Raw genomic sequence first — 55727 nt, forward strand, 5'->3', positions numbered from 1 at the left:
CTTCTGGCGCGTCTCCAACGCCGAGCATCTCGAGATGACCGAGAACTGCGGGATCATCAACCTGTCGCACTTCGCGATCTACGACATCGAGGGGCCCGACCACGTCGAACTCATGGAATGGCTCTGCGCCGCGAGGATCGGCGGCGACGCCAATGTGGGTAAGGGCATCTACACCCACTTCCTGGACGACGAGGGCATGGTGCGCGCCGACTTCACGGTGATCCGCATGCCCGACCGGATCCGCATGATCAACGGCGCCGATGCGGGACCCCGCGACTATCGCTACATGCTCCGCACGGCGCAGGATCGCGGGCTCGACGTCACGGTGACCGATGTCTCGGAGCGGTACGTGACCATCGGCATCTGGGGCCCGAACGCGCGCGAGAATCTCGGCACGCTGCTGGAGGACCCGTCCGTGCTCCTGCCGGAGGCCTTCCCCTTCGCCGCCATCCGTCCGCTCACGATCGCCGGCAAGCCCGTCACCGCCTTCCGCATCTCCTATGTCGGCGAGCAGGGCTGGGAGCTGCACATGGCCTACGAGGACGGGTTGGCGGTCTGGGACGCGCTGCGCTCCACCGGCGTGATCGCCGTGGGTGTCGAGACCTACGCCAACACGCGCCGCATGGAGAAGAGCCTGCGCCTGCAGAACGCCGATCTCCTGACCGAATACAACCTCCTGGAAGCGGACCTCGCCCGACCCAAGGTCAAGGAGGCGGACTTCCGGGGCAAGGCGAAGCATGTCGAGTATCGCGACCGGGCGAACCAGCCGGCCATGCTGTGCACGCTGGTGATGACGGAGAACCGCGACGGGCGCGGTGTCGCCCGCTATCCCGTCGGCACGATGCCGGTGCTCGACCCGGACACGGGCGAGACCCTGGTGGACGAACTCGGCCGTCGCTCCTACACGACCTCGGTCGCCTACGGTCCGACCGTCGCGCGCAACATCGCGCTCGCCTACCTGCCGTGGAGCCACTGCCAGGTCGGGCGCAAGCTCAACGTCGAGTATTTCGGCGACACGTTCCCGGTCGAGGTCGCGGGCGTCGGCTACACGCCGCTCTACGACCCGGAAAACGCCCGTCCGCGAAGCTGACCGGAGAGCCAAGGAGGCGCTGGGCGTCCGCGATCCGCCTGGTTCCCGGTTGGGCGGATCGTTGGCGTGGTCCCGCCGGTGCGCGTGCCCTTCGCCTCGGCCCTCGGGCTGGTGGGCGATCACGGGCGCGGACTGCGCGAATTCTCGGCGTGAGCGGCACGGTTCGCCGTCGAAAGCACACCCCCCTATCGCGGGCGAATGGTCGCCGGGCGGCATGACATGCCAAACGGCGGAGCAGGGTGGAGAGTGGGGCGGTCCGCATGCCGGTCGGCTCCAGGACGGAAGCGGACCCGGACCCTTCAGGTTTCGGATGCCATTGTCGGCTCCGGCTCCAAGACGTCGAATTGCTTGAGATCGCCGCGCATGCGGTCCCCCCAGCGCGCGACGAAGGCGATGGTGTCCGCGGCGCCCCGATGCGCGTCGAGGGCGGCTTGGTCGCGCCATCTCTCGGCGACGAGCATGCGCCCGGTGCCGGGATCTTCGGCCGCGACGCCGAAGAACAGGCAGCCGTCGCGAGCTCGCGCGCGCGGAGCGAATACGGCCATGTCCGCGGCGAACGCCTCGACGTCCCCCGGTGCCACATCGATGTGACCGATCAGGATCAGCATCGTCACGCGCCGCCCGCATCCGACGAGCGATCGACCAGGAGAACGATCTTGCCCTGGATGCCGCCCCGCTCGGCGCGCTCGTGCGCGCGTGCGGCCTCCTCGAGGGGAAAGACACTGTCGATCACGACGCGAACCGTGCCGTCATTCAGAAGAGGCGCAACCTGCTGGAGCTGGGCGCCGTTGGAGCGGACCTGCGTCGCCGACACGGTGATGCCCAGGCGCCGCGCTTCGTCCGCCGCGTCGAAGCCGAGCGGGAAGACGAGGAACAGGGCGCCTCCCGGCTTCAGCACCTGGAGGAAGCGGCGCGCGTCCTGCCCCACGCAATCGAGCACGAGGTCTACGTCGCGGACGATCTCCTCGACCGCCACTTGGGTGTAGTCGACGAACCGCTCGGCCCCGAGCTCGTGCATGAGCGCCTCGTTCTTGCCGGACGCGACGGCGATCACGTGGGCGCCCTGCCATCGGGCAAGCTGGACGGCAAGATGCCCGACCCCACCGCCGGCGCCGTTGACCAGCACGGTTCTGCCGGCCAGCGGCAAGGGAACGTGTGCCGTGGGCTGGAAGGGGTTCGCAGCGTCGTGGCCGAGATCGATCAGGAACTGCCAGGCGGTCAGGAGCGACATGGGCAGCGCCGCCGCCTGCGCATGGCCGAGGCCGTCGGGTTTGGGCGCCAGATCCGAAGCGGGAACGCTCACATACTCCGCATAGGCCTTGCCACCCTCCATCACGTCGGCGGGGAAACGCACCATGGCATAGACCTCGTCGCCGACGGCAAACCCGCCGACGCCGGCGCCGAGCGCCTCGACCACGCCGGAGATGTCCGACCCGAGGATCAGAGGAAACGCAGGATGGGGCTGCCATTCGGGCGGCAGGGTGCGGTATCCGTCGCGCAGGTACCAGTCGGGCGGATTGAGCCCGACGGCGTGGACGCGCACCAGCACCTCGCCCGGCCCCGGTTCGGGTCTCGGCGCGTCCTCGTAGCGCAGCACGTCGGGCCCGCCGAACGCGTGCAGGCGAACCGCCTTCATGATGTCGCCCATGATCGTCTCCGTTCGGTAGTGGAACCGGTCCGGATCTAGCGACGGGGCGGGAGGTTGATTAGGGAGGCGGAAGGCGGTTCAGTCATGCCATGAAGGAGCCAATGGCATTGGATCGCCTGACGGGACTGGCCGCCTTCGCGCGGGCCGGTTCGCTCGGCAGCTTCGCGGCGGCGGCCCGGTCCCTGTCGGTATCGCCCTCGGCGGTCAGCAAGAGCGTCCAGCGGCTGGAAGCGCAGCTCGGGGTCTCGCTCTTCACCCGAACCACCCGCTCCCTTCGTTTGACCGCCGAGGGACAGGTGCTTCACGACAAGGCCGTTCGGCTGTTGCACGACGCCGAGGCCATCGGGCAGGCAGCGGCGGCGACGCGTTCCGAACCGTCCGGGCCGTTGCGGATCGCGGCATCGCTGCCGATCGGCGTTCACGTGATCGCGCCGATGTTGCCGGCGTTCCGTCGGGCCCATCCGAAAGTGAGCGTCGACCTGCGTCTCAGCGACCGGATCGTGGATATCGTCGAAGATGGCATCGACGTCGCCGTTCGTATCGGCGACCTGCCGGACTCGAACCTTCTGTCGCGCCGCCTGGCGCCGCATCGGCTCTGTTGCTTCGCCTCGCCAGGCTACCTCGCCGCGCGAGGAATCCCGCGGCGTCCGGAGGACTTGGAAGGGCACGAGACGGTGCTCCTTCGCTTCCAGAGCACGGGGCAGCTCCTGCGCTGGCGCTTCCAGACCGCGGACGGAGCACTCGATCTCACCCCCGCCTCGAAGGTGTGGGCCGACGCGAGCGAGGCGCTGGTGGCGATGCTGGTCGAGGGTGGAGGCATCGGCATGGCCGCGACCTTCGTCGTCGCCCCCCATGTCGCGCGCGGCGAACTCGTGCCGGTCCTCGCCGACTTCGCGGTCGAGCGCGACAACATCACCGCACTATGGCCGAGCAGTCGTCGCGCCAATCCCGCAGTGCGCGCGTTCCTCTCGGCCTTGCAGACGGCCTGCCGTGATCGGATGGGAGCGCGAGGCGGGTAGCGTCCGCCTCCAAGCTCGGCCTCGGGGCCGGGAAATGGCCGGGAGGGATCGGAACTGTCGGGGACGGCGGCTGCGCGGGCGAGAATCGGAGCCAGTGTCGCGGCTGATCGCTTCACGTGCGGGGAGGGGCTCGGGAGTGTGCAAAGCCCCGGTGGTCGCTTTGCGGATACGCGGTGGGCGATGACAGGCTCGAACTGCCGACATCCTCGGTGTAAGCGAGGCGCTCTACCAACTGAGCTAATCGCCCCTTGCGGCAGGGGATTACGCGGTTCCGCCGCCTCGGGTCAAGGGCCCCGCCGATAGGCGCGCGTCCTCGCGGAAGGTTCGGGCGGATTCGCGAGAGAAGGGCGGTCGAGACGACCGTGGGGACGCGAAGCGGAGGGCGATTCCCGCCCTGTCGGGCCCGCAAGTCGCTGTTCCGAAGCGGTTTTCAAAAGGCGTGCGAAAGCGCGTTGACAGACGGAAGGGGAGCCCGTAAACGACCGCTCATGCCGCTGACGGTCACGCCAGCGACACAATGCGCGGGTGTAGCTCAGTCGGTTAGAGTGCCGGCCTGTCACGCCGGAGGTCGCGGGTTCGAGCCCCGTCACTCGCGCCATTGCCTTTGACGATCCACGTCGCCTTCGGCTTCCGTCGGCGACACAATGCGCGGGTGTAGCTCAGTCGGTTAGAGTGCCGGCCTGTCACGCCGGAGGTCGCGGGTTCGAGCCCCGTCACTCGCGCCACTCTCCCTTGCTTTCCGTTGCTGATTCCGATGCCTTCCGCCGCACGTTGCCGGTCCCCGCAACGATCGTTGCGGGCGCGGACCGAAGATTGTTCGGACCTTTCCAAAGCCGCCCCCATGCTGCTTGCTTCCACATTAGGAAGGGTCTAAGCCTCGCCGCAATGCGAAGGGCGCAGCGTGGCTGTTGGACGCATTGAACCCGTCCACGAACCACATACGTCCCCGTCAGGTCTCAAAGCCGCATCGCCGAGGCCGGGTCGCGCATCTCGCGCTCCGGCCAAGAGGAAGACCCGCTTGTGAACGAGCTTCTCGGATCCTACCTGCCGATCGTGATCTTCGTCGGCGTCGCGCTCCTGATCGGAGTCGCGCTTCTCGTGTCTCCGTTCCTGCTGGCCTTCAAGGCGCCGGACGACGAGAAGCTCTCGGCCTACGAATGCGGTTTCGACGCGTTCGACGATTCGCGCATGAAGTTCGACGTCCGGTTCTATCTGGTCTCGATCCTGTTCATCATCTTCGATCTGGAAGTGGCGTTCCTGTTTCCCTGGGCGGCCTCGTTCGGCGAGCTCGGCTGGGCCGGCTTCTGGTCGATGATGGTGTTTCTCGGCGTGCTCACCGTCGGGTTTGTCTATGAATGGAAGAAAGGTGCCCTCGAATGGGATTGAACCCCGGTACCGCACCCTTCGCCGAGCGGTCCGACCTGCAGGTTTCCCCTGCGGCCGATCCGTTCGTCGCTGACGTCAACAACGAGCTGGCCGACAAGGGCTTCATCGTCACCTCCACCGAGGACCTTATCCAGTGGGCGCGCACCGGCTCGCTCATGTGGATGACGTTCGGCCTCGCGTGCTGCGCGGTCGAGATGATGCAGATGTCGATGCCGCGCTACGACGGTGAGCGCTTCGGCTTCGCCCCGCGCGCCTCGCCCCGCCAGTCCGACGTGATGATCGTCGCCGGCACGCTGACCAACAAGATGGCTCCCGCGCTGCGCAAGGTCTACGACCAGATGCCCGAGCCGCGCTACGTCATCTCCATGGGGTCCTGCGCCAACGGCGGCGGCTACTACCACTATTCCTATTCGGTGGTGCGCGGTTGCGACCGCGTGGTGCCGGTCGACATCTACGTGCCGGGCTGTCCGCCGACCGCCGAGGCGCTTCTCTACGGCGTGCTGCTTCTGCAGAAGAAGATCCGGCGCCTGGGAACGATCGAGCGTTGAGGGCGGTATGAACGAACTCGCGGACTATCTCGGCCCCCTGTTCGGCGACAGGCTCGTCAGCTCGGACATCCGGCTGGACGAGCTGACGCTGACCGTCGCGGCGCAGCACCTCGTGGAGGTCGTCACGCATCTGCGCGACGACCCGCAATGTCAGTTCAAGTCCTTCATCGACCTGTGCGGCGTGGACTACCCGGCGCGCGTCGATCGGTTCGAGGTGGTGATCCACCTCCTGTCGCCGTATCTCAACCAGCGCATCCGCGTGAAGGTGCTGACGGGCGAGGACGATCCCGTGCCGTCGATCACCGGCGTCTTCCCGGGCGCCGATTGGTTCGAGCGCGAGGCCTACGACCTCTACGGCATCCTGTTCACCGGCCATCCCGACCTGCGCCGGATCCTGACGGACTACGGGTTCGAGGGCCATCCGCTGCGCAAGGACTTTCCGCTAACCGGCTTCGTCGAGGTGCACTACGACGAGCAGCTCAAGCAGGTGGTCTACGAGCCCGTGGAGCTTCGTCAGGAGTTCCGCCAGTTCGACTTCCTCTCGCCCTGGGAAGGCACCGACTACGTGCTTCCCGGCGACGAGAAGGCGAAGGCGAACTGAGCGGGGGAACCGGCGGCTCGAGAACGGAGTACAGGCATGGGCACGTTCTCGGTATGGCACTGGCTCATTCTGCTGGTGATCATGATCGTCGTCGTCGTTCCGTTCTGGAAGATATTCCCGAGGGCAGGGATGTCGCGCTGGTGGTCGCTTCTGATGATCGTCGGCCCTCTCAACCTGATTCTCCTGTGGGTCCTGGCCTTCAAGTCCTGGCCCGCTGATCGACGCGAGTACTGATATGGCCGAGATCGACGTCCGCAACTTCAACATCAACTTCGGCCCGCAGCACCCGGCCGCGCACGGCGTGCTGCGCCTCGTGCTGGAACTCGACGGCGAGAACGTCGAGCGCGTCGATCCGCATATCGGCCTCCTGCACCGCGGCACCGAGAAGCTGATCGAGCAGAAGACCTACCTTCAGGCGATGCCGTATTTCGACCGGCTCGACTACGTCGCGCCGATGAACCAGGAGCATGCGTTCTGCCTCGCGGTGGAGCGGCTGGCAGGCGTCGAGGTGCCGATCCGGGGGCAGCTCATCCGCGTCCTCTACAGCGAGATCGGCCGCATCCTCTCGCACCTTCTCAACGTGACCACGCAGGCGATGGACGTCGGTGCGCTGACCCCGCCGCTGTGGGGCTTCGAGGAGCGCGAGAAGCTGATGGTCTTCTACGAGCGGGCGTCGGGCGCCCGGCTCCACGCCGCCTACTTCCGCCCCGGCGGCGTGCATCAGGACCTCGATCCCAAGCTCGTGGACGACATCGGCGTCTGGTGCGACGAGTTCCTGCCGCGCTTGGCCGATATCGACGAGCTCCTCACCGAGAACCGCATCTTCAAGCAGCGCAACGTCGACATCGGCGTGGTGAGCCTGGAGGACACGTGGGCGTGGGGCTTCTCGGGCGTCATGGTGCGCGGCTCGGGCGCTGCCTGGGACCTGCGCAAGTCGCAGCCCTACGAGTGCTACGACCAGATGGATTTCGACATCCCGATCGGCAAGAACGGCGACTGCTACGACCGCTATCTCATCCGCATGGAGGAGATGCGCCAGTCCACCGCGATCATGAAGCAGTGCGTCGAGCGGCTCGCGGGCCGGGAGCGGGCGGGTCCGTTCGCCTCTACCGAGGGCAAGGTGGTGCCGCCCAAGCGCGGTGAGATGAAGCGTTCGATGGAAGCGCTGATCCACCACTTCAAGCTCTACACCGAAGGCTTCCACGTGCCCGAGGGCGAGGTCTACGCGGCCGTCGAGGCGCCCAAGGGCGAGTTCGGCGTCTACCTCGTGGCGGATGGGACCAACAAGCCCTACCGCTGCAAGATCCGTGCCCCGGGATTCGCCCATCTCCAGGCGATGGACTTCCTGTGCCGCAACCACATGCTGGCCGACGTCTCGGCCATCCTGGGATCCTGCGACATCGTGTTCGGCGAGGTCGATCGCTGAGCCGGGGCGACCGTCGCGGACGGTCCGAAGCGCCTCATTCGGGGGCGCATGAAAATCGAAACGACGCGGTGTCCGGCAAGGGGTCGGGCGCTGGTCTTTCATGCTTAATGTGTTAGAACGCGCCGCAACACGGGTGTGTTGGAACCGTTCTGAAGTCGAGGTCCGATGTCCGTCAGACGTCTTGCGGAAGATGCCGTTCAGCCTCAGGGTTTCGCCTTCTCGGCGCAGAACGCCGAATGGGCCGAGGCGACGATCCGCAAATATCCCGAAGGGCGCCAGCAGTCCGCCGTGATTCCCCTGCTCATGCGCGCGCAGGAGCAGGACGGCTGGGTCACCAAGGCGGCGATCGAGCATGTGGCGCAGCGGTTGCGCATGCCGATGATCCGCGTCCTGGAAGTCGCGACCTTCTACACCCAGTTCCAGCTCGCGCCGGTCGGCACGCGGGCCCACATCCAGGTATGCGGCACGACGCCCTGCATGCTGCGCGGCTCGGACGAGCTGAAGCGCGTGTGCCGCGAGAAGATCCACGAGCACCCGTTCCATCTCAACGAGAGCGGCACGCTCTCCTGGGAAGAGGTCGAGTGCCTCGGCGCATGCGTCAACGCACCGATGGTGATGATCTTCAAGGACACCTACGAGGACCTCACCGGCGAGCGCCTGGGCGAGATCATCGACGCGTTCGACAGCGGCGAGGGGGCCGCGGTCCGCAAGGGGCCGCAGATCGACCGTCATCTGTCGGTGCCGGAGGGCGGCCTGACGACGCTCAACACGTTCGACGACGAGGATCGGGGTCCCGACGAGGCGCGCAAGGCGCCGCAGACGGACGGCGCGTCTCCATCCGCCGATGGCGGCGCGACCACTGCGCCGTCGCAGGCCGGACGCGTCGACACGCACGCGGCCGAGACCGACCCGACCATCAAGGGACCCGCCGGCGCGCCGAAGACCAGCCCGGCCGCCGAGGAGGCCGCAAGCGTCGACCTCACCGAGGGCGGCACGGGCGGCCGGACCGGCGGCACCCGGCAGGGTCCGACCGGCGCGGCCTCGACGGACGCCGCAGCCGAGCAGAAGAAGGCCGAGACGGTGGACGGCGAGGCCCGCACCGACGGTCCGCTGCGCGACAAGGGTGCGGCCGCCGAGGACGCGGTGGTCCAGGAGCACCGGCGCGTGGACGACGAGGGCGGCGCGTCGTCCGCCAAGGGCGGGCAGGACCTGTCCGGCAAGGATCACACCGCCACGGGCACGCTGGAAGGAAACCGGACCGACACGTCCGACGTGCAGCCCGACGCCGAGGCGGGCGACGGCGAGCCGGCCAAGGGCCGCCGGGGCACGAAGCCCAAGGCGTCGGAATAGGCGAGGATCGGAACATGCTTCAGGACAAGGACCGGATCTTCACCAACATCTACGGCCTTCGGGACAAGAGCCTGAAGGGCGCGATGAAGCGCGGCCATTTCGACGGGACGGCCGACATCATCGGCAAGGGTCGCGACTGGATCATCAACGAGATGAAGGCGTCCGGCCTGCGCGGCCGCGGCGGCGCCGGCTTCCCAACGGGCCTCAAGTGGTCGTTCATGCCGAAGGAAGTGGGCGAGCGGCCCCACTACCTCGTCGTCAACGCCGACGAGTCCGAGCCCGGTACCTGCAAGGACCGGGAGATCATGCGCAACGACCCGTTCACGCTGATCGAGGGCTGCGTGATCGCCGGTTTCGCGATGGGCGCGCATGCGGCCTACATCTACGTGCGCGGCGAGTACATCCGCGAGCGCGAGGCGCTGCAGCTCGCCATCGACGAATGCTACGAGGCCGGGCTCCTCGGCCGCGACAACAAGTGCGGCTGGGACATGGACATCTACGTCCATCACGGCGCCGGCGCCTATATCTGCGGCGAGGAGACCGCGCTCCTCGAGAGCCTCGAGGGCAAGAAGGGCCAGCCGCGCCTCAAGCCGCCGTTCCCGGCCAACATGGGCCTCTACGGCTGCCCGACCACGGTCAACAACGTGGAATCGATCGCCGTCGCGCCCACCATCCTGCGGCGCGGCGGCGGCTGGTTCGCCGGCATCGGGCGCCCGAACAACACGGGCACCAAGCTGTTCTCGATCTCGGGCCACGTGAACCGGCCCTGCACGGTCGAGGAGGCGATGGGCATTCCGTTCCGCGAGCTGATCGACCGCCATTGCGGCGGCGTGCGCGGCGGCTACGAGAACCTTCTGGCCGTCATTCCCGGCGGCTCGTCCTGCCCGCTAGTGCCCGGCGAGCAGATCCTCGACGCGCCGATGGACTTCGACGGCATGCGCGAGGTGAAGTCCTCGTTCGGCACGGCCGCGGTGATCGTCATGGACAAGTCCACCGACATCGTGCGCGCCATCGCCCGGCTCGCCTACTTCTACAAGCACGAGAGCTGCGGCCAGTGCACGCCCTGCCGCGAGGGCACGGGCTGGATGTGGCGCGTCATGGAGCGCATGGTGGTCGGCAACGCGCAGAAGCGCGAGATCGACATGCTGCTCGACGTGACGAAGCAGGTCGAGGGTCACACGATCTGCGCGCTCGGCGACGCGGCCGCCTGGCCGATCCAGGGCCTGGTGCGCCACTTCCGCCCCGAGATCGAGCGTCGTATCGACGAGTTCTCGCGCAACGCCGACGCGGACCGCAAGCCGGTCCTCCAGGCGGCGGAGTAGCCTTCCCATGTCGGCGCCGCGCGGACCCCTCGAGATCGCAGGCGCCGACGAACTGCTTGAACGACTGACGGGACTTCCCCGCGAAGACCTCTCAGCCGAGACGAGTAACGTGAATTCATACCTGGCCACCGAAGCCGGTCGTCGAGAATTCGGCGACGTTCGCGCTTCGAAGGCCAAGTCCGATCGGGTCTGAGAATGGCAAAGATCAAAGTCGACGGCAACGAGATCGAGGTGCCCGACCACTACACGCTGCTGCAGGCGGCGGAGGAGGCGGGTGCCGAGATCCCTCGCTTCTGCTTCCACGAGCGCCTGTCGGTGGCCGGCAACTGCCGTATGTGCCTGATCGAGGTGAAGGGTGGCCCGCCCAAGCCCGCGGCCTCCTGCGCCATGGGCGTGCGCGACCTGCGCCCCGGCCCCAACGGCGAGGCGCCGGAGATCTTCACCAACACCCCGATGGTGAAGAAGGCCCGCGAGGGCGTCATGGAATTCCTGCTGATCAACCACCCGCTGGATTGCCCGATCTGCGATCAGGGCGGCGAGTGCGATCTGCAGGACCAGGCGATGGCCTTCGGCGTCGATTCCTCGCGCTACAAGGAAAACAAGCGCGCCGTCGAGGACAAGTATATCGGCCCGCTCGTGAAGACGATCATGACGCGCTGCATCCACTGCACGCGTTGCGTCCGCTTCACCACCGAGGTCGCCGGCATCTCCGAGCTCGGCCTCGTGGGCCGCGGCGAGGACGCCGAGATCACGACCTATCTCGAGCAGGCGATGACCTCCGAGCTCCAGGGCAACGTCATCGACCTGTGCCCCGTGGGTGCGCTGACCTCGCGGCCCTACGCCTTCCAGGCCCGCCCGTGGGAGCTGTCCAAGACCGAGTCGGTCGACGTGATGGACGCCGTGGGTTCGGCGATCCGCGTCGACACGCGCGGTCGCGAGGTGATGCGCATCCTTCCGCGCGTCAACGACCTCGTCAACGAGGAGTGGATCTCCGACAAGACGCGCTTCGTCTGGGACGGCCTGCGCACGCAGCGCCTCGACCGGCCCTACGTGCGGCGCGACGGTCGCCTCCAGCCGGCCTCCTGGCCGGAAGCCTTCGAGGCGATCCGCCAGAAGCTCGCCGGCGTCGCGGGCGAGCGCGTCGGCGCCATCGCGGGCGATCTGTCGGCGGTGGAGGACATGTGGGCCCTCAAGGGCCTGATGGCCCAGCTCGGCTCGGCGAACATCGACTGCCGGCAGGACGGGGCGAAGCTCGATCCGGCGGACGGACGAGCCTCCTACCTCTTCAACACCTCGATCGTCGGGATCGAGGAGGCGGACGCGCTCCTGATCATCGGCGCGAACCCGCGCTTCGAGGCTCCCGTCCTCAACGCCCGCATCCGCAAGCGGTGGCGCCGGGGCGACTTCCCGGTCGGCCTCGTCGGCGAGAAGGTCGATCTGCGCTACGCCGCGACCTATCTCGGCGCGGGTCCGCAGACCCTGTCGGACATGGAGAACGCCAACGGCGATTTCTTCGACGCGCTGAAGAACGCTGCCCGTCCCATGATCATCGTGGGGCAGGGCGCCATCAGCGGCGAGAACGGCGCGGATGTGCTGGCGAGCGTCGCCGCCCTGGCGCGCGAGATCGGCGCGGTGAGCGAAGGCTGGAACGGCTTCAACGTCCTCCACACGGCGGCGGGCCGCGTCGGCGGTCTCGATATCGGCTTCGTGCCGGGCGAGGGCGGCAAGACGGCGGCCGAGATGGCCGCCGGCGGCATGGACGTCCTGTTCAACCTCAGCGCCGACGAGATCGAGATCGCGCCCGGCGCCTTCGTGGTCTATGTCGGCACGCACGGCGACCGGGGCGCGCACCGCGCCGACGTCATCCTGCCGGGCGCGACCTACACCGAGAAGTCGGGTACCTGGGTCAACACGGAAGGCCGCGTCCAGACCGGCGCGCGCGCCGGCTTCCCGCCGGGCGACGCGCGCGAGGAATGGGCGATCTTCCGAGCGCTGTCGGCCGTGCTCGGCAAGGCGCTTGCGTTCGATACGCTCGGCGCCCTGCGCCGCGAGCTCGTGGCCGCCCATCCCGTGTTCTCCGGCGAGGCGCTCCAGGCGGCCGACGCGGCAGCGATCACGCATCTCGCCGATCGCGCCGGCACGCCGTCCGGCGCCGCGTTCCGCTCCGGCATCGGAGACTTCTATCTGACGAACCCCATCGCCAGGGCCTCCAAGGTCATGGCGGAATGCTCGCGCCTCGCGCAGGCCGAGCATCTCGAAGCGGCCGAGTAAGGACGGTACGAACCCATGGAGCTGTTCTCCGCCTATGTCTGGCCGGCCCTGGTGATCCTCGGCCAGAGCCTCCTGTTCCTGGTGGTCCTGCTGGTCCTGATCGCCTACATCCTGCTCGCCGACCGCAAGATCTGGGCGGCCGTGCAGATGCGGCGCGGCCCCAACGTCGTCGGGCCGTTCGGCCTGTTCCAGTCCTTCGCCGACCTTCTGAAGTTCGTGCTGAAGGAGCCCGTGGTTCCGGCCTCGTCCGACAAGGTCGTGTTCCTGCTCGCCCCGCTCGTCGCGGTGACCCTGGCGCTCGCGACCTTCGCGGTGGTGCCGGTCGGCCCCGGCTGGGTGATCGCCGACATCAACATCGGCATCCTCTACATCTTCGCGATCTCGTCGCTCGAGGTGTACGGCGTCATCATGGGCGGCTGGGCGTCCAACTCGAAGTACGCCTTCCTGGGCGCCCTGCGCTCCGCCGCGCAGATGGTGTCCTACGAGGTGTCGATCGGCTTCGTGATCGTCACCGTGCTCCTGTGCGCCGGGTCGCTGAACCTCACCGACATCGTCCTGTCGCAGGCGGATGGCGTCGGCACCATGGTCGGCCTGCCGTCGAGCTTCCTCGACTGGCACTGGCTGTCCCTGTTCCCGATGTTCGTGATCTTCTTCATCTCGGCGCTGGCCGAGACGAACCGGCCGCCGTTCGACCTGCCGGAAGCCGAGTCCGAACTCGTCGCCGGCTTCATGGTCGAGTACGGCTCCACCCCGTACATGATGTTCATGCTGGGCGAGTACGCCGCCATCACCCTGATGTGCTCGCTGATGACCATCCTGTTCCTCGGTGGATGGCTGCCGCCGTTCGGCTTCGCGCCCTTCACCTGGGTCCCGGGCGTCATCTGGTTCCTGGCCAAGGTCGCGCTCTGCTTCTTCATGTTCGCGATGGTGAAGGCCTTCGTGCCGCGCTACCGCTACGACCAGCTCATGCGCCTCGGCTGGAAGGTCTTCCTTCCGCTGTCGCTCGGCATGGTCGTGATCGTGGCGCTCGTGCTGCAGCTCACCGGCTGGGGCAACGCCTGACCGGCTGCGGAGCCCGCCGGGCCCCGCGACCGCCCTTGATTGAAACGGCGAGGCGCCGCCTCGCTCCAAGCTCCGCCTTCGGAGATCGGATCGTTCGATGAGTGCCCTTGCTCAGTCCGTAAAGTCGCTGTTCCTGATCGAGTTCGTTAAGGCGTTCCGCCTGTCGATGCGCTACTTCTTCGCGCCGAAGTCGACGGTGAACTACCCGTTCGAGAAAGGTCCGGTCAGCCCGCGCTTCCGCGGCGAACACGCGCTGCGCCGCTATCCGAACGGCGAGGAGCGTTGCATCGCCTGCAAGCTGTGCGAGGCGATCTGTCCGGCGCAGGCCATCACCATCGAGGCGGGCCCGCGCCGCAACGACGGCACGCGCCGCACCGTGCGCTACGACATCGACATGGTGAAGTGCATCTATTGCGGCTTTTGCCAGGAGGCCTGCCCGGTCGACGCGATCGTGGAGGGGCCGAACTTTGAGTTCTCGACGGAGACCCGCGAGGAGCTCTACTACGACAAGGAAAAGCTGTTGGCGAACGGCGACCGTTGGGAGCGCGAGATCGCTCGCAACATTGCGCTGGACGCACCGTACCGCTAATCCGCACACCGTGACGCCGCCCGGCGGCGCCACGCTCCGAACCGAATCTGCAGGCGGCGAACGGGCTCCACCGTTCGTCCGCCGCTTGATGCTACAGCGATTTCAGGGGGAGCCCGACATGTTGGGGCTGCAAGCCTTCTTCTTCTACGTGTTCGCCATCGTCTCCGTCGGATCGGCGATGATGGTCGTGCTCTCCCGCAATCCCGTTCACTCGGTGCTGTTCCTGATCCTGACCTTCGTGGCGGCGGCCGGGCTCTTCCTGCTGACCGGCGCGGAGTTCCTGGCCTTGATCCTGATCGTCGTCTATGTCGGCGCCGTGGCGATCCTGTTCCTGTTCGTGGTCATGATGCTGGATCTCGATTTCGGGCGCATCAAGCACGGGGCGCTTCAATATGCGCCGATCGGCGCGGTGATCGGGCTCATCCTGCTGGCGCAGCTCATCATCGCCGTCACCGGGAGCTACTACGATCCGCAGCTCAGCGCGCGGACCGTCCTGCCGACGCCGCCTCTGGAGCAGCTCTCCAACATCGAGGCGCTCGGGCACGTGATCTACACGCGCTACGTCTTCTTCTTCCAGATGGCGGGCCTCGTGCTCTTCGTCGCGATGATCGGCGCGATCGTCCTGACGCTCCGCCACAAGCCGGGCCTGAAGCGGCAGTCGATCCCCCAGCAGGTGGCGCGCAATCCGGCGACCGCGATCGAGATCCGCAAGGTCGAGAGCGGCAAGGGCATCTGAGGCAGATAGGAAACACGCACCATGGCTGTCGGCCTCGGACATTACCTCACGGTTGCCGCGATCCTCTTCGTCACGGGGGTCTTCGGCATCTTCATGAACCGCAAGAACATCATCACGATCCTGATGTCGGTTGAGCTGATCCTCCTGTCGGTGAACCTCAACCTCGTCGCCTTTTCCGCCTTCCTGAACGATCTGGCCGGGCAGGTCTTCGCCCTGTTCATCCTCACCGTCGCCGCCGCCGAGGCGGCCATCGGCCTGGCGATCCTGGTGGTCTTCTTCCGTAATCGCGGCTCCATCGCCGTCGATGACGTCAACTCGATGAAGGGCTGAGCGCGGCGATGTATACCCTGATCGTCCTTCTCCCGCTGGTCGGCTTCATCGTCGCGGGCGTGTTCGGAAACCGGATCGGCGCCAAGGCCTCCGAGTACGTCACGAGCGGTCTCCTGATCGCGGCGGCCGTCCTGTCGTGGATCGGCTTCCTGACGTTCGGCGGCGAGACGCTCCATATCCCAGTCCTGCAGTGGATGCAGGCCGGCAACCTCGACATCTCCTGGCAGCTTCGCGTCGACCGGCTGACGCTGGTCATGCTGGTGGTCGTCAACACGGTGTCGGCGCTCGTCCACGTGTACTCGATCGGGTACATGCACCACGACGACTCGCGTCCGCGATTCTTCGCCTACCTGTCGCTCTTCACCTTCGCCATGCTCACGCTGGTGACGGCGGACAACCTGGTCCAGATGTTCTTCGGCTGGGAAGGGGTCGGCCTCGCCTCCTACCTGCTGATCGGCTTCTGGTACCAGAAGCCCTCGGCCAACGCGGCTGCGATGAAGGCCTTCGTGGTCAACCGCGTCGGCGACTTCGGCTTCCTGCTCGGCATCTTCGGCCTGTTCGTCGTGTTCGGCTCGGCCAACCTCGACACGATCTTCGCCGGCGCCGGCCAGATGGTCGGCACGATCTATCCGGAAGGTGGGGGGGAGGCCGCTGCCGCCGCCGCGCCGATCCTCAACTTCGCCGGCTACTCGCTCTCGGCGGGCGGCGCGATGACCGCGATCTGCCTGCTGCTCTTCATGGGCGCGATGGGCAAGTCGGCGCAGATCGGCCTCCACACCTGGCTGCCGGACGCGATGGAAGGCCCGACCCCGGTGTCGGCGCTGATCCACGCGGCGACCATGGTGACTGCCGGCGTCTTCATGCTGGCGCGTCTGTCGCCGGTGTTCGAGCTCAGCCACTCGGCGCTGACCTTCGTCACCTTCATCGGCGCCACCACGGCCTTCTTCGCGGCCACGATCGGCCTCGTGCAGAACGACATCAAGCGCGTCATCGCCTATTCGACCTGCTCGCAGCTCGGCTACATGTTCGTGGCGCTCGGCGTCGGCGCCTATGGCGCTGCGGTGTTCCACCTGTTCACGCACGCCTTCTTCAAGGCGCTGCTGTTCCTAGGCGCCGGCTCGGTGATCCACGCCGTAGACGGCGAGCAGGACATGCGCCACATGGGCGGTCTGCGTAAGCACATCCCGATCACCTACTGGACCATGATGATCGGCACGCTGGCGCTGACGGGCTTCCCGTTCACGGCGGGCTACTATTCCAAGGACGCGATCATCGAGAGCGCCTTCGCCGGCGAGAACGCCTTCGCGATGTACGGCTACATCATGACGGTGGTCGCCGCCGCGCTGACGAGCTTCTACTCCTGGCGTCTGGTGTTCCTGACCTTCCACGGCAAGCCGCGCGCGAGCCACGAGGTCATGCACCACGTGCACGAGTCTCCGCCGGTCATGACCACGCCGCTCTTCGTCCTGTCGGCGGGCGCGCTGCTGGCGGGCATCGTGTTCTACCCGTTCTTCCTCGGCGGCGGCTACGAGACGTTCTGGCACACGGCGCTCTTCGCCGGACCGGAGAACCACATCATCCACGAGTACCACCACGTGCCGGCGCTCGTGGTCTACTCGCCGACGATCGCCATGATCCTCGGCTTCCTGATCGCCTACGTCTTCTACATCCGCCAGCCGCAGCGTCCGGCCCAGATGGCCGCCCGCAACCCCGGCCTGTACCAGTTCCTCCTGAACAAGTGGTACTTCGACGAGCTCTACGACTTCCTGTTCGTGCGCTCGGCCAAGTGGCTCGGCCGCTTCCTGTGGAAGAAGGGCGACGTCGCCGTGATCGACCGCCTCGGACCCGACGGCATCTCGGCCCGCGCGCTGGACGTGACCGGATGGGTGGTCCGTCTCCAGACGGGGTACCTCTACCACTACGCCTTCGTCATGCTGATCGGCGTCGCCGCGCTGGTCACCTTCATGATGTTCTGGGGAATGCGCTGATGTCCGGCTGGCCGATCCTATCGACCGTCACCTTCGCGCCGCTGGTCGGCGTGCTCATCATCCTGTTCACGCGGGACGATTCCGAGCTGGCGCGCCGCAACATCCGCATCGTCGCGCTGCTGGTCACGATCTTCACCTTCCTCCTCTCGCTGTTCATCTGGATCGGGTTCGACAAGTCGGCGGCGGGCTTCCAGATGGTCGAGGAGGCCGAGTGGCTGTCGGGCGGCATCGCCTACCGGATGGGCGTCGACGGCATTTCGATGCTGTTCGTCATCCTCACCACGTTCCTGATGCCGATCTGCATCCTCGCCAGCCGCGACTCCATCACGGTGCGGGTGAAGGAGTACATGATCGCCTTCCTGGTGCTGGAGACGCTGGTGGTCGGCGTGTTCTGCGCGCTGGACATCGTGCTCTTCTACCTCTTCTTCGAGGGCTCGCTGATCCCGATGTTCCTGATCATCGGCGTCTGGGGCGGCAAGCGGCGCGTCTACGCGTCCTACAAGTTCTTCCTCTACACCTTCCTCGGCTCGGTCCTGATGCTGGTCGCCATCATGGCGATGTACTGGACCGCCGGCACGACCTCGATCCCCGAGCTCCTCGCCTACAACTTCCCGGCCCAGATGCAGACCTGGCTGTGGATCGCCTTCTTCGCGTCCTTCGCGGTGAAGATGCCGATGTGGCCGGTCCATACCTGGCTGCCGGACGCGCACGTCGAGGCGCCCACGGCCGGATCGGTGATCCTGGCGGGCATCCTACTGAAGCTCGGCGGCTACGGCTTCCTGCGCTTCTCGCTGCCGATGTTCCCGCTGGCCTCGGCGGACTTCGCGCCCTTCGTCTTCGTGCTCTCGGTGGTGGCGATCATCTACACCTCGCTGGTCGCACTGATGCAGGAGGACATCAAGAAGCTGATCGCCTATTCGTCGGTCGCGCACATGGGCTTCGTCACCATGGGCATCTTCGCGGCCAACGAGCAGGGCGTGCAGGGCGCGATCTTCCAGATGCTCAGCCACGGGCTGATCTCGGGCGCGCTGTTCCTGTGCGTCGGCGTCGTCTACGACCGCATGCACACCCGCGACATCGCCGCCTACGGCGGCCTGGTGAACCGCATGCCCGCCTACGCGGCGATGATGCTGCTGTTCACCATGGGTAACGTCGGCCTGCCGGGCACCTCCGGCTTCGTGGGCGAGTTCATGACGCTGATGGGCGTGTTCCGGGTGAACTCCTGGGTCGCCATCTTCGCCGCCACCGGCGTGATCCTGTCGGCAGCCTACGCGCTGTGGCTCTTCCGCCGCGTCATCCTCGGCCCGCTCGTCAAGGACAGCCTCAAGGCGATCCTCGACCTGACGCCGCGCGAGAAGGTGCTCCTCTATCCCCTGGCGGTGCTGACGGTCTTCTTCGGCGTCTATCCGATGCCGGTCTTCAACGTGACGACGGCCTCCGTGGACCAGCTCCTGTCGAGCTACACGGCGGCCATCGAGGCGGCGTCCAGCGTCGCGTCGATCCAGAACTAAAGAACGGGCAGGGCGAACCGATGTTTTCGCAATTCGTGGCGCAAAGCCTTCCCATCGTCGGACCGGAGCTGATCCTCGCGGTCGGCGCGATGGCGCTCCTGATGATCGGAACGTTCCTCGGCGAGAAGAGCGCCGGCCTCGTCACGTCGCTGACGGTGGGAACGCTGCTCTTCGCGCTGGTCTGGCTCCTGTTCGCGACCCCGGCCGGGGTGGCCTTCGGCGGCTCGATCATCCTCGATCCGTTCGCGCGCTTCATGAAGGCGCTGGTGCTGATCGCGGCGGCCGCCGCCGTGCTGATGTCCACCGGCTACGCCCAGCGCGAGCGCTTCGCCAGCTTCGAGCTGCCGGTGCTGATCGTGCTCTGCACCACGGGCATGCTGGTGATGGTCTCGGCGGGCGATCTCATCGCCCTCTATCTCGGCCTCGAGCTCCAGTCGCTGGCGATCTACGTGATCGCCGCCATCCACCGCGACCACGTGAAGTCCACGGAGGCCGGCCTCAAGTACTTCGTGCTCGGCGCGCTGTCCTCCGGCATGCTGCTCTACGGCGCTTCGCTGGTCTACGGCTTCACCGGCCAGATCGAGTTCAGCGCCATCGCCACGGCGGTTGCCGTGGACGGCGCCCGCTCGCTCGGCCTGATCGTCGGCCTCGTGTTCGTGCTGGCGGGTCTCGCCTTCAAGATCTCGGCCGTGCCGTTCCACATGTGGACGCCGGACGTCTACGAGGGGGCCCCGACGCCGGTCACGGCGCTTCTCGCGGGTGCGCCGAAGGTCGCCGCCGTGGCGCTCCTGACGCGCTTCACCGTCCAGAGCTTCGGCCCGATGACGCCGGACTGGCAGCAGGTCGTGGTGTTCCTGTCGATCGCCTCCATGCTCTTCGGCGCCTTCGCCGCGATCGGCCAGCGCAACATCAAGCGCCTGATGGCCTATTCCTCGATCGGCCACATGGGCTACGTGCTGGTCGGCCTCGCCGCCGGCACCGAGGCGGGCGTGCAGGGCGTCCTGATCTACATGGCGACCTACGTCACCATGACGCTCGGCACCTTTGCGCTGATCCTCTCCATGCGCCGTCGCGACGGCATGGTGGAGGATGTCTACGAGCTGGCCGGCCTCTCGCGCACCAACCCGATCATGGCTCTCGCCATGACGGTGCTGATCCTGTCGCTGGCGGGCCTGCCGCCGCTTCTCGGCTTCTGGGGCAAGTACTACGTGTTCATCGCGGCGGTGGGTGCCGGTCTCGTGCCGCTCGCCGTGATCGGCGTGGTCGCCTCGACGATCGGCCTGTTCTACTACCTGCGCGTGGTCAAGGTCATGTGGTTCGACGAGCCGGCGGCCGGCTTCGAGCCGATGAGCACCGAACTCAAGCTCGTGGCGGGCGCGGCGACGCTCTTCATCTTCCCGGCCTACATCGTCCTGGCCGGGCCGCTCTTCGCCGCCGCGGCGGCGGCCGCCCACACGTTCTTCTGATCGGGGAATGACGAGACCGGCCGCCGGGGCGAGACGGCATCTGGCGCTGGACGAGGTCGGCTCGACCAACGCCGTGGCGCTGGAAGCGGCGCGGGCCGGAGATCCCGGCCGCCTCTGGATCACCGCGGGCCGCCAGACGGCGGGACGCGGCCGTCGCGGCCGGTCCTGGCTGTCGGAGCGCGGCAACCTCTACGCGACCCTTCTCCTGGTCGATCCCGCGCCGGACCGGCACGTGGTCGATCTGCCGCTCGTGGTGGCCCTCGGCGTGCGCAACGGGCTGGCGGAGCTCTCGGGCCTCGAGCCCGGCCTCGTGCGCATCAAGTGGCCGAACGATATCCTGATCGCCGGCGCCAAGGCGGTCGGCATCCTGCTCGAGAGCGAGAAGGGCCGGGACGGCCGCCGGGCGGTGGCCATCGGCTGCGGGGTCAATGTCGAGAGCGGCGCGACCGAGACGCCCTACGCCGTCACCAGCCTGCGCGAGGCCGGGTACACGGGAACGCTCGCCACGGTGTTCGACCATCTTGCCGCGGGCGTCGATGAGGCACTGGAATTGTGGGATGCGGGTCGCCAGTTTGAGCGGGTCCGTTCGGAATGGCTGCGCCATTCCGTCGGCCGTGGCGAGGGGTGCCGCGTCAACCTGCCGGATGGGACCTCGGTGGAGGGGACCTTCGTGGATCTCGACCAGGACGGTCGGCTCGTCCTCGACGAGGGGCGGGGCCAGCGCCGTCACTTCTCGGCGGGCGACCTGTTCTTCCTGCGCGGCTCGACGGGCGCTTGAGCACGGCTCGCGCCGATACCGAATTCCGGGTGCTCCCCGGCTCTTGAACGACAAGACGACTGCATGCCTCCGCATGCCAGAAACGAAAGAACGACCACTTTGAACGAGCTTGTATTCGTGCCGCTCGGCGGCATCGGCGAAATCGGAATGAACTTCGGCCTCTACGGCTTCGGCCCGCCGGGCCAGCGGGAATGGATCGCGGTGGATTGCGGCGTGTCCTTCGCCGGCCCCGAGTTTCCGGGCATCGACCTCGTGATGCCCGACCTGTCCTTCATCGAGGCCCGCCTCGACCGGCTGAAGGCGATCATCATCACCCATGCCCACGAGGACCACTACGGCGCCGTGCTGACGCTGTGGCCGCGCCTCAAGGCCCCCGTCTACGCGACGCCCTTCACGGCGGCGCTGCTCCAGGCCAAGCGCGAGAGCGAGCCGGGCGCGCCCAAGGTGCCGGTCCAGATCTTCCGCGCCGGCGACCGGTTCGACATCGGACCGTTCTCGATCGAGGCGATCAACGTCACCCACTCGATCCCCGAGCCCGTAGCGCTGGCGATCCGCACCTCGGCCGGCACGGTGGTCCACACCGGCGACTGGAAGATCGACGCGACGCCCGCCCTTGGCGCGCCGACCGACGAGGCGCGCCTGCGCCAGATCGGCGACGAGGGGGTGCTGGCGCTCGTGTGCGACTCCACCAACGCCATGCGCGAGGGCGTCTCGCCCAGCGAGCAGGACGTGACGCAGTCGCTGTCGCAGATCATCTGCGAGGCCAAGGGGCGGGTGGCCATCACCACCTTCTCCTCCAATGTCGGGCGCGTGCGCTCGATCGCCAAGGCGGCGGCCGATGCCGACCGCCAGGTCCTGCTTCTCGGGCGCTCCATGAAGCGCGTCGCCGACGTGGCGGAGGAACTCGGCTACCTCGAGGGTATCGCGCCGTTCGTCAGCGAGCAGGACTTCGGCTACCTGCCGGGCGACAAGGCGGTGATCGTGCTGACCGGAAGCCAGGGGGAGCCGCGCGCGGCGCTGTCCAAGCTGGCGCGCGACGAGCACCCGACGGTGGCCCTCTCGCGCGGCGATACGGTGATCTTCTCGTCGCGCTCGATTCCGGGCAACGAGAAGGCGATCCTCGACATCAAGAACGCGCTGATCGAGCGGGGCGTGCGGGTGATCGAGGATCACGACCAGCTCGTTCACGTGTCCGGCCATCCCCGGCGGAGCGAGCTGCGGCAGATGTACGAGTGGGTGCGCCCCAAGATCGCGGTTCCCGCGCACGGCGAGGCGGCCCACCTGATGGCCCATGCAGGGCTCGCCCGCGAGCTCGGGGTGCCGGAGGTCGTCACCATCCGCAACGGCAAGATGGTGCGCCTCGCGCCCGGCGCCGCGAGCGTGATCGAGGAGGTGCCGTTCGGCCGCATCTACAAGGACGGGCATCTCGTCGGCACCGCCGAGCAGATGGGCATCGGCGAGCGCCGCCGCCTGTCCTTCGCCGGCCACGTCTCGGTGCTGGTGGAGCTCGACGAGAAGCTGGAGCTCGACATCGACCCCGAGGTGGTGGCCATGGGCCTGCCCGAGAAGGACGACGAGGGCGAGGAGTTCGTGGACGTCCTGATGGAAGCGGCGGCAGGCGCGGTGGAGAGCATTCCGCGTGGCCGGCGCAAGGATCTCGAGCTCGTCCGCGAGGCCGTACGCCGCGCCGTTCGGGGCGAGGCCTACGACATCTGGGGCAAGAAGCCCGCCGTGACGGTGTTCGTCGTTCGCGGCTGACCCGCCGCCTCGCTCGCGCCGCATGGCGGGTCCAGGAGTTCCGGCACGATGGCCGGGCTCCTGGCCCGCACCCCGCAACCGGGAGGACCACGAATGGGCATTCTCACCGCCGTGGCGATCTATTTCGTGATCTGGTGGACGGTTCTCTTCGTCGTCCTGCCGATCCGCATGCGCTCGCAGGCGGACGAGGGCGAGATCGTGCTGGGCACCACGCACAGCGCACCCGCCCGCTTCAGCCTCGGCAAGGTCGCCCTCTACAACACGCTGGTGTCGACCGCCGTCTTCGCCGTGTTCTATCTCGTGACGGAGGTCTGGGGCATCGGTCCGGGCTCGTTCCCGCACATCGTTCCGGGCACCTGAGCCGCCAAGCGATGCACAAAAAAAATGCGAAGCTCGCGCTTCGCATTTTTAGGTGCTTGATCCGGGTTTCGCTCCGATGACACGACCGGGGCAGCGCATGGCGCGCCGGAAACCACGTCCTCCCATGACTGGACCGAGCGAGTCGCGCCGTTGAGGCGCTTGTCTTGACGGGACGTATCTAGGCCCGAAACCGTCCGGCTGTCGACTCGAATCATGCGCTTTGTGACATTTTTTCGTCATGGTGCATGAATGTTGGGCAGCCGTTCGTCTGCATCAGCTTGCATCAAGCCTGCGTGCGCTCGGCGGCGGCCCGCCCGCTCGCTTCCCAACACCGGAACGAATGGTTAAGAGCTTCGGGACTCACGTCCACACGCCCGAACGCGAACGCAAGGTTCCCATGCGCCTGTCCCGCTACTTCCTGCCGATCCTGAAGGAGACCCCCAAGGAAGCCGAGATCGTGTCGCATCGCCTGATGTTGCGCGCCGGCATGATCCGCCAGCAGGCGGCTGGGCTCTATTCGTTCCTGCCGCTCGGCAAGCGCGTCCTCGACAAGGTGACGAAGATCATCCGCGAGGAGCAGGACCGCTCCGGCGCGATCGAGCTTCTGATGCCGACCATCCAGTCCGCCGACCTGTGGCGCGAGAGCGGCCGCTACGACGACTACGGCAAGGAGATGCTGCGGATCCAGGACCGGCACGAGCGCGACCTCCTGTTCGGCCCCACCAACGAGGAGATGGTCACCGACATCTTCCGGTCCTACGTGCGCTCCTACAAGGACCTGCCGCTGAACCTCTACCACATCCAGTGGAAGTTCCGCGACGAGGTGCGTCCGCGCTTCGGCGTGATGCGCTCGCGCGAGTTCCTGATGAAGGACGCCTATTCCTTCGACATCGACTACGAGGCGTCCAAGACCGCCTACGACCGCATGTTCGTCGCCTATCTGCGGACCTTCGCCCGGATGGGCCTGAAGGCGATCCCGATGCGCGCCGACACCGGGCCGATCGGGGGCGAGCTGAGCCACGAGTTCATCATCCTCGCGTCAACGGGCGAGAGCGAGGTGTTCTGCCATCGAGACTACCTCGACATGAAGGTGCCGGGCGAGGGGGTCGACTTCTCCGACGCCGGCGCCCTCGCCTCGATCGTGGAGACCTGGACGATGCCCTACGCCGCCACGGAGGAGATGCACGACGAGGCGGCCTGGAACGCCGTGCCGGACGCCGAGCGGCTCGCCGCGCGCGGCATCGAGGTCGGGCACATCTTCCATTTCGGCACCAAGTATTCCGAGCCGATGGGCGCGACCGTGACGGGGCCGGACGGCAAGGAAGTCCCCGTGCAGATGGGCTCCTACGGCATCGGCCCGAGCCGGCTCATCGCCGCGATCATCGAGGCGAGCCACGACGACAACGGCATCATCTGGCCGAAGGGCGTCGCGCCGTTCGACGTCGGCCTCGTCAACATGAAGCCGGGCGACGCGGACTGCGACGCCGTGTGCGACCGCCTCTATGCCGAGCTTCAGGCGGTGGGCCATGACGTGCTCTACGACGACGAGGACACGCGTGCCGGCGCCAAGTTCGCCACCATGGACCTGATCGGCCTGCCGGTGCAGGTCATCGTCGGCCCGCGCGGCGCCAAGGCCGGCGAGGTCGAGATCAAGGACCGCGCCACCGGCGCGCGCGAGACGCTGCCCGTCGGCGACCTCATGGCCCGACTGTCCGCGTGACCGGGACGGAGACCCTGGAAGCGGCCGTCCACGGCGCGGAAGGGGCGGGCGGCACCCGCCCGTTCTCGCGCTTCGAGTGGATGATCGCGGGGCGATACCTGCGCTCGCGCCGCCGCGACGCCGGCGTCTCCGTGATCGCCGGCTTCTCCTTCGTCGGCATCATGCTGGGCGTCGCCGCGCTGATCATCGTCATGTCGGTGATGAACGGCTTCCGCGGCGAGCTGCTGACGCGCATCCTCGGCGTCAACGGCCATGTCATCATGCAGCCGATGGACACGCCGCTGACCGACTACGACGAGGTCGCGCGGCGCGTCGCCGGCGTGCCGGGCGTCGCCTACACGATGCCGCTGGTGCAGGGCCAGGTACTCGCCACGGGCAGCGGCTCCACCTCCACCGGCGCGCTGGTCAAGGGCGTTCGCGGGGCGGATCTGCAGAAGCTCACGCCGGTCTCCAGCAACATCCAGCTCGGCTCGATCGAGCATTTCGACACCGGGCAGGGGGTCGCCATCGGCTCGCGTCTGGCGCAGTCGCTCGGGCTTGGGCTCGGCGATTCCATCACGCTCGTCTCGCCGGAAGGCGACGTGACGCCGCTCGGCGTGACGCCGCGAGTGAAGTCCTATCCGGTGGTGGCGATCTTCGAGATCGGCCTGTCCGAATACGACGCGTCCTACGTCTACATGCCCCTCACGGAAGCCCAGCTTTTCTTCAACTCGGAGGACAAGGCGCAGTCGATCGAGATCTTCCTCGACGATCCCGATCGCGTCGCGTCCCTCCAGGCGGCGATCGAGCAGGCGGCCGGGCGTCCGAACTACACCGTCACCTGGCAGCGCATGAACGAGAGCTTTTTCTCGGCGCTCGAGGTGGAGCGCAACGTGATGTTCATCATCCTCACGCTGATCGTGCTGGTGGCCGCGCTGAACATCATCTCCGGCCTGTTCATGCTGGTGAAGGACAAGGGCCGCGACATCGCGATCATGCGCACCATGGGCGCGACGCGCGGATCGATCATGCGCGTCTTCCTGATCACCGGGGCCTCGATCGGCGTCGCGGGCACGCTGGCGGGCTTCGTGCTCGGCACGCTGTTCTGCCTCAACATCGAGAACCTGCGCCAGTTCTTCTCCTGGGTGTCGGGCACGACGCTGTTCAACCCCGAGTTCTACTTTCTGTCTCGCCTGCCGGCGGAGATCGATCCGGGCGAGGTCGTCACCGTGGTGGCGATGGCGATCGGACTGTCGTTCCTGGCGACGATCTTCCCGTCCTGGCAGGCCTCGAAGCTCGATCCCGTCGAGGCGCTACGCTACGAATGAGCACGAGTTCCTCCCTCCGCCTCGCCGCCGTCGAGCGGCACTACCTCCAGGGCGAGTCGCGCCTGACGATCCTCGACCAGGCCGACATGGAGATCGGCGCCGGCGAGATGGTGGCCCTGGTGGCTCCGTCCGGCGCGGGCAAGTCAACGCTCCTTCACATCGCCGGCCTCCTGGAGAAGCCGGACGGGGGCGACGTGTTCGTCAACGGCACGTCCTGCGCCGGGCTGGACGACGCGGGGCGCACGCAGATGCGCCGCTCCTCCATCGGCTTCGTCTACCAGTTCCACCATCTCCTGCCCGAGTTCTCGGCGCTGGAGAACGTGATGCTGCCGCAGATGATCCGCGGCCTGCCGCGCAAGGTGGCGGGCGAGCGCGCGCGCATGCTCCTCGACTACATGCGCCTCGGCCAGCGCGTCTCCCACCGTCCGGCAGAGCTTTCCGGCGGGGAGCAGCAGCGCGTCGCCATCGCCCGCGCGGTCGCCAACAACCCCTACGTCCTCCTGGCCGACGAGCCGACCGGCAATCTCGATCCGTCGACGTCGAGCTACGTGTTCGAGGCGATGACGGCCCTGGTGCGCCAGTCGGGCGTCGCCGCGCTGATCGCCACCCACAACCACGACCTCGCGCGCCGCATGGACCGCGCAGTGACGCTGGAGGGGGGCAAGATCGTGGACCACGTGCTGGGGTAGGGCGGATCTCGGCGCGATGCGGCCGTCCGCGAGGGGCCGGCGACCGCCCCTAGGCGGCCGCCGTCTCCCGTCAGGACCACGGCCGGACGTCGTGGCCGCCGAAGATGCGTTCGCGCGGCAGGTCGAAAACGAAGTAGGGGTTGAGCGTCGGCAGCGCCGTCGCCTCGTCCAGCCGCGTCCGTTGGTCGGCGGTCAGCGCGATGTCCAGCGAGGCGATGTTCTGGCTGATCTGCTCGGGGCGGCTCGCGCCGATCAGGATCGAGCCGACGCCCGGCCGGCGCGCGACCCAGGCCAGCGCCACCTCCGCCATCGAGCGTCCGGCCTCGCCCGCGACCTCGCGCAAGGTGTCGACGATCCGGAAGTTCCGTTCGGTGAACAGCATGCCGCCATAGGGGTTGTCGCCGTTCAGGCGGCCGTCGCCGCCGGCCTCGTCGGTTCCGCCGGCGCGGTTCGGCAGGCTTCCGGCAGGCCCTGCCTCGGCCAGCTTCTCGCGCCCGTACTTGCCGGTCAGCATGCCGAAGGCGAGCGGGCTCCATCCCACGAGGCCCATTCCCAGCGCACGCCCCATGGGAAGGACGTCGAGTTCGACACCCCGGTCGATCAGTGAATAGGCGTATTGCAGGCCGATCGGCTCGGGGAGACCGTGCGCGCGGGCGAGCGTCGCGACCTGGGCGGCGTACCAGGCCGGGGCGTTGGAGAAGCCGTAGTAGAGGATGTCGCCGCGCCGCACCGCATCGGTCAGCGCCCGCAGGACTTCCTCCGGAGGCGTCGTCCGGTCCCAGACATGCGTCCAGTAGACATCGATATGGTCGATGCCGAGCCGCCGCAGCGAGCCCTCCATGCCGTTGCGGATGTTGCGCGCCGAGTTGCCGCCCGCGAGCGGCGTGTCGTCCCGGCGCGGAAAGCCGGACTTCGTGGCGATCACCAACGCCTCGCGGACCCCGCGTTCCTTGACGAAGCGACCGAGCATCGTCTCGCTCATCCCGCCCGAATAGACGTCGGCCGTGTCCACGAAGTTTCCGCCGGTCTCGAGATAGGTGTCGAAGATCGCGAGGGCGCCCGCCTCGTCCACGCCCCATCGCCCCGCTCCGAACGTCATCGTTCCGAGCGCGAGCGGGCTGACGAGAAGGCCGGAACGGCCGAGGGTCCGATAGGTCGCGTTGCTCATTGCTGCGTCTCCCTGCAAGATGCGGCAGAGATAGGAGCGCGCGGTGTCGCCGATTAGCGGGCGGAAGCCGCAAGGGTTCATGGGTCTGACGCAGCAATGAGACGTGGCGAGCTCGACGATCTGGCGGTGTTCGCGGCGGTCGCGCGATCCCGCAGCTTCACGCGCGCGGCAGCCGCGCTCGGCCTCTCGCCCTCGACGCTGAGCCATACGATACGCGGTCTGGAGGAGCGCCTCGGTCTTCGGCTCCTGGCGCGCACGACACGCAGCGTCGCTCCCACCGCCGCCGGCCGCCGGCTGCTCATGTCGCTGGAGCCGGCGCTCGCGGAGATCGACCAGGGGCTGTCGGCGCTGGCATACTGGCGCGACGCTCCTTCCGGCGCGCTGCGCCTCACCACCTACAGCCACGGGGCGCGCACGGTGCTCGCGCCGCGCCTGCCGCGCTTTCTCCTCGACCATCCCGACATCGCGGTGGAGGTGATCGTCGACGACCGGTTGGTGGATCTCGTGGCGGACGGGTTCGATGCCGGCATCCGCCTGGGGGAGACGCTGGAGGCCGACATGGTGGCGGTGCGCGTCGGCCCGGACCTGCGCACGGTGGTGGTGGGTACGCCGGACTACTTCGCAGCCCATCCCCATCCCGAGACGCCTGCCGACCTGAAGTCGCATCGCTGCATCAATTACCGCCTCGTCGGCGCGGGCAGGGTCCTGCCCTGGGAGTTCGAGCGCGCCGGGCAGGACATGAAGATCCAGCCCGGCGGACAGCTCGTGGTGAACGACGAGGGGCTGGCGGCAGCCGCCGTTCGGGCCGGCGCCGGGCTCGGCTACATGATGGAGCACGATGTCGCCGCGGAGGTCGCGAGCGGCCAGCTCGTCCAGGTTCTGGGGGATTGGTGCGTGCCCTTTCCCGGCTGCCACCTCTACTACCCGCACCGACAGGTGTCGCCCGCGCTGCGGGCCCTGGTGGATGCGTTTCGCTGGAAGGGGGACGGCACGGCTTCATAGCCACGGCATGTCCGCGGCGCCGACGCGAATGGAGCCTTCCTCGTCCGCGCCGCGCGTCATCCCCGTTCACTCCCCGCCCTACCGCCCTCGGCCTATGCTCCTCCCATCGCCGGCCCGTTCTGGATGGGCGCGAATGATCACCGGGATCGTTCGGAAGGGCCGGCGAGCGGTGTCCGCGATGCGCGCCCTGCCGGAGGGCGCGTGGCCCGGACGGTTCCTGGCATGGGGGGTTGGCTGTCCAAAACGAGGCGGCTCCTCTGAAAACTCGGCGCTGGAGACAGCCCACGTCCATCCGGTGAGAGCGGATGGGCCGATCGGGCCGAGGCGCCCTCCGTAACCCCCGTCGAAGGCGCATGGGCCGGCCTGGCACGCCGGTCCGGAACTGGACAACACCGCGCGGGACGCCGGAGGCGGACCACAACACAACAACCAACGGAGGTTCGCCTCCGGCGTCCCGTCGCCCACTCCCGGGCGGAACCGCGAGCGACGAGATCCCAACACCCCGGCCGCCGAGAGCGGTGCGGGCGCTTCCGTGCATCCGCACGAGGCTTCATGTTTCGTTCACCATCCGGTCCGCGACCCCTTGACGTTCCGTGCTCGATGGAACAAAAAAGGAACATAGGAACGAAAGGGGAACGACATGCTGATCCTGAAGGAACTCGCTTCGCTGACCGCTCTCTCGCTCTTCTTCGCGAGCTTCGCGCTGGTCGTCCACTTTCTCTGACCACGATGGTTGTCCGGACGACCCTGGCGGGCGTCCCGGCGGCCTCTTATCTGGGGATGGGCCCTCGGGGGCGGGCCCGTCCTGAAATCCCAGGCTGGACTCCGCCCCATGGATTGGAACACTGAGGAATCTTCTGACGCCGAGAGTGTGCCCGAGTCGTTCTACGACGACACCGGTTACCTCCGGCCGGTCGGCGAGCCGTCCGAGGACGACACGCCGACGATCGAGGAGATCGCCGTGTCCGACCAGATCGAGCCGATTGCGCCGCCGCGTTTCGTCCACCTGCGGGTGCATAGCGCCTTCTCCCTTCTGGAGGGGGCGCTGCGGATCGACCAGATCGTCAAGTTCGCCAAGGGCGACGGGGCGCCGGCCATCGGCATCGCCGACACCAACAATCTCTTCGGCGCGCTGGAATTCTCCGAGAAGGCGGCGAAGTCCGGCATCCAGCCGATCATCGGCTGTCAGCTCGACGTGGATTTCGGCGATGCCGAGATCAATCCGCGCGACCGTTCCGGCTTCGGCCCGTCGGCCGCGATGGCCTTCATCGCCGCGACGGAGCGCGGCTACGAGAACTTGGTCGAGATCGTCTCGCTGTCCTACCTGGCGCACGACGGCAACGTGCGCCCGCACGTGCCGGTCGCTTGGCTGGAAGGGCGCACCGAGGGGCTGATCGTCCTCACCGGCGGCCCGCTCGGCCCGATCGGCGCCGCCATCGCGGCCGGGCAGGGCGCCCTGGCGCGGTCGCGGCTGGAGGCGCTGGCCTCGCTCTACGGCGACCGGCTCTATGTCGAGCTCCAGCGCCACGGCGGCCGCGAGCGCCGCACCGAACCCGACACGGTGGCGCTCGCCTACGAGCTCGGTCTGCCGCTGGTCGCCACCAACGAACCCTTCTTCTTCTGCAACGAGGATTTCGACGCGCACGACGCGCTGATCGCCGTCGCCTCGAACCGGCTGGTCAGCCACGAGGACCGACGCCGCCTGACCGACGACCACTGCCTCAAGTCGCAGGACAAGATGGCGGAGCTCTTCGCCGACCTGCCGGAGGCGCTGGAGAACACGATCGAGATCGCGCGCCGCTGCTACTACCGCGTGCGCACCCGCAAGCCGATCCTGCCGCGCTTCGCCGGAGCCGACGCCGACGCGGCGGAGGCGGAGCTGGCGGAGGCGGCCGAGCTGCGCCGCCAGGCGGAGGCCGGTCTAGAAGCCCGTCTCCAGGCCCACGGGCCCGCACCGGGGCAGACCGAGGCGATCTACCGCGAGCGGCTGGAGTTCGAGCTCTCGGTCATCGAGCGGATGAAGTTCCCCGGCTACTTCCTGATCGTGTCGGACTTCATCAAGTGGGCCAAGGCCAACGGCATCCCGGTCGGGCCCGGACGCGGCTCGGGCGCCGGCTCGCTGGTCGCCTACTCGCTGACCATCACCGACCTCGACCCCTTGCGCTTCGCGCTCCTGTTCGAGCGGTTTCTCAATCCCGACCGCGTGTCGATGCCCGACTTCGACATCGACTTCTGCCAGGACCGGCGCGAGGAGGTGATCCGCTACGTCCAGGAGAAGTACGGCCGCGAGCAGGTGGCGCAGATCATTACCTTCGGGTCGATGCAGGCGCGCGCCGTGCTGCGCGACGTCGGTCGCGTTCTCGAGATGAGCTACGGCCACGTCGACAAGCTGTGCAAGCTCGTGCCGCAGAACCCCGCCAATCCGGTCACCCTGGCGCAGGCGCTGGAGGACGAGCCGCGTCTGCAGGAGGCGCGCAAGGCCGAAGACGTCGTGGATCGCCTCCTGACGATCTCGCTGAAGCTCGAGGGCCTCTATCGCCACGCCTCGACGCACGCCGCCGGCATCGTGATCGGCGACCGTCCGCTGTCGCGGCTGGTGCCGATGTACCGCGATCCGCGCTCCGACATGCCGGTCACCCAGTTCAACATGAAATGGGTGGAGCAGGCGGGCCTGGTGAAGTTCGACTTCCTCGGCCTCAAGACCCTCACCACGCTCAAGACGGCGGTGGACCTCATCGCCCGGCGCGGCGTCGCCATAGACCTCGGCGCGCTTCCGCTGGACGACCAGCCGACCTACCAGCTCCTGACCCGGGGCGAGACGGTCGGCGTGTTCCAGGTGGAATCGATCGGCATGCGCAAGGCGCTGATCGGCATGCGCCCCGACTGCTTCGAGGACATCATCGCTCTCGTCGCCCTCTATCGGCCGGGCCCGATGGAGAACATCCCCGTCTACAACGCGCGCAAGCACGGCGAGGAGACGGTGGAAATCATCCACGAGAAGATCGAGCCAATCCTTCGCGAGACGCAAGGCGTCATCGTCTACCAGGAACAGGTGATGCAGATCGCCCAGGTCCTGTCCGGCTACACGCTGGGCGAGGCCGACCTTCTGCGCCGCGCCATGGGCAAGAAGATCCGCGCGGAGATGGACGTGCAGCGCGTGCGCTTCGTGGACGGCTGCGAGAAGGGCGGCATCAAGAAGGCGCAGGCCAACACGATCTTCGACCTGCTCGCCAAGTTCGCGGACTACGGCTTCAACAAGAGCCACGCCGCCGCCTACGCCCTGGTCTCCTACCAGACCGCCTATCTCAAGGCGAACCATCCGGTGGAGTTCCTGGCGGGCTCCATGACGCTGGACATGGGCAACACGGACAAGCTCAACGACTTCCGGCTCGACGCCAAGCGCCTGGGCATCGAGGTCGTGCCCCCGTCCGTGCAGACGTCGTTCAAGGCGTTCGAGGTGCGCGACGGGAAGATCTTCTACGCGCTGGCCGCCATCAAGGGCGTCGGCGAGCAGGCGGTGGAGCATATCGTGGAGCGGCGCGCCGAAGGCGGCGAGTTCGCGAGCCTCGAGGACTTCTTCGCCCGCATCGATCCGAAGATCGTCAACAAGCGCACGCTGGAGCACCTGATCTGCGCCGGCGCCCTGGATTGCTTCGGCCACGACCGGGCCCGCCTGTGCGGTAACCTGGAACGTCTGGCGGGATACGCCGCCCTGGCGCAGACGGGCCGGACCTCGGGCCAGCACGACATGTTCGGCGGCGCCGGTTCTGGCCCCGAGCCGCTGCGGCTCGGCGAGGTGCAGGGCTGGACCAGCGCGGAGCGTCTCCTGAAGGAGTTCCAGGCGATCGGCTTCTACCTCTCGGCCCACCCGCTGGACGAATACAAGGCCGCGCTCAAGCGGCTTAAGGTCCAGTCCTATGCCGAGGTCGTCGCCGGCGTGCGTCGGGGTCAGACGGCCGGGCGGCTCGCGGGCACCGTGACCTCCCGTCAGGAGCGCAAGACCAAGACGGGCGGCAAGATCGGCATCGTCCAGCTCTCCGATTCCACCGGCCAGTACGAGGTCGTGCTGTTCACCGAGACGCTGATCGCCTTCCGCGACATGCTCGAGCCGGGAGCGTCCGTGATCGTCACCGTCTCGGCCGAGGATCGGCCGGAAGGCATCTCGCTGCGCGCCTCCGCCGTCCAGTCGCTGGAGGGCGAGGCGGAGAAGATGCAGCGGGCGCTGCGGGTGATCGTGCGCGACGCGAAGCCTGTCGGCTTCGTGCGCAGCCAGCTTCGCCCCGGCGGAGAAAGCCAGGTGTCGCTGATCGTCCTGCGCAACGACGGCGAGCGCGAGATCGAGATCGACCTCGAAGGCCGCTTTCGCGTCTCGCCGCAGATCGCCAGCGCGATCAAGGCCGCGCCGGGCGTGGTCGACGTCGAGCTGACGTGAGCCGTCCGCGGTGGGCGGCCTCTCAGCCGCCCGCCACGATCTGCAGAAGCGCGGCCTCCGCGCCCGGCCAGCCCTCCGCGCGCACCGTGCCCGCCGGCATCGGCGGAAGGTGACGACGGAACTCGGCGTTGGCCATCAGATGGACGAGATGGACGTCCGGCACGCTGCGCCGGACGGTTTCGAGGTTGGGGGGCAGATCGTCCACGAAGGCGATCGGGCCGCGCCAGCGGGCGGCGAGTTCCGCGACCACGCCGCCCTTGGAGCGCTCGGTCGCGATCATCGGATCCGGCAGGCCCGCCGCGTCCAGGAGCCGCCGCCGCTGGTCGAAGAAGCTCGGCGTCATGGCGGTCAGGAACACGATGTCGGCGTCCCGCCGGAGTCGGTCCAGCGCCTCGCGCGCGCCCTCCACCGGCCGCTGGCGCCGCTCCTGCTCGGCGTAGAGCTGGTCGGTGACCCCGTCGAGCTGGTGACCGGTCAGGGCGGTGCCGGTGGCGACAGAGCGCACGTTGCCGGTGAGGCGGAAGCTGTCGAAGTGAAGCCGCGCGCCGTATTCGGCCAGGAGGTCGCAGAACGGAGCGATGAAGTGGAGGATGACCTCGTCGACGTCCAGCACCAGAAGGGCGTCGTGGCGCTGCGGCAGGTCGGTGATCCGCGGCCCGCGCGTCGTGTCGCGTCGACCGCTCACGAGAGCGATTCGGCGTAGTCGCCGCCGAGCGCGCGTCGGGCCGCGACCACGGCGGGCGGGCTCACGCCCGCATGCTCCGCGAAATCTCCGAGCGTCGCCTCGTCGCCGATCACGAAGTCCAGCACGCCGGCGAGGAAGGCCGGCTCCCCGGCGGCCTCGCGCAGGTTCTCCAACTCCAACCCGGTCAGGCGGAGGAAGCGATTGAACAGCACCGTATCCGACGCCACGAACGACAGCGCGTCGATCGCCAAGGTGGATGCCTGATCTTCCGAAGTCCTATCCATTTCGAAGCGTTTCTTAACCATGACGATGCCTCACGCGGCCGGACGCTGCATTTCCACCTTTGTTAAATCAAATTAGGGGTACTTTTGCGAACCGAGACAGGAACGGAAGCTGTTGGATTCCGCCAAGAAGGTTGCGTCAATGACCAAGACCGTCATGATCGTCGAGGACAACGAGCTCAACATGAAGCTCTTCCGCGACCTCATCGAGGCCCATGGCTACCGCACCGTCCAGACGCGCAGCGGCCTGACGGCCATGGATCTGGCGCGTGAAAGCCAGCCCGACCTGATCCTCATGGACATCCAGCTCCCGGAGATCTCGGGTCTGGAGGTGACCAAGCTGCTGAAGGCCGACGCCGATCTCCGGCGCATTCCGGTGATCGCGGTCACCGCCTTCGCGATGAAGGGAGACGAGGAGCGGATCCGCCAGGGCGGCTGCGAGGCCTACATTTCCAAGCCGATCGCGGTGACCAAGTTCATCGAGACGATCAAGTCGTTCCTCGGCGACGCGTGAGGGGCGCGGCCCTGCGTCGCAGGGTTAACCATCCATGAAAAGATCACGTCTCGGATTAGTCCACAGGATTGATTCCGTCGCGATTCTCGGCAAGTCTCGGGCCGTGGGAAAAAGGGCGCAGGCAAGCCGCTCCCTTCGAGTTTCCCCATGGAATGCTCAGGTCCGCCGCATCTCCTGGGTCCCGTGGGGCGGTCGGTCGGCATCCGGTCAATCGCGGTTTCCTCGTACCGTGATCGGATAGCCGACCGACCAACATCTCCGCCACCGTTCCCCGTCGTTCCTCGATCTCGCAATATCCGTCGGGCCAACAGCTCAACGCAAAACGCCGCCCCGAAGGGCGGCGGCACGATCCCAGAAGGGATGATCGGCTTACTTGATCTTGGTCTCGCGGAACTCGACGTGCTTGCGCGCGACCGGGTCGTACTTCGTCTTGACGAGCTTGTCGGTCATCGTACGGCTGTTCTTCTTCGTCACGTAGAAGAAGCCGGTGTCCGCCGTGCTCAGCAGCTTGATCTTGATGGTCGTTGCCTTGGCCATGGTCTTCGGTCCGTCCGTCTGTCAATTGTCGTGTCCTGCGCCGGGCGGAGCGATGGGCGACCGTCGCGCGAGGCATGCAGGGCAGGGTTCGAGAAGATTCGAGTACCGGACCGGGTTCAGGCTCGATGCTCGACGGGGCGGACGAGCCGCCTCGACTATCGCGGCGGACACTACGCATGGCCGCGCTCAAGTCAAGAGGGACGCCGCAGGGTGCGCACTCCGATCGCCATCAGATAGGCCGCGAAGAAGGCCGCCAGCGCGTAGGCGAAGCCATTCGGCCCAAAGAAGTCCATGGAAACGCCGAGCCCCTGCGGGCCCACCAGCATGCCGAGCGAGTAGCAGAAGATGAAAGCCGCGTTGGCGGCCGCGAGATCGGCGCCGCGAAGGCGCGAGCCGAGATGGGCGAGACCCACCGTGTAGAGCCCCGCCACCACGCCGCCCCACAGGAACAGCACGACGGCAAGGAGCATCCAGTTGGTCGCGAGAAGAGGCAGCAGCAGGGCCCCGACGAGACCCACCGCAGCGAAGGCGAGAAGAAGGTGTCGCCGGTCGGCCACCCTGTCGCTCAGCAGACCCAGGGGTATCTGGAGCGCGACGCTGCCGAGACCGACCGCTGTCAGCAGCCGCGCCGCCCCGCCCTCGCTGAAGCCGATCGACAGGCCGTAGATCGGAAACAGCGCCAGGCCGCCCGATTCCACCGCGCCGAACACCAGCACCGCGCAGGTCGCACTCGGCACCACCCAGAGGTAGCGGTGGAACGACGCGCCGTGGCCCCGATCAAGCACGGGCTCGGAGCGTCCCGCGAGGAACAGCGGAACAGCCGAAAGGAGGATGATTCCGGCGCCGAGCCCGAAAGGGAGGAAGCCCCGGCTGCCGACCAGCGAGAACAGGAAGGGCCCGAGGGCGAAGCCGAGCGCCAGCACCGTGGCGTAGATCCCGAGAACGAGGCCCCGCCGTCGCGGTGGCGAAACCGAGCTGATCCAGAACTCGGACAGAATGAACATCACCGTCACCGAGAAGTGGAAGACGAGCCGCAGCGGAAACCACGTCCAGAACGGCTGGAAGAGGTGGAACCCGACCGCCGAGAGCGCGGCGGCGACGATGGCGAGAAGGAGGGTCCCGCGAACGCCGAAGCGACGCGCGAGCGGAGCGACGCCCGGCGCGGCCAGAAGCGAGGCGACACCGGCGATGGCCGTGTTGAGGCCGATCATCGAGGCGGACAGCCCGCGGTTCTCCAGGACGACGCTGAGCAGCGGCAGGCCGAGCCCCAGCGCAAGCCCCACCGCCCCGATGGAAGCGATGGCGGCCGTCGCCCCCATCCAGTCGATGCGCTCAGGGTCGTCGGGGGGCGGCTTCGTGGCGGAGTGGCTGGGGGTCATAGATACTCGGTGCTGTGCCCGGCGCCGTCGCGGCGGAAGAAGGGATTCGGCGCTCCGGGATCGCGCTCCGTCCCGTCCCGAATCCGCCGAAAGGCGGCCTCCAGCACGAGTTCGGTGATCCGGGCGATGCGATACCTCTTAAGCTCGGCCGATCCCACCCATGTGACGCTTTCGAACTCGTCGGACGGGGGCGAAAGGGTCGCAGGCCGATGCAGGAGGCAGTCGGCGGGGGCCAGGAAGAAGCGCGCGTCGAACCGGCGCGGCATGCCGGGCGGCGTGATGGCGCGGGCGAGCGGAACCAGGGCGCGCGGCGTCGGCACGGCCCCGGCCGCCGCGAACGGCGCCCAAGCGTCGTGGCGCACGGGCAGGGCGCCCGGCCGGGCGACGAGCAGGCCCGTCTCCTCCTGCGTCTCGCGAATCGCAGCGAGCGCCAGGGCCGAGGCGCGGCGGCGGGAGCCGATCTTCGGCCGGCCCAGCATCAGGCGATCCGCCACCGCGTCGTCCAGCGGCAGATGGCGCGCCAACGCGCCGTCGCACGGCTCCAGGCGACCGCCGGGGAACACGAGGTGACCGGGCATGAACAGATGGCCCGCCGCACGGACGCCCATCAGAAACCGCGTCTCGCCGCCGCTCCTGCGGAAAAGAAGCAGCGAAGCCGCATCCTTCGGTCGGAGGCGGGGCGTCGGCGCCGTCAATGATCGGCTTCTGCGGCCGACCCACCGAAACCGTGCATGCGGATCGCCCACTGCAGCCCGATGGTCGCCCCCTTGAGGGGTTGCAGCAGGACCAGCGAGAGAATGAGGGTGACCGGAATCCAGATCGCCAGGTGGGCGGCGAGCGACAGCTCGACCCATTCCTCGGTGCCCATGAACAGCGCCACCACGATATGCCCGACGATGAAGACCGTCAGGTAGGGCGGGAGGTCGTCCGCCCGGTGATGGGTGTAGGTCTCGTGGCATCGGTCGCAACGATCGACGCTCTTGAGGAAGCCGCGGAACAGCCGACCCTCGCCGCAATGGGGGCAGCGCATGCGAAAACCGCGCCACATGGCCTGAACCACGTCGCGGCGTTCGGGCGGCGAGCCACCGGCCTCCGCGCTCATCGCTTCTTCCTCACCTTGCCGGCGACGTTCTTGGCACGGCCGGCGCGGCCCGGGCGACCGCTGCGCATGCGCGTCTTGTGGAACGAGCCCGTCGTGCCCGGCAGTTCGCGCGCCTCCGTCAGCATCTCGAAGCGCATGGTCCCCGACAGCGGCGCGGCCTCCACGAGCTTCACCTCCACCGTGTCGCCCAGCCGGTAGCCGAGGCGCGTGCGCTCGCCGACCAGGGTGTGGGCGGCCTCGTCGTGATGGAAGTAGTCGCGCCCGAGCGTCGAGATCGGCACGAAGCCATCCGCCCCGTAGGCGGGAAGCTGAACGAACAGGCCGGCCCGCGTGACGCCCGTGACGCGCCCTTCGAAGGTTTCGCCGAGCCGCCCCGCCAGATGCTGGGCGATCAGCCGATCGACGGTGTCGCGCTCGGCCGCCATGGCGCGGCGCTCGGCCTGGCTGATCTCTTCGGCGGTCCGTTCGAACTCGGCCTCCTGCTCGCGCGTGATGCCGCCGGCCCCGAGATCCAGCGCCTTGACCAACGCCCGATGCACCACGAGATCGGCATAGCGCCGGATCGGCGAGGTGAAATGCGCGTAGCGCATCAGGTTCAGGCCGAAATGGCCGATATTGTCGGGCGAGTAGTTCGCCTGGCTCTGCGAACGGAGCACCACCTCGTTGACGAGGCTTTCGTGCTCGCCGCCGCGCACGGCCTTCAGGATGCCGTTGAAATGGGCGGGCCGCAGGTTGCCGCTCTTTGCGAGCGGCAGTTCCAGCGTTCGCAGGAAGTCGCGCAGCGATTCCATCTTGGCCATGGAGGGCGCGTCGTGCGCCCGGTAGATCAGCGCCTGCTTCTGTCGCTCCAGCGTCTCGGCCGCCGCGACGTTGGCCTGGATCATCATCTCCTCGATCAGGCGATGGGCGTCGAGCCGGTCGGGCACCACGACGCGATCCACTCGGCCATTCGCGTCGAGGAGGATCTTGCGCTCGGGCAGGTCGAGATCGAGCGGCTGGCGCTCCCGGCGCGCCGTGACCAGGGCGCGGTACGCCGCCCAGAGCGGGCGCAACACCGTTTCGAGGATCGGCGCGGCCACTCCGTTCGGTTGCCCATCGATCGCCGCCTGCGCCTCCTCGTAGGCGAGCTTCGCGTGGCTGCGCATCATGATGCGGAAGAACCGATGCCCGCGCTTGGCGCCCTGTGCGTCGAACACCATGCGCACCGCGAGCGCAGGCCGGTCGACACCTTCGCGCAGCGAACACAGGTCGTTGGAGATGCGCTCGGGCAGCATGGGCACGACGCGGTCGGGGAAGTAGACCGAATTGCCCCGAAGCCGCGCCTCGGCGTCGAGCTTGGTGCCCGGCCGCACGTACCAGGAGACGTCCGCGATCGCGACGGTGACGACGAAGCCGCCGGGATTGGCGGGGTCCTCGTCCGGCCGGGCATGGACGGCGTCGTCGTGGTCCTTGGCGTCACGCGGGTCGATCGTCACCAGCGGCAGGTCGCGCCAGTCCTCTCGGTGCTCCATGGTCGCTGCGCCGGCGCGCTCGGCCTCGGCCAGCACGCTTTCGGGAAACACGTGCGGGATCGAATGGGCGTGCAGCGCGATGGTGGAGATCGCCCGCTCGGTCGCCACGGAGCCGATGACCTCGGCGACCGAGCCTGTCGGCAGGCCCCGCCGCTGATGCTCGGCGGGCTCCACCTCGACGAGGTCGCCGTCCCTCGCTTCGCGGGTGCTACCCGGGGGAATGGCGTATTCGAGCTGACGGCGCTCCACGGGTTCCACCCGCCCGCCGCCGCCCGGCGTCGCGCGGAACACGCCGATGGCGCGCGCGGTGCGCCTTTCCAGCTTGCGGATCACCTTGGCGCTCGGGCCGTGCTCGCCCTCGTAGGCAAGCTGCGCGAGCACCCGGTCGCCGATGCCGACGGCCGGGCCGGATCCGCCGGCGCGCAGGGCGAAACGGGGGCGCGGGCCGCGCTCCTCTTCGTCCCAGCCGACCGGATCGGCGAGGAGGCCGCCGTCCGCATCGCGCGCGCGAACCTCAAGCACGCCGACCGTCGGCAGCTCGCCGGGACGGCGATAGCTCTTGCGGCCGCCTTCCAGAACCCCTTCGGCCTGAAGGTCGGCCAGGATGTCCTTGAGGACGTAGCGGTCGTCGCCCTTGACCCCGAAGGCCTTCGCGAGGTCGCGCTTGGTGGCGCGGCCCGGATTTTCGGCCAGGAACCGCAGGACGTCTTCGCGGCTCAGCGAGCGCGCTTCTCCTTGGGGTTTCGCGCGCTTCGCCATCCGGGTCAGTCCGCCTTCGCCTTCGCCGCCGGCTTGCGGGCCGCCGGCTTCTTGGCAGCGGCCGTCTTGGTCTCGCCGGCCTTTGCCGAGGCCCGGCGTGGCGCCGGCTTCTTCGGCTTCTCCTCACCGTCCGCCTTCGCGGCCTTGGTCGTCTTAATCGCCTTCTTGGCCGGCGCCTTCTTGATCTTCGTGCCGGTCTTTTCGGCGCGCTCGTTGAGGATCTGGATCGCCTCTTCCAGAGTCACGCTGGCGGGGTCCTTGCCGCGCGGCAGCGTCGCGTTCACCTTGCCGGCGTTGACGTAGGGGCCGAAACGGCCCTCGCGCACGGTGATCGACCCGCCGATGGTCGGGTGTTCGCCGAGCGTCGCGAGCGCCGCCGGCGTTCCGCGCCCGCGCCCCCCGCGCTCCTTCTTCTCGGCGATCACGGTGACGGCGCGGTTGAGGCCGACCGTCAGCACGTCCTCGATCGACTCGAGGTTGGCATAGGCGCCGTCGTGCTGGAGGAACGGCCCGTAGCGGCCGAGGCCGGCGAGGATGGGCTTTCCCGTTTCCGGATGGATGCCCACCTCGCGCGGCAGCGACAGGAGCTGGCGCGCCTTCTCGAAGTCGATGTCGGCCACCTGCCAGCCCTTGGGCAGGGACGAACGCTTCGCCTCCTTGCCCTCGCCGCGCTGGACGTAGGGGCCGAAGCGGCCGGACCGCAGCGTCACCGGCTCGCCGGTTTCGGGATCGGTGCCGAGGTCCTTCGGCTCGTTCAGCCCGCCGTCGCCGTCCACGCCCTCGGCCTGGAGGTTGGTGCCGAGCTGCCGCGTGAAGCCGCATTCGGGATAGTTGGAGCAACCCACGAAGGCGCCGAACTTGCCCAGCTTGAGGCTGAGCCGGCCGTCGCTGCAGCGCGGGCAGGCGCGCGGGTCCGTCCCGTCGCCCTTGTCCGGGAAGACGAGCGGCGCGAGTTCCTCGTTCAAGGCGTCCAGCACGTCCGAGACGCGCAGTTCCTTGGTGCCGTCCACCTGGGCGGAGAAATCGCGCCAGAACTCACGCAGAACATCCTTCCAGGACAGTTCGCCAGCGGAGATGCCGTCGAGCTTGCCCTCGAGGTCGGCCGTGAAGTCGTACTCCACGTAGCGTTCGAAGAAGTTGTGCAGGAAGGCCGTGACCAGCCGCCCCTTCGAATCGGGGAACAGCTTGCGCTTGTCCTGGACGATGTACTCGCGGTCCTGCAGCGTCTGGAGCGTCGCGGCGTAGGTGGAGGGGCGCCCGATGCCGAGCTCCTCCATCTTCTTGATGAGCGAGGCTTCGGAGTAGCGGGGCGGGGGCTCGGTGAAGTGCTGGGTCGGATCGACCGACAGGCGCTTCAGCGCATCGTTCGCGCTGATCTCGGGCAGGCGCGCGCTGTCGTCGTCGTCCTCGCTCGTCTCGGCGGGAGCCTTGGAATCGTCGCGGTGATCCTGATAGGCGCCGATGAAGCCGTCGAAGCGGATCACCGAGCCGGTGGCGCGCAGCATGGCGCGCCGGCCGCCGCCCGTCGCTTCGATCTCGGCCGTGGTGCGCTCGATCTCGGCAGACGCCATCTGGCTGGCGATGGCGCGCTTCCAGATCAGGTCGTAAAGCCGTGCCTGGTCGCGATCCAGGAAGCGTTCCACCTCCTTCGGATGGCGGTCGAAGCTCGTCGGGCGGATCGCCTCGTGCGCTTCCTGCGCGTTCTTCGCCTTGGTCGAATAGAAGCGCGGCTTCTCGGGCACGTAACGCTCGCCGAACGTCGTGCCGATCGCCTTGCGGGCGTCGGAGACCGCTTCCGGCGCCATCTGCACGCCGTCGGTTCGCATATAGGTGATGAGGCCCACCGTCTCGCCGCCGATGTCCATGCCCTCGTAGAGGCGCTGGGCGATCTGCATGGTGCGCGAGGCGCCGAAGCCGAGCTTGGCCGAGGCTGCCTGCTGAAGGCTGGAAGTGGTGAAGGGCGGCGACGGGTTGCGGCGCGTCGGCTTCGCCTCGACCGACAGCGCCTTGAACGCGGCGCCGTTCAGCATGTCGCGCATCTCGAAGGCGCGCGCTTCGTTGCCGATCGACAGGCGCTGGAGCTTCTCGCCGTCGAAGGCGGTCAGGCGCGCGGTGAAGTCCTCGCCGCGCGGCGTCGAGAGGCGGGCGGCGATCTGCCAGTACTCGTCGGTCTTGAACCGCTCGATCTCGGCCTCGCGGTCGCAGACGAGGCGCAGCGCCACCGATTGGACGCGGCCCGCCGAGCGGGCGCCCGGCAGCTTGCGCCAGAGAACCGGGGAAAGCGTGAAGCCGACGAGATAGTCCAGCGCGCGACGGGCGAGATAGGCGTCCACCAGCGGCACGTCGATCTCGCGCGGATTCGCCATCGCGTCCAGCACCGCCTTCTTGGTGATGGCGTTGAAGACGACGCGGCTGACCGGCTTGTCCTTGATGACCTTCTTCTGCTGCAACACCTCGAGCACGTGCCACGAGATGGCCTCGCCCTCGCGATCCGGGTCGGTGGCGAGGATCAGGCCGTCGGCGCCCTTCACGGCCTGCGCGATCTCGGTCAGGCGCTTCTGCGACGGCTTGTCGACCTCCCAATCCATGGCGAAGTCGTCGTCCGGGCGCACCGATCCGTCCTTGGGCGGCAGGTCGCGCACATGGCCGAAGGAGGCGAGCACCTTGTAGTTGCTGCCGAGATATTTGTTGATCGTCTTCGCTTTGGCCGGCGATTCGACGATAACGACTTCCATGAGCGAACGGTCCTGGGGAAGGGGGCGGACGCACGGGGCCGCCGGAAACTTCAAGCTTCGCTCACATGGACAGGCCGGGCGCGCCGGTCAACCCCGATACGCTCCGGCGGGCGCTCCGCTCAGGGCAGGACGCTGAGCCGACCGCCACTGTGGCGCTCCAGACGCCCGGCGAGGTCGAGCTCCAGGAGGAGCACCTGCGCGGCGCCCCACTCGACCTCGGCATGGGCGAGAAGATCGTCCAGCGATACGGGCGTCGCGCTCAGCGAACGCAGGAGGCGGGCGCGGTCGTCCTCGCCGGGCTCGGCGAAACCGCCGTCGTCCGCCCGGTCCTCGAAGAGGCCACGGCGCTGCGGCGCTCGCGCGTCGAGCGGCGCCAGAGCGGAGAGGATGTCCGCCGGCTCGGTCACGAGCGTCGCACCGTCCTTGATGAGCGCGTTGCAGCCCGCCGACTTCGCGTCCAGTGGCGAGCCGGGGACGGCGAACAGGAGGCGCCCGAGCTCGCCCGCGAGCCTCGCGCTGATCAGGGTGCCCGAGCGCATGGCCGCCTCCACCACGAGGACGCCGAGCGCAAGCGCGACCACCACGCGGTTGCGCCGTGGAAAATCCACCGCTCGCGGCTCCCAGCCGAAGGGCATCTCGGTGAGCAGGCATCCGCCGCCGTCCACGATGCGGCGCATCAACGGCCGGTTCTCCGGCGGGTAGGGTTTGTCGAGGCCGCCCGCGAAGACGCCGACCGTGCCGGTGGCGAGGCTCGCCTCGTGCGCCGCCGCGTCGATGCCGCGCGCGAGGCCCGAGACGACGCAGTAGCCTTCGGCGCCCAGCCCTTGCGCGAACATCCGCGCGAGGCGGGCCCCGGCTGCCGTGGCGGAGCGCGCGCCGACCACGGCGACGGCCGGGCGCCGGAACAGCGACGTCTGCCCCATCACCGCCAGCACCGGAGGCGCCGCCTCGGTGCGGGCGAGCATCTCCGGATAGTCGGCCTCGCCCTGGATCACGAAACGCGCGCCCATCCGGCGGGCGGCCGCAAGCTCCGCCTCGACCGAGGCCTCGGACGCCGCCGAGACGCGCCGTCGCGCGCCGCCTCGGGCCGCAAGGTCGGGCAGCGCGTCGAGCGCGGCGGACGGCGACCCGAAACGGGCGACGAGCCGGCGGTAGGTGACGGGGCCGACGTTCTCGCTGCGGATCAGGCGAAGCGCGGCGAGGCGCTCCGCCGCGTCCAGGACCGGCTCGGGCTCCGCCGCCGGCGAGATCACCCCTTGGACCCGATCCGGCTCTCCGTCCCAGCCAGGAGGCGGCGGATGTTGGGGGCGTGCTTGATGTAGACCAGGACGGTGAGCACCGCCGTCAGCCCCGCCGCCAACATGTTGCCGAGGAGGAGATAGGCGACCGGCACGACGAGTGTGGCGAGCAGCGCGGCCAGCGACGAGAACTTCCAGATCTTGGCCGCCCCGAGCCAGACCGCGGCGAACACCAGGACGCCCACCGGCGCGAAGCCGAGGAGCACGCCGAGATAGGTCGCGACGCCCTTGCCGCCACGGAACCCGAGCCAGACCGGGAAGAGGTGGCCGAGAAACGCGCCGAAGCCGGCGACGGCCGCCGCCGGCGCCCCCCAGCGCCAGAAGATCAGCACCGGCACGGTCGCCTTCAGGAGGTCGCCGAGCAGGGTCAGCGCCGCGACCTTCTTGTTGCCGGTTCGCAGGACGTTGGTGGCCCCGATGTTGCCCGAACCGATCGAACGGAGATCTCCGAGGCCGAACAGCTTCGTCAGGATCAGGCCGAAGGCGATGGTGCCGCAGAGGTAGCCGACCAGAAGGGCGATCAGGAGGGTGGTCGGTTCGGTGTCTGCGCCCATGGGGATCGCCTCAGTGCCGTTGATCGGGGAGGGAGAAGACCTCGCGGCCGGAGACGAAGGTCCTCGTCACCTCGCCCTGGAAGCGCGCGTTCTCGAAGGCGGTGTTCTTGGAGCGCGACTGGATGCGGCTCTTGTCGAACACGTAGGGCGCGTCGAGATCGACCAGCGCGAAGTCCGCCGGCCGTCCTGCCTGCAGGGTGCCCCGGTCGAGCTTCAGGAGACGCGCCGGTGCGACGGTCAGCGCCTCGACGATCCGCGACAGGCCCACCTGGCCCGCGTGATGAAGCCGGAGGGCCGCGGGCAGGAGCGTCTCTAGCCCGATCGCGCCCACCTCCGCTTCCGCAAACGGGCGCCGCTTGCCGTCCGCGTCCTGCGGATCGTGCGAGGAGCAGATGATGTCCACCGTGCCGTCGGCGAGCGCGGCAATCATCGCCTGGCGGTCGTCCTCGTGGCGCAGCGGCGGCGACAGGCGGAAGAAGGTGCGATACTCGCCGATGTCGTTCTCGTTGAGCGACAGGTGGTTGACGGAGACGCCGGCCGTGGCGTCGACGCCGCGATCCTTGGCGGCGCGGATGGCCTCGGCCGAGGCGCCGGTCGAGAGCTTGGCCGCGTGGTAGCGCGCGCCGGTCAGCGCGGCGAGGCGGAGGTCTCGCTCCAGCGGGATCAGCTCCGCCTCGCGCGGGATGCCGGGCAGACCGAGCCAGGAGGCGAGAAGACCCTCGTTCATGACGCCCGAGCCCGTGAGGTCGGCATCCTGCGTCTCGTGCGCGAAGAGGGCGTCGAAATCGCGCATATAGGTCATGATCCGCCGGATCAGCCCGCTGTCGCGCAGGGTGCGCCGCCCGTCGGTGAAGGCGCGCACGCCCGCCTGCGCCAGGAGGCCGATCTCGGTCATCTCCTTGCCCCTGAGCCCCTTGGTGAGGGCGGCCGAGGGAAACACGTTGACCGATGCCGTCTCGCGCGCGGTGCGCATCACGAACTGCACCAGCGCGACGTCGTCGATCACCGGGTCGGTGTCGGGCATGGTGAGGATCGAGGTGACGCCGCCTGCAGCCGCCGCACGGCTGACCGAGCGGATCGTCTCGCGGTGTTCGCTGCCCGGCTCGCCCATGTGGACGCGGGCATCCACTAGGCCGGGAATCAGGAGCTGTCCCCCGGCATCGAGGATCCGCGCCCCGTCCGGCGCTCCCTGGCCGGCAACCGAGGCGCCCGCGGCGGTGATCAGCCCGTTCTCGACCAGGAGGTCGCCGCGCTCGTCCAGCCCCTGCGAGGGATCGAGGATGCGGGCGCCGCGAACCAGCAGCGGGCGAGCGTCGGCGCCGGTCACGATGCGGTCTCCTCGTTGCCCATCATCCATTCCATCACCGCCATGCGCACGGCGACGCCCATCTCGACCTGTTCCTCGATGACGCTCTGGGGGCCGTCCGCGACCTCCGATGCGATCTCGACGCCGCGGTTCATCGGCCCCGGATGCATCACCAGCGCGTCCGGCTCGGCCCGCGACAGGCGCTGCGCGTCCAGGCCGAAGAGCCGGAAATACTCGCGCACCGACGGCACGAAGGAGCCTTCCATCCGCTCGCGCTGCAGGCGGAGCATCATCACCACGTCGGCGCCTTCGAGCCCACGGTCCATGTCGTGGAAGACGCGCACGCCCATCTGCTCGATGCCGTTGGGCAGGAGAGTGGACGGCGCGACGACGCGCACGTCGGCGCCCAGAGCGTTGAGGAGGAGGATGTTGGATCGCGCGACGCGGCTGTGCAGGACGTCGCCGCAAATGGCGACCGTCAGCCGCGCGACGCGGCCCTTGCGGCGGTGGATCGTGAGGGCGTCCAGAAGCGCCTGGGTCGGGTGTTCGTGCGCCCCGTCGCCGGCGTTGACCACCGAGCAGCCGACCTTCTGCGCCAGAAGCGCCACGGCGCCCGCCGCGTGGTGGCGCACCACCAGGATGTCGGGGCGCATCGCGTTCAGCGTCATCGCCGTGTCGATCAGCGTCTCGCCCTTCTTCACCGACGAGTTGGCGACCGACATGTTCATCACGTCGGCGCCCAGCCGCTTGCCCGCGAGCTCGAACGAGGCCTGCGTGCGCGTCGAAGCCTCGAAGAAGAGGTTGATCTGCGTGCGCCCCTTGAGCGCCGCCTTCTTCTTGTCCCGCCCGAGACTGACGGCGATCTCGCGCTCGGCGAGGCTCATCAGCGCGTGAATGTCGGGAAGCGACAGGCCCGCGATGCCGAGAAGGTGGCGGTGCGGGGCGGCGGAGGGGGGCGAAATCGCTGTCATGGCGAGCACCGCCTATAGGAGAAACGGGCAGGGGCCACAAGCGCGACGACGGAGGCGCGGGACGCGGTTAACCATGTCGACCGGTTCGCGTTGCGGGGCGGGAGCGAAGCGGGGATGTTGGCGTTAAGCTTTCGTTAACCTTCGGAGGATCGGCCCATGAAGCGCATCCCGACGACCTTCGCCCTATCGACATGGGCGGGGTTCCTCGCCGTGACCGGCGCGAACGAGATCCTCCATCTGAATGGCCACCTCGCCATCGGCGGCGTGGCGCTGGAACTGCCGGCGGGCACGGGCCCCGTGAGCTGGGGCGTGGCGATGCTCTGCATCGGCACGGCGGCGCTTCTGGCCGTCGGACTGATCCGCGTGCACGCGGCGGACGAGGCCGAGGCGCGCCGGGGCGAACTCCTCGGTTTCGCGGGCATCGGGATCTGCGCGGCCATGGTGATCGCGGCCTCGCTGTTCGGCGCACCCTTCGCGGCGGTGTTCGACCGGCTCGACCTCGCCGTCTGGTCGATCGGGCTCAGCCTCGTGGCGCTGGCTTTCGACGCGTGCATCTTCGCACCGGACGACGAGGACGAGCTGGACGAGATCGCCTTCCGGCGGACGGTCGCGGCGATCAACGCCTCCATCCCGCGCCGGCGGGACGAGCGCTCGGGACGCGACGCCTGATGCGCTGGCTGCTGTCGCTCTGGTTCCTGCCGATCACCTTCCTCGTCCTGTGGCTGACGCTGGCCGCGAACGACTGGAGCCTCGGCCTCCACTTCTTCTCCCGCGAGATGTACGACACCGTGTTCGCCGTCTACGGCGGCGCCCTCGGCGTCCCGCCCGAATCCCTGCCGCCGCTCGTGGTCCGTGCGCTGGTGCTCGACAGCCTGATCGTGCTGGCGCTCTACGCGTTCCGCCGGCGCAAGCCGATCGTCGCCTATCTGCGCGAACGCTACTCGCGCGGCTCGGCGAGCCTGGAGAGCCTATCCAAGGCGCCCTGAAGGATGAAGGACGCGGCGGCCGAATCGATCCGCTCGGCGCGCTGCCGCCGCGAGACGTCCATCTCCAGGAGCCCGCGCTCGGCGGCCACCGTCGAGAGCCGTTCGTCCCAGAACACGAACGGGCGCGTGTCGGCCCGCTCGTAGTTGCGCACGAAGGCGCGGGTGGACTGCGACCGGGGGCCCTCGCTCCCGTCCATGTTGAGCGGCAGTCCCATCACCACGACGCGTGCATCGACGGAAGCAAAAAACGCCGTGAGGGCAGCGGCATCCGCCTGAAACTTCGTGCGGCGGATCACCGGACGCGGACTCGCCAGCCGCCACCCGAGATCGGACACCGAGACGCCGATGGTCTTGGTGCCGAGGTCCAGCCCCACCGCGGTTCCGCCGGCGGCGCGCATGTCGAGGATGTCTGCGAGATCGGCGATCACCATGCTGCGTCCTTGATGTGGGGCCGACGGCGCTAGCTTCTTCGGCCAGACGGCCTATTCACGCGGCGGCCAAACCGGAGATCCCCCTAGCATGAAGATGACCTATTTCGGCCACTCGGCCTTCCGCATCGACACGGGACGCTCCGTGATCCTGATCGATCCGTTCCTGAGCGGGAACCCGCACTTCTCGGGCGACGTCGCCAAAGCCTCCGAAGGGGTGACGCACATTCTCCTGTCGCACGGCCATTCGGACCATGTCGGCGACACCGTGGAGATCGCCAGACGCACCGGCGCGAAGGTCGTCGGCACCTACGAGTTGGTGAACTGGCTGAAGTCGAAGGGCGTCGACACGATCGAACCCGCCAATACCGGCGGGACGGTCAAGTTCGCCGACTTCTCGGTGACGCTGACCCAGGCGTTCCACTCGTCCGCCAGCATCGAGGAGAACGGCACGATCACCTATCTCGGCATGCCCAACGGCCTGGTGATCCACTTCGACGACGGCAACAGCGTCTACCATATGGGCGACACCGACATCTTCGGCGACATGGCGCTGATCGAGGAACTGCACCAGCCCAAGATCGGCCTCGTGCCCATCGGCGACCGTCTGACGATGGGCGGCGCCGTCGCCGCCCTGGCCTGCCGGCGCTACTTCAACTTCAAGACGATCGTGCCGCTCCACTGGGGAACGATGCCGATCCTCGACGCCGATCCGCACCGCTTCCTCGAAGCGATGGAGGACGAGGCGTCCCGCGTCCTGATCCCCGAGGTCGGCCAGCCCTTCGACATCTGACCGGCGCGGCGCTTAGGCTCGACGGCGTTGCCTCCGGGCAACCCCGTCGATATAGCACCGTCTCGACCACCAGTTCGGGAAAGCGCATGTCCGTCGATACAGCCACCGTTCGTCGCGTCGCCCGGCTTGCCCGCATCGCGGTGTCCGAGGAGGACGTCGCGACCATGCAGGGCGAGCTGAACGCCATTCTCGGATTCGTCGAGCAGCTCGGCGAGGTGGACGTCTCGGGCGTCGAGCCGATGACCTCGGTGACGCCGATGGAGATGAAGAAGCGCGAGGACGCGGTGACCGACGGTCACAAGGCGGAGGACATCGTCGCCAACGCGCCGGCCACGCAGGAGCACTTCTTCCTCGTACCCAAGGTCGTGGAATGACGGGCGGCGACGTCGATATCCGCGTCGAGACCCCGCTGCAGGACGATTTGCGCGCCCTGATCGCCGAACTCAACGATGCGATCGACGCGCAGGAGCCGCATACGCCGGACGAGTTCAAGTTCCGCATGACCGCCGAGGAGATGGCGCGGCCGGACACCACGACGTTCCTCGTCAGGATCGACGGCGCGGCCGTCGGCTGCGGCGCGCTGCGCCGGCTCGATGGGCAGCTCGGCGAGGTGAAGCGGATGTATCTTCGCCCCGCCGCACGCGGGCGCGGGCTGGCCGCCCGCCTGCTTCAGCGCATCGAGGCGGAGGCTCTGGCGCAAGGGCTGGACGAGCTCGCGCTGGAAACCGGGATCGGCTTCCGGGCCGCCCGGCAGATCTACGAGCGGGCCGGCTTCGCGCCCTGCGGTGCCTTCGCGGACTATCCCGACAGCGGCTACGCCGCCTTCTATCGCAAGACGCTCGCGCGACGCGACGCCGACCAGGCCGTGTCCCGACCATTCGACGCAGCGAGACCATGACCGACTTGACCGAACTGACCATCGCCGAAGCGCGCGACGCCATGAAGGCCAAGACCTTCACGGCGAGCGAACTCACCGAAGCCTATCTCGGCGCGATCGAGACGGCCAACGGCGCGCTGAACGCCTTCGTGGACGTGACCGGCGACAAGGCGCGCGCGATGGCCGCCGCGTCCGACGCCAGGCTCGCGGCCGGCGAGGGCGGCGCCCTCGAAGGCATCCCGCTCGGCGTGAAGGATCTCTTCGCGGTGGAGGGCGTGCGCACGCAGGCTTCGTCGCACGTTCTCGACGGCTTCCGCCCGCGCTACGAATCCACGGTGACCGCCAATCTCTGGGCCGATGGCGCCGTGATGCTGGGCAAGCTCAACATGGACGAGTTCGCCATGGGCTCCTCCAACGAGTCGAGCCACGACGGCCCGGTGGTGAACCCCTGGCGCCGCACCGGTTCGGACGTCGCGCTGGTGCCCGGCGGATCGTCGGGCGGATCGGCAGCGGCTGTGGCCGCGCGCCTGTGCGCCGGCGCCACGGCGACCGATACCGGCGGCTCGATCCGCCAGCCCGCGGCCTTCACCGGCACGGTGGGCATCAAGCCGACCTACGGCCGATGCTCGCGCTGGGGCATCGTCGCCTACGCCTCGTCGCTCGACCAGGCCGGGCCGATCGCGCGCGACGTGCGCGACGCCGCGATCCTCCTCGCGTCCATGGCCTCGTCGGACCCGAAGGATACGACATCGGTCGACCGCGCCGTGCCGGACTACGAAGCGGCGGTCGGCCGCTCGGTGAAGGGTCTGCGCATCGGCATCCCGCGTGAATACCGCGTGGACGGCATGCCGGCCGAGATCGGGGCGCTCTGGCAGAAGGGTATCGCGACCCTGCGCGAGGCCGGGGCCGAGATCGTGGACGTTTCGCTGCCGCATACGAAATACGCGCTTCCCGCCTACTACATCGTGGCGCCCGCCGAGGCCTCGTCCAATCTCGCCCGCTACGACGGCGTTCGCTACGGCCTGCGCGTGCCGGGCAAGGACATCGCCGAGATGTACGAGAACACCCGCGCGGCCGGCTTCGGACGCGAGGTTAAGCGGCGCATCATGATCGGCACCTACGTGCTCTCCGCCGGCTACTACGACGCCTACTACCTCAAGGCGCAGAAGGTCCGCACGCTCATCAAGCGCGATTTCGAGACCGTGTTCGCCGACGGCGTGGATGCGCTGCTGACGCCGACGACGCCTTCCGCCGCCTTCGCCGTGGGCGACGAGACGCTCGCGGCCGATCCCGTCGCCATGTACCTTCAGGACGTCTTCACCATCACGGTGAACCTCGCCGGCCTGCCCGGCATCGCCGTGCCTGCCGGCCTGTCCGGCGAGGGCACGCCGCTCGGGCTCCAGCTCATCGGACGACCGTTCGACGAGGAGACGCTGTTCGCGACGGCCTCCGTGATCGAGAAGAGCGCCGGGCGCCTCGCGCCCGCGCGCTGGTGGTGACGGCCCGCCCGCGCCGATGATCGCCATGAGCCTGCGCCCCGAGACCTACGAGTTCGCCCGATGACCCTCGTCGACACCCGCACCCCCGATCCCAAGAAGCTGATCCCCGGCGCGACCGGCGACTGGGAAATCGTGATCGGCATGGAAGTCCATGCCCAGGTCCTGTCCGAATCGAAGCTCTTCTCCGGCGCCTCGACGCAGTTCGGCGCGGAGCCCAACGACAACGTGTCGCTGGTGGACGCCGCGATGCCGGGCATGCTTCCGGTCATCAACCTCGAATGCGTGCGGCAGGCGGTGCGCACCGGCCTCGGCCTCAAGGCGCAGATCAACCACCGCTCGGTGTTCGACCGGAAGAACTACTTCTACCCCGACCTTCCGCAGGGCTACCAGATCTCGCAGTTCGGGCAGCCGATCGTCGGCGAGGGCACCGTGATCGTGGCCGTCGGCCCCGATTCCAAGGGCCAGTTCGAGGAGATCGAGGTCGGCGTCGAGCGACTGCACCTCGAGCAGGACGCAGGCAAGTCGCTGCACGACCAGCACGCCACCATGTCCTTCGTGGACCTCAACCGCTCGGGCGTCGCGTTGATGGAGATCGTCTCCAAGCCCGACATGCGCTCGGCGGACGAGGCGCGCGCCTACCTCACCAAGCTTCGCACCATCCTGCGCTACCTCGGCACCTGCGACGGCAACATGGACGAGGGGTCGATGCGCGCCGACGTCAACGTCTCGGTGCGGCGGCCGGGCGGCGCCTTCGGCACGCGCTGCGAGATCAAGAACGTCAACTCGATCCGCTTCGTCGGCCAGGCCATCGAGTCGGAGGCCCGCCGTCAGATCGCGCTGATCGAGGACGGCGGCACGGTGGACCAGGAGACGCGCCTGTTCGACCCGGCCAAGGGCGAGACGCGGGCCATGCGCTCCAAGGAGGATGCGCACGACTATCGCTATTTCCCCGACCCCGACCTGCTGCCGCTGGAATTCGACGCGGCCTTCGTGGAGGGCCTGCGCGAAGGGCTGCCGGAGCTGCCGGACGACAAGCGCCAACGGCTGATGACCGAGGCCGGGCTCTCGGCCTACGACGCGTCGATCCTCGTTTCCGAAAAGTCGATCGCCGACTTCTTCGAGCAGGTGGCCAGGGGACGCGATGCCAAGCAGGCGGCGAACTGGGTGATCAACGACCTGCTCGGTGCGCTCAACAAGAGCGGCAAGGGCATCGAGGACACGCCGGTTTCGGCCGAGCAGCTCGGCGCCGTGCTCGATCTGATCCGCGAGGGCACGATCTCGGGCAAGATCGCCAAGGAACTCTTCGAGCTCGTCTGGGCGGAGGGCGGCGACCCGCGCGAGCTGGTCGAGAGCCGCGGCCTGAAACAGGTGACCGACACCGGCGCGATCGAGAAGGCGGTGGACGAGGTGATCGCCGCCAACCCGGACAAGGTGGCGCAGGCGCTGGCCAAGCCGACGCTCGCCGGCTGGTTCGTCGGCCAGGTGATGAAGGCGACGGGCGGCAAGGCCAACCCGCAGGCCGTCAACGACCTGGTCAAGGCCAAGCTCGGGCTGGAATGACGGTCTACTTCGTCCGCACGGCCGGCGCGCGCGACATGGCGGCCGTCGGCGAGCTCCTCCGCGAGACGTGGCACGCGACCTACGATCCGATCCACGGGGCGGAGCGCGTGGCCGCGATCACGACGGATCGGCATGGCGAAGCGGTGCTGCGGGCCCGCCTCAGCGAACCGGACACGGAGTTCCTGGTGGCCGACGACGGCACGCGGCTCGGCGGCATGGCCTTCGCCCGCGCGTCCGCGGGCGACCGGACGCTGGTGACGCTCCATCAGCTCTACGTGCGGCCCGAAGCGCAGGGGCAAGGGATCGGCACCGACCTTCTCGGCGAGATCGCAGGCTGCTTTCCGCAGGCGACGCGCATCAGGGTGGAGGTGGACGAGGCGAACGCGCGCGCGATCGGCTTCTATGTCTCGCAGGGCTTCGCTCAGGTCGGCCGCTCGGACGATGGGTCGGGCCTGCCGGCGGTGGTGTTGGAGCGCCCGCTCGGCGCCTTCGACGCCTAGACTTTTTCCGGCCGCGGCAGCATAACCCCGCCAAGGCCCAACGGACACGATGCGATGAAACCCTGGCTGCTGCAGATCTTCACCTGGTGGAACGGCCAGACGATCGGAACGCGGTTCCACACCTGGCGCTTCGGCAAGCGCGTCGGCGAGGACGAGCGCGGCAACGTCTACTACCAGTCGGCCGACGGCAAACGCCGCTGGGTCATCTACGCCGGCGAGGCGGAGGCAACGCAGATCGGCGCCGGTTGGCACGGCTGGATGCACCACCGCGTCGACACGCCGCCGGTGGACGAGAACTACAAGCCGCGCGAGTGGCAGAAGCCGCACCTGCCCAACCAGACCGGCACGCGCTTCGCCTACCGCCCCAAGGGCTCGCTCCTGAACACGGCCGAGCGGCCGCGCGTGACGGGCGACTACGACGCCTGGACGCCCTGACGGGACGCGCCGCTTCCATGCGGTTCAAGCTCTTCGCATCGCGCCTCGCGGCGGCCCTCGTGCTCGCCTCGGCTCTGCCGTCCGTCGCGTCCGCCGAACGGATCGCCAATCCGGAGGCGGTGTTCTCCGGCCTCGACAAGATCACCGGGCGGATCACGACCTTCACCGTGCGGATCGACGAAACGGTCCAGTTCGGCGCGCTGCAGGTGACGCCGCGCGCCTGCTACACGCGCACCCAGGACGAAGCCCCGAAGACCGATGGCTTCGTGGAGGTGGACGAGATCACGCTCGAGCGTGAGATCCGCCGCATCTTCACCGGTTGGATGTTCGCGGATTCGCCTGGCCTGAACGCCGTCGAACACCCGGTCTACGACGTCTGGCTCAAGGACTGCAAAACCGATTCGGCGGTGCCGCCGGCGCAGTGAAACTCGGCCGGACGCGCGATCGCGTCCGCCAGGAGTTCGCGATAGCGCGCACGGCGGATCTCGACGGCTCCGAAACGCTCGAGATGCCCGGTGATGAACTGCGTGTCGAGCAGCGTGAAGCCGCCGCGGCGCAGCCGATCCCACAGGTAGACCAGCGGCACCTTGGACGCGTCGGTGCGGCGCGAGAACATGCTCTCGCCGAAGAAGGCCGCGCCGAGGCTGACGCCGTAAAGCCCCCCGACCAGCTCGCCATCCGCCCAAGCCTCGACCGAATGGGCGTGACCCAGCCGGAACAGGGCGAGGTAAAGCTCGCGGATCTGCGCGTTGATCCAGGTCTGATCGCGGCCGGGCGCCGGCTCGGCGCAGGCATCCACCACCGCCGCGAAAGCGCTGTCGAAGCGGATTTCGAACGGCGCCTGCCGGATCGTCTTGCGCAGGGAGCGCGGGACGTGGAACCCATCCAGAGGCAGGATGCCCCGGAACGTGGGGTCGACCCAATGGATCGACGGATCGTCGGCACCCTCCGCCATCGGAAAGATGCCGGCGGCATAGGCCCGCAGCAGGATTTCCGGCGTGATCAGCGGCTCGAGGCCGTCCCGACTGCCGCGTGCCAATGGGATCTCAGGCCGCTTTCGCGGCGGCGGCGAGATACTGCTCCAGCCAGTGGATATCGTAGTTTCCGGCCTGGATGTCCGGCGTGTCGATGAGATCCTGGAACAGCGGCAGCGTGGTCTTCACCCCGTCCACGATGATCTCGTCCAGCGCCCGGCGCAGGCGCATCAGGCACTCGTTGCGCGTCCGTCCGTGGACGATCAGCTTGCCGATCAGCGAATCGTAGAAGGGCGGGATCGTGTAGCCCTGGTAGACGCCCGAATCGACCCGCACGCCGAGGCCGCCCGGTGCATGATAATAGCTGATCTGGCCCGGCGACGGCGCGAAGGTGCGCGGGTCCTCGGCATTGATGCGGCACTCGATCGCGTGGCCGTTGAACTTCACCTCGTCCTGCGTCACCGATAGGCCGAGGCCGGCCGCGAC

Annotated in this window: 54 protein-coding genes and 3 tRNA genes (2 of these 57 only partly in view); 38 read left to right on the top strand and 19 right to left on the bottom strand. The window is 68.3% G+C overall.

All coding sequences use genetic code 11. The features are described from left to right. A protein-coding gene (locus D3218_RS02735; protein WP_119538330.1) for a GcvT family protein crosses the window boundary here: on the top strand, positions 1-1090 show its 3' end. The gene continues 1472 nt to the left of window position 1, outside the view; the window shows 1090 of its 2562 coding nt (coding positions 1473-2562); its start codon lies off the left edge, out of view; the stop codon is at positions 1088-1090. A gap of 299 nt (positions 1091-1389) precedes the next feature. Here the strand turns inward: D3218_RS02735 and D3218_RS02740 are convergent, their stop codons facing one another. Both D3218_RS02740 and D3218_RS02745 read right to left on the bottom strand, forming a co-directional pair. Further along, on the bottom strand, positions 1390-1698 hold the full coding sequence (locus tag D3218_RS02740) for a putative quinol monooxygenase (RefSeq protein WP_119538331.1): 309 nt from the start codon (positions 1696-1698) through the stop codon (positions 1390-1392). A 2-nt stretch (positions 1699-1700) separates the two neighbouring features. After that, positions 1701-2738, bottom strand: a complete 1038-nt coding sequence (locus D3218_RS02745; RefSeq protein WP_119538332.1) for an NADP-dependent oxidoreductase — start codon at positions 2736-2738, stop codon at positions 1701-1703. 89 nt (positions 2739-2827) lie between these two features. Between D3218_RS02745 and D3218_RS02750 the strand changes: the two genes are divergently transcribed. Next, positions 2828-3757, top strand: coding sequence for a LysR family transcriptional regulator (locus D3218_RS02750; RefSeq protein ID WP_119538333.1), 930 nt, complete (start codon positions 2828-2830; stop codon positions 3755-3757). A gap of 174 nt (positions 3758-3931) precedes the next feature. Here the strand turns inward: D3218_RS02750 and D3218_RS02755 are convergent. Beyond that, positions 3932-4004 (bottom strand) — tRNA-Val (locus D3218_RS02755). A gap of 274 nt (positions 4005-4278) precedes the next feature. Here D3218_RS02755 and D3218_RS02760 point away from each other — a divergent pair. The 23 genes from D3218_RS02760 (at position 4279) to D3218_RS02870 (ending at position 26955) form a co-directional block, all read left to right on the top strand. Further along, a tRNA-Asp gene (locus D3218_RS02760) sits at positions 4279-4355 on the top strand. 50 nt (positions 4356-4405) lie between these two features. Beyond that, a tRNA-Asp gene (locus D3218_RS02765) sits at positions 4406-4482 on the top strand. Positions 4483-4777: 295 nt separating this feature from the next. After that, positions 4778-5143, top strand: coding sequence for an NADH-quinone oxidoreductase subunit A (locus D3218_RS02770; protein WP_119538334.1), 366 nt, complete (start codon positions 4778-4780; stop codon positions 5141-5143). Continuing rightward, a complete protein-coding gene (locus D3218_RS02775; protein ID WP_425359279.1) occupies positions 5134-5691 on the top strand; it encodes a NuoB/complex I 20 kDa subunit family protein in 558 nt (185 codons plus the stop codon). The genes D3218_RS02770 and D3218_RS02775 overlap by 10 nt, the downstream gene beginning before the upstream one ends. 7 nt (positions 5692-5698) lie before the next feature. Continuing rightward, positions 5699-6292 (top strand): NADH-quinone oxidoreductase subunit C, encoded by a 594-nt coding sequence (locus tag D3218_RS02780; protein WP_119538336.1) that lies wholly within the window; start codon positions 5699-5701, stop codon positions 6290-6292. Positions 6293-6328: 36 nt separating this feature from the next. After that, complete coding sequence (locus D3218_RS02785; protein WP_119538337.1) at positions 6329-6526, top strand: hypothetical protein; 198 nt, start codon at positions 6329-6331, stop codon at positions 6524-6526. A 1-nt stretch (position 6527) separates the two neighbouring features. Continuing rightward, complete coding sequence (locus D3218_RS02790; RefSeq protein ID WP_119538338.1) at positions 6528-7718, top strand: NADH-quinone oxidoreductase subunit D; 1191 nt, start codon at positions 6528-6530, stop codon at positions 7716-7718. Positions 7719-7883: 165 nt separating this feature from the next. Further along, the gene (nuoE, locus tag D3218_RS02795) at positions 7884-9068 is read left to right on the top strand and encodes an NADH-quinone oxidoreductase subunit NuoE (protein WP_119538339.1); all 1185 of its coding nucleotides are present in this window, start codon (positions 7884-7886) and stop codon (positions 9066-9068) included. Positions 9069-9082: 14 nt separating this feature from the next. After that, positions 9083-10390: an NADH-quinone oxidoreductase subunit NuoF gene (gene nuoF, locus D3218_RS02800; RefSeq protein ID WP_119538340.1), complete on the top strand. Its 1308-nt coding sequence runs from the start codon at positions 9083-9085 to the stop codon at positions 10388-10390. A 195-nt stretch (positions 10391-10585) separates the two neighbouring features. Continuing rightward, on the top strand, positions 10586-12661 hold the full coding sequence (gene nuoG, locus D3218_RS02805) for an NADH-quinone oxidoreductase subunit NuoG (RefSeq protein WP_119538341.1): 2076 nt from the start codon (positions 10586-10588) through the stop codon (positions 12659-12661). 15 nt (positions 12662-12676) lie between these two features. Continuing rightward, positions 12677-13723 carry an NADH-quinone oxidoreductase subunit NuoH gene (nuoH, locus tag D3218_RS02810; RefSeq protein ID WP_119538342.1) on the top strand — a complete coding sequence of 349 codons (1047 nt, stop codon included), beginning with the start codon at positions 12677-12679 and terminating at the stop codon, positions 13721-13723. Positions 13724-13820: 97 nt separating this feature from the next. Beyond that, entirely contained in the window at positions 13821-14312 is a 492-nt protein-coding gene (gene nuoI / locus D3218_RS02815; RefSeq protein WP_119538343.1) for an NADH-quinone oxidoreductase subunit NuoI, read from the top strand. 118 nt (positions 14313-14430) lie between these two features. Continuing rightward, a complete protein-coding gene (locus tag D3218_RS02820; protein ID WP_119538344.1) occupies positions 14431-15048 on the top strand; it encodes an NADH-quinone oxidoreductase subunit J in 618 nt (205 codons plus the stop codon). Positions 15049-15069: 21 nt separating this feature from the next. Beyond that, entirely contained in the window at positions 15070-15378 is a 309-nt protein-coding gene (gene nuoK, locus D3218_RS02825) for an NADH-quinone oxidoreductase subunit NuoK (protein WP_119538345.1), read from the top strand. A gap of 8 nt (positions 15379-15386) precedes the next feature. Further along, positions 15387-17366 carry an NADH-quinone oxidoreductase subunit L gene (gene nuoL / locus D3218_RS02830; protein ID WP_119538346.1) on the top strand — a complete coding sequence of 660 codons (1980 nt, stop codon included), beginning with the start codon at positions 15387-15389 and terminating at the stop codon, positions 17364-17366. Then, positions 17366-18877, top strand: a complete 1512-nt coding sequence (locus D3218_RS02835) for an NADH-quinone oxidoreductase subunit M (protein ID WP_119538347.1) — start codon at positions 17366-17368, stop codon at positions 18875-18877. Before nuoL ends, D3218_RS02835 begins: the two co-directional genes overlap by 1 nt. A 20-nt stretch (positions 18878-18897) precedes the next feature. Continuing rightward, complete coding sequence (gene nuoN, locus D3218_RS02840) at positions 18898-20343, top strand: NADH-quinone oxidoreductase subunit NuoN (RefSeq protein WP_119538348.1); 1446 nt, start codon at positions 18898-18900, stop codon at positions 20341-20343. A gap of 7 nt (positions 20344-20350) precedes the next feature. Next, complete coding sequence (locus tag D3218_RS02845; RefSeq protein WP_119538349.1) at positions 20351-21121, top strand: biotin--[acetyl-CoA-carboxylase] ligase; 771 nt, start codon at positions 20351-20353, stop codon at positions 21119-21121. Positions 21122-21184: 63 nt separating this feature from the next. After that, a complete protein-coding gene (locus D3218_RS02850; protein ID WP_119538350.1) occupies positions 21185-22879 on the top strand; it encodes a ribonuclease J in 1695 nt (564 codons plus the stop codon). A 93-nt stretch (positions 22880-22972) separates the two neighbouring features. Continuing rightward, a complete protein-coding gene (locus tag D3218_RS02855) occupies positions 22973-23239 on the top strand; it encodes a DUF1467 family protein (protein ID WP_119538351.1) in 267 nt (88 codons plus the stop codon). Positions 23240-23636: 397 nt separating this feature from the next. Further along, complete coding sequence (proS, locus tag D3218_RS02860; RefSeq protein ID WP_119538352.1) at positions 23637-24959, top strand: proline--tRNA ligase; 1323 nt, start codon at positions 23637-23639, stop codon at positions 24957-24959. An 80-nt stretch (positions 24960-25039) separates the two neighbouring features. Beyond that, positions 25040-26266, top strand: coding sequence for a lipoprotein-releasing ABC transporter permease subunit (locus D3218_RS02865; RefSeq protein WP_119538492.1), 1227 nt, complete (start codon positions 25040-25042; stop codon positions 26264-26266). Further along, positions 26263-26955: an ABC transporter ATP-binding protein gene (locus tag D3218_RS02870; RefSeq protein ID WP_119538353.1), complete on the top strand. Its 693-nt coding sequence runs from the start codon at positions 26263-26265 to the stop codon at positions 26953-26955. Before D3218_RS02865 ends, D3218_RS02870 begins: the two co-directional genes overlap by 4 nt. 70 nt (positions 26956-27025) lie before the next feature. Here D3218_RS02870 and D3218_RS02875 read toward each other — a convergent pair whose 3' ends face one another. Then, on the bottom strand, positions 27026-28123 hold the full coding sequence (locus D3218_RS02875) for an aldo/keto reductase (protein ID WP_119538354.1): 1098 nt from the start codon (positions 28121-28123) through the stop codon (positions 27026-27028). A gap of 96 nt (positions 28124-28219) precedes the next feature. Here D3218_RS02875 and D3218_RS02880 point away from each other — a divergent pair, with 96 nt between their 5' ends. Together D3218_RS02880 and dnaE are read left to right on the top strand one after the other, a co-directional pair. Further along, positions 28220-29125 carry a LysR family transcriptional regulator gene (locus tag D3218_RS02880; RefSeq protein WP_119538355.1) on the top strand — a complete coding sequence of 302 codons (906 nt, stop codon included), beginning with the start codon at positions 28220-28222 and terminating at the stop codon, positions 29123-29125. An 832-nt stretch (positions 29126-29957) separates the two neighbouring features. Further along, on the top strand, positions 29958-33557 hold the full coding sequence (gene dnaE / locus D3218_RS02885) for a DNA polymerase III subunit alpha (RefSeq protein WP_119538356.1): 3600 nt from the start codon (positions 29958-29960) through the stop codon (positions 33555-33557). A gap of 22 nt (positions 33558-33579) precedes the next feature. Here dnaE and D3218_RS02890 read toward each other — a convergent pair whose 3' ends face one another. Beyond that, a complete protein-coding gene (locus D3218_RS02890) occupies positions 33580-34242 on the bottom strand; it encodes a hypothetical protein (protein WP_119538357.1) in 663 nt (220 codons plus the stop codon). Further along, positions 34239-34547, bottom strand: coding sequence for a DUF3572 domain-containing protein (locus D3218_RS02895; protein WP_342635103.1), 309 nt, complete (start codon positions 34545-34547; stop codon positions 34239-34241). The genes D3218_RS02890 and D3218_RS02895 overlap by 4 nt, the downstream gene beginning before the upstream one ends. 118 nt (positions 34548-34665) lie before the next feature. Between D3218_RS02895 and D3218_RS02900 the strand changes: the two genes are divergently transcribed. Continuing rightward, positions 34666-35037, top strand: coding sequence for a response regulator (locus D3218_RS02900; protein ID WP_119538358.1), 372 nt, complete (start codon positions 34666-34668; stop codon positions 35035-35037). A 369-nt stretch (positions 35038-35406) separates the two neighbouring features. Here the strand turns inward: D3218_RS02900 and rpmG are convergent, their stop codons facing one another. From rpmG to D3218_RS02950, 10 genes are all read right to left on the bottom strand, one after another. Next, positions 35407-35574: a 50S ribosomal protein L33 gene (rpmG, locus tag D3218_RS02905; protein ID WP_119538359.1), complete on the bottom strand. Its 168-nt coding sequence runs from the start codon at positions 35572-35574 to the stop codon at positions 35407-35409. Positions 35575-35765: 191 nt separating this feature from the next. Next, entirely contained in the window at positions 35766-36953 is a 1188-nt protein-coding gene (locus tag D3218_RS02910; protein WP_119538360.1) for an MFS transporter, read from the bottom strand. Beyond that, on the bottom strand, positions 36950-37561 hold the full coding sequence (locus D3218_RS02915) for an NUDIX hydrolase (RefSeq protein WP_136625046.1): 612 nt from the start codon (positions 37559-37561) through the stop codon (positions 36950-36952). The genes D3218_RS02910 and D3218_RS02915 overlap by 4 nt, the downstream gene beginning before the upstream one ends. An 83-nt stretch (positions 37562-37644) precedes the next feature. Continuing rightward, a complete protein-coding gene (locus D3218_RS02920; RefSeq protein WP_119538362.1) occupies positions 37645-38055 on the bottom strand; it encodes a DUF983 domain-containing protein in 411 nt (136 codons plus the stop codon). After that, positions 38052-40325, bottom strand: a complete 2274-nt coding sequence (gene rnr, locus D3218_RS02925; protein ID WP_119538363.1) for a ribonuclease R — start codon at positions 40323-40325, stop codon at positions 38052-38054. Before rnr ends, D3218_RS02920 begins: the two co-directional genes overlap by 4 nt. Positions 40326-40330: 5 nt before the next feature. Then, entirely contained in the window at positions 40331-43060 is a 2730-nt protein-coding gene (gene topA / locus D3218_RS02930) for a type I DNA topoisomerase (RefSeq protein ID WP_119538364.1), read from the bottom strand. A gap of 119 nt (positions 43061-43179) precedes the next feature. Next, positions 43180-44313 carry a DNA-processing protein DprA gene (gene dprA / locus D3218_RS02935; protein WP_119538365.1) on the bottom strand — a complete coding sequence of 378 codons (1134 nt, stop codon included), beginning with the start codon at positions 44311-44313 and terminating at the stop codon, positions 43180-43182. Further along, entirely contained in the window at positions 44310-44912 is a 603-nt protein-coding gene (gene plsY / locus D3218_RS02940) for a glycerol-3-phosphate 1-O-acyltransferase PlsY (protein WP_119538366.1), read from the bottom strand. Before plsY ends, dprA begins: the two co-directional genes overlap by 4 nt. A gap of 10 nt (positions 44913-44922) precedes the next feature. Further along, positions 44923-46215, bottom strand: coding sequence for a dihydroorotase (locus tag D3218_RS02945; RefSeq protein ID WP_245414905.1), 1293 nt, complete (start codon positions 46213-46215; stop codon positions 44923-44925). A 20-nt stretch (positions 46216-46235) separates the two neighbouring features. Continuing rightward, a complete protein-coding gene (locus D3218_RS02950; protein ID WP_119538368.1) occupies positions 46236-47189 on the bottom strand; it encodes an aspartate carbamoyltransferase catalytic subunit in 954 nt (317 codons plus the stop codon). Between the two features lie 156 nt (positions 47190-47345). Here D3218_RS02950 and D3218_RS02955 point away from each other — a divergent pair, with 156 nt between their 5' ends. Further along, positions 47346-47858, top strand: a complete 513-nt coding sequence (locus tag D3218_RS02955) for a hypothetical protein (RefSeq protein WP_119538369.1) — start codon at positions 47346-47348, stop codon at positions 47856-47858. Further along, the gene (locus D3218_RS02960) at positions 47858-48175 is read left to right on the top strand and encodes a DUF6105 family protein (RefSeq protein ID WP_119538370.1); all 318 of its coding nucleotides are present in this window, start codon (positions 47858-47860) and stop codon (positions 48173-48175) included. The genes D3218_RS02955 and D3218_RS02960 overlap by 1 nt, the downstream gene beginning before the upstream one ends. Here D3218_RS02960 and ruvX read toward each other — a convergent pair. Further along, positions 48127-48606, bottom strand: coding sequence for a Holliday junction resolvase RuvX (gene ruvX, locus D3218_RS02965; RefSeq protein WP_119538371.1), 480 nt, complete (start codon positions 48604-48606; stop codon positions 48127-48129). The genes D3218_RS02960 and ruvX overlap by 49 nt on opposite strands. Positions 48607-48694: 88 nt before the next feature. On the opposite strand from ruvX, the gene D3218_RS02970 reads away from it, so the two are divergent. The 8 genes from D3218_RS02970 to D3218_RS03005 all read left to right on the top strand — a co-directional run bounded on the left by D3218_RS02970 (position 48695) and on the right by D3218_RS03005 (position 54692). Next, positions 48695-49396 (top strand): metal-dependent hydrolase, encoded by a 702-nt coding sequence (locus D3218_RS02970; protein WP_119538372.1) that lies wholly within the window; start codon positions 48695-48697, stop codon positions 49394-49396. Between the two features lie 86 nt (positions 49397-49482). Next, positions 49483-49770 (top strand): Asp-tRNA(Asn)/Glu-tRNA(Gln) amidotransferase subunit GatC, encoded by a 288-nt coding sequence (gatC, locus tag D3218_RS02975; RefSeq protein WP_119538373.1) that lies wholly within the window; start codon positions 49483-49485, stop codon positions 49768-49770. Next, positions 49767-50294: a GNAT family N-acetyltransferase gene (locus D3218_RS02980; protein ID WP_119538374.1), complete on the top strand. Its 528-nt coding sequence runs from the start codon at positions 49767-49769 to the stop codon at positions 50292-50294. Before gatC ends, D3218_RS02980 begins: the two co-directional genes overlap by 4 nt. Beyond that, the gene (gatA, locus tag D3218_RS02985; RefSeq protein ID WP_119538375.1) at positions 50291-51772 is read left to right on the top strand and encodes an Asp-tRNA(Asn)/Glu-tRNA(Gln) amidotransferase subunit GatA; all 1482 of its coding nucleotides are present in this window, start codon (positions 50291-50293) and stop codon (positions 51770-51772) included. Before D3218_RS02980 ends, gatA begins: the two co-directional genes overlap by 4 nt. Positions 51773-51832: 60 nt before the next feature. Continuing rightward, positions 51833-53332: an Asp-tRNA(Asn)/Glu-tRNA(Gln) amidotransferase subunit GatB gene (gene gatB / locus D3218_RS02990; RefSeq protein ID WP_119538376.1), complete on the top strand. Its 1500-nt coding sequence runs from the start codon at positions 51833-51835 to the stop codon at positions 53330-53332. Then, positions 53329-53832: a GNAT family N-acetyltransferase gene (locus D3218_RS02995; protein WP_119538377.1), complete on the top strand. Its 504-nt coding sequence runs from the start codon at positions 53329-53331 to the stop codon at positions 53830-53832. The genes gatB and D3218_RS02995 overlap by 4 nt, the downstream gene beginning before the upstream one ends. Before the next feature lie 54 nt (positions 53833-53886). Beyond that, positions 53887-54267: an NADH:ubiquinone oxidoreductase subunit NDUFA12 gene (locus D3218_RS03000; RefSeq protein WP_119538378.1), complete on the top strand. Its 381-nt coding sequence runs from the start codon at positions 53887-53889 to the stop codon at positions 54265-54267. 17 nt (positions 54268-54284) lie between these two features. Then, a complete protein-coding gene (locus D3218_RS03005; protein WP_119538379.1) occupies positions 54285-54692 on the top strand; it encodes a DUF2155 domain-containing protein in 408 nt (135 codons plus the stop codon). Here D3218_RS03005 and aat read toward each other — a convergent pair. Both aat and accC read right to left on the bottom strand, forming a co-directional pair. Further along, a complete protein-coding gene (gene aat / locus D3218_RS03010) occupies positions 54635-55312 on the bottom strand; it encodes a leucyl/phenylalanyl-tRNA--protein transferase (protein WP_425359283.1) in 678 nt (225 codons plus the stop codon). The two genes, D3218_RS03005 and aat, sit on opposite strands and share 58 nt — an antisense overlap. Position 55313: 1 nt before the next feature. Further along, a protein-coding gene (gene accC / locus D3218_RS03015; protein ID WP_119538381.1) for an acetyl-CoA carboxylase biotin carboxylase subunit crosses the window boundary here: on the bottom strand, positions 55314-55727 show its 3' portion. 939 nt of this gene lie beyond the right edge of the window; 414 of the gene's 1353 nt are visible here — the last part of the coding sequence; the start codon falls outside the window, past its right edge; the stop codon is at positions 55314-55316.

The organism is Aureimonas flava, from assembly GCF_003583935.1.
Taxonomy (GTDB): Bacteria; Pseudomonadota; Alphaproteobacteria; order Rhizobiales; family Rhizobiaceae; genus Aureimonas; species Aureimonas flava.

Excerpts from the sequence above, each read along its gene's own strand:
- D3218_RS02950 (WP_119538368.1), bottom strand. The coding sequence starts at position 47,189 with ATGACAGCGATTTCGCCCCCCTCCGCCGCCCCGCACCGCCACCTTCTC.
- D3218_RS02900 (WP_119538358.1), top strand. The coding sequence starts at position 34,666 with ATGACCAAGACCGTCATGATCGTCGAGGACAACGAGCTCAACATGAAG.
- D3218_RS02835 (WP_119538347.1), top strand. The coding sequence starts at position 17,366 with ATGTCCGGCTGGCCGATCCTATCGACCGTCACCTTCGCGCCGCTGGTC.
- D3218_RS02955 (WP_119538369.1), top strand. The coding sequence starts at position 47,346 with ATGAAGCGCATCCCGACGACCTTCGCCCTATCGACATGGGCGGGGTTC.
- dnaE (WP_119538356.1), top strand. The coding sequence starts at position 29,958 with ATGGATTGGAACACTGAGGAATCTTCTGACGCCGAGAGTGTGCCCGAG.
- D3218_RS02750 (WP_119538333.1), top strand. The coding sequence starts at position 2,828 with ATGAAGGAGCCAATGGCATTGGATCGCCTGACGGGACTGGCCGCCTTC.
- topA (WP_119538364.1), bottom strand. The coding sequence starts at position 43,060 with ATGGAAGTCGTTATCGTCGAATCGCCGGCCAAAGCGAAGACGATCAAC.
- D3218_RS02970 (WP_119538372.1), top strand. The coding sequence starts at position 48,695 with ATGAAGATGACCTATTTCGGCCACTCGGCCTTCCGCATCGACACGGGA.
- nuoH (WP_119538342.1), top strand. The coding sequence starts at position 12,677 with ATGGAGCTGTTCTCCGCCTATGTCTGGCCGGCCCTGGTGATCCTCGGC.
- D3218_RS02745 (WP_119538332.1), bottom strand. The coding sequence starts at position 2,738 with ATGGGCGACATCATGAAGGCGGTTCGCCTGCACGCGTTCGGCGGGCCC.
- D3218_RS02920 (WP_119538362.1), bottom strand. The coding sequence starts at position 38,055 with ATGAGCGCGGAGGCCGGTGGCTCGCCGCCCGAACGCCGCGACGTGGTT.
- D3218_RS02740 (WP_119538331.1), bottom strand. The coding sequence starts at position 1,698 with ATGCTGATCCTGATCGGTCACATCGATGTGGCACCGGGGGACGTCGAG.
- D3218_RS02845 (WP_119538349.1), top strand. The coding sequence starts at position 20,351 with ATGACGAGACCGGCCGCCGGGGCGAGACGGCATCTGGCGCTGGACGAG.
- nuoL (WP_119538346.1), top strand. The coding sequence starts at position 15,387 with ATGTATACCCTGATCGTCCTTCTCCCGCTGGTCGGCTTCATCGTCGCG.
- D3218_RS02870 (WP_119538353.1), top strand. The coding sequence starts at position 26,263 with ATGAGCACGAGTTCCTCCCTCCGCCTCGCCGCCGTCGAGCGGCACTAC.
- nuoI (WP_119538343.1), top strand. The coding sequence starts at position 13,821 with ATGAGTGCCCTTGCTCAGTCCGTAAAGTCGCTGTTCCTGATCGAGTTC.
- D3218_RS02780 (WP_119538336.1), top strand. The coding sequence starts at position 5,699 with ATGAACGAACTCGCGGACTATCTCGGCCCCCTGTTCGGCGACAGGCTC.
- nuoF (WP_119538340.1), top strand. The coding sequence starts at position 9,083 with ATGCTTCAGGACAAGGACCGGATCTTCACCAACATCTACGGCCTTCGG.
- proS (WP_119538352.1), top strand. The coding sequence starts at position 23,637 with ATGCGCCTGTCCCGCTACTTCCTGCCGATCCTGAAGGAGACCCCCAAG.
- D3218_RS02915 (WP_136625046.1), bottom strand. The coding sequence starts at position 37,561 with ATGGGCGTCCGTGCGGCGGGCCATCTGTTCATGCCCGGTCACCTCGTG.
- D3218_RS02855 (WP_119538351.1), top strand. The coding sequence starts at position 22,973 with ATGGGCATTCTCACCGCCGTGGCGATCTATTTCGTGATCTGGTGGACG.
- rnr (WP_119538363.1), bottom strand. The coding sequence starts at position 40,325 with ATGGCGAAGCGCGCGAAACCCCAAGGAGAAGCGCGCTCGCTGAGCCGC.
- ruvX (WP_119538371.1), bottom strand. The coding sequence starts at position 48,606 with ATGGTGATCGCCGATCTCGCAGACATCCTCGACATGCGCGCCGCCGGC.
- nuoN (WP_119538348.1), top strand. The coding sequence starts at position 18,898 with ATGTTTTCGCAATTCGTGGCGCAAAGCCTTCCCATCGTCGGACCGGAG.
- D3218_RS02850 (WP_119538350.1), top strand. The coding sequence starts at position 21,185 with ATGCCTCCGCATGCCAGAAACGAAAGAACGACCACTTTGAACGAGCTT.
- D3218_RS02910 (WP_119538360.1), bottom strand. The coding sequence starts at position 36,953 with ATGACCCCCAGCCACTCCGCCACGAAGCCGCCCCCCGACGACCCTGAG.
- D3218_RS02995 (WP_119538377.1), top strand. The coding sequence starts at position 53,329 with ATGACGGTCTACTTCGTCCGCACGGCCGGCGCGCGCGACATGGCGGCC.
- rpmG (WP_119538359.1), bottom strand. The coding sequence starts at position 35,574 with ATGGCCAAGGCAACGACCATCAAGATCAAGCTGCTGAGCACGGCGGAC.
- D3218_RS02880 (WP_119538355.1), top strand. The coding sequence starts at position 28,220 with ATGAGACGTGGCGAGCTCGACGATCTGGCGGTGTTCGCGGCGGTCGCG.
- D3218_RS03005 (WP_119538379.1), top strand. The coding sequence starts at position 54,285 with ATGCGGTTCAAGCTCTTCGCATCGCGCCTCGCGGCGGCCCTCGTGCTC.
- D3218_RS02895 (WP_342635103.1), bottom strand. The coding sequence starts at position 34,547 with ATGGTTAAGAAACGCTTCGAAATGGATAGGACTTCGGAAGATCAGGCA.
- D3218_RS02865 (WP_119538492.1), top strand. The coding sequence starts at position 25,040 with ATGATCGCGGGGCGATACCTGCGCTCGCGCCGCCGCGACGCCGGCGTC.
- D3218_RS02980 (WP_119538374.1), top strand. The coding sequence starts at position 49,767 with ATGACGGGCGGCGACGTCGATATCCGCGTCGAGACCCCGCTGCAGGAC.
- D3218_RS02775 (WP_425359279.1), top strand. The coding sequence starts at position 5,134 with ATGGGATTGAACCCCGGTACCGCACCCTTCGCCGAGCGGTCCGACCTG.
- gatC (WP_119538373.1), top strand. The coding sequence starts at position 49,483 with ATGTCCGTCGATACAGCCACCGTTCGTCGCGTCGCCCGGCTTGCCCGC.
- D3218_RS02875 (WP_119538354.1), bottom strand. The coding sequence starts at position 28,123 with ATGAGCAACGCGACCTATCGGACCCTCGGCCGTTCCGGCCTTCTCGTC.
- nuoK (WP_119538345.1), top strand. The coding sequence starts at position 15,070 with ATGGCTGTCGGCCTCGGACATTACCTCACGGTTGCCGCGATCCTCTTC.
- gatA (WP_119538375.1), top strand. The coding sequence starts at position 50,291 with ATGACCGACTTGACCGAACTGACCATCGCCGAAGCGCGCGACGCCATG.
- D3218_RS03000 (WP_119538378.1), top strand. The coding sequence starts at position 53,887 with ATGAAACCCTGGCTGCTGCAGATCTTCACCTGGTGGAACGGCCAGACG.
- D3218_RS02790 (WP_119538338.1), top strand. The coding sequence starts at position 6,528 with ATGGCCGAGATCGACGTCCGCAACTTCAACATCAACTTCGGCCCGCAG.
- nuoG (WP_119538341.1), top strand. The coding sequence starts at position 10,586 with ATGGCAAAGATCAAAGTCGACGGCAACGAGATCGAGGTGCCCGACCAC.
- gatB (WP_119538376.1), top strand. The coding sequence starts at position 51,833 with ATGACCCTCGTCGACACCCGCACCCCCGATCCCAAGAAGCTGATCCCC.
- D3218_RS02820 (WP_119538344.1), top strand. The coding sequence starts at position 14,431 with ATGTTGGGGCTGCAAGCCTTCTTCTTCTACGTGTTCGCCATCGTCTCC.
- plsY (WP_119538366.1), bottom strand. The coding sequence starts at position 44,912 with ATGGGCGCAGACACCGAACCGACCACCCTCCTGATCGCCCTTCTGGTC.
- D3218_RS02785 (WP_119538337.1), top strand. The coding sequence starts at position 6,329 with ATGGGCACGTTCTCGGTATGGCACTGGCTCATTCTGCTGGTGATCATG.
- D3218_RS02960 (WP_119538370.1), top strand. The coding sequence starts at position 47,858 with ATGCGCTGGCTGCTGTCGCTCTGGTTCCTGCCGATCACCTTCCTCGTC.
- nuoE (WP_119538339.1), top strand. The coding sequence starts at position 7,884 with ATGTCCGTCAGACGTCTTGCGGAAGATGCCGTTCAGCCTCAGGGTTTC.